At 45.3% G+C, this 57671-nt stretch carries 61 protein-coding genes and 1 pseudogene (1 of these 62 running past the window's edge); 35 read left to right on the top strand and 27 right to left on the bottom strand.

The window, feature by feature from the left end; translation table 11 throughout:
- The 3 genes in view from O8C65_10140 to mqnC are tightly spaced (each overlapping or abutting the next) and all read left to right on the top strand, a layout consistent with a single transcriptional unit that may run on beyond the window.
- A protein-coding gene (locus O8C65_10140; GenBank protein ID MCZ7357283.1) for an NAAT family transporter crosses the window boundary here: on the top strand, nucleotides 1–24 show its 3' portion. The gene continues 639 nt to the left of window position 1, outside the view; only the last 24 of its 663 coding nucleotides appear in the window; its start codon lies beyond the left edge, outside the window; its stop codon occupies nucleotides 22–24.
- Nucleotides 25–1503 carry a dihydropteroate synthase-like protein gene (locus tag O8C65_10135; GenBank protein ID MCZ7357282.1) on the top strand — a complete coding sequence of 493 codons (1479 nt, stop codon included), beginning with the start codon at nucleotides 25–27 and terminating at the stop codon, nucleotides 1501–1503. It abuts the gene before it with no gap.
- Nucleotides 1490–2587 (top strand): dehypoxanthine futalosine cyclase, encoded by a 1098-nt coding sequence (mqnC, locus tag O8C65_10130; GenBank protein MCZ7357281.1) that lies wholly within the window; start codon nucleotides 1490–1492, stop codon nucleotides 2585–2587. Before O8C65_10135 ends, mqnC begins: the two co-directional genes overlap by 14 nt.
- A 117-nt stretch (nucleotides 2588–2704) precedes the next feature.
- Here the strand turns inward: mqnC and O8C65_10125 are convergent, their stop codons facing one another.
- From O8C65_10125 to O8C65_10075, 11 genes and pseudogenes are all read right to left on the bottom strand, one after another.
- Nucleotides 2705–3022, bottom strand: coding sequence for a nucleotidyltransferase domain-containing protein (locus O8C65_10125; GenBank protein MCZ7357280.1), 318 nt, complete (start codon nucleotides 3020–3022; stop codon nucleotides 2705–2707).
- Between the two features lie 193 nt (nucleotides 3023–3215).
- Complete coding sequence (tnpA, locus tag O8C65_10120; protein ID MCZ7357279.1) at nucleotides 3216–3725, bottom strand: IS200/IS605 family transposase; 510 nt, start codon at nucleotides 3723–3725, stop codon at nucleotides 3216–3218.
- A gap of 130 nt (nucleotides 3726–3855) precedes the next feature.
- Complete coding sequence (locus O8C65_10115; GenBank protein ID MCZ7357278.1) at nucleotides 3856–4149, bottom strand: HEPN domain-containing protein; 294 nt, start codon at nucleotides 4147–4149, stop codon at nucleotides 3856–3858.
- A 1-nt stretch (nucleotide 4150) separates the two neighbouring features.
- Complete coding sequence (locus O8C65_10110; protein MCZ7357277.1) at nucleotides 4151–4591, bottom strand: nucleotidyltransferase domain-containing protein; 441 nt, start codon at nucleotides 4589–4591, stop codon at nucleotides 4151–4153.
- 19 nt (nucleotides 4592–4610) lie between these two features.
- A complete protein-coding gene (locus O8C65_10105; protein MCZ7357276.1) occupies nucleotides 4611–6329 on the bottom strand; it encodes a restriction endonuclease in 1719 nt (572 codons plus the stop codon).
- A 47-nt stretch (nucleotides 6330–6376) separates the two neighbouring features.
- On the bottom strand, nucleotides 6377–6991 hold the full coding sequence (locus O8C65_10100; protein MCZ7357275.1) for a precorrin-8X methylmutase: 615 nt from the start codon (nucleotides 6989–6991) through the stop codon (nucleotides 6377–6379).
- The gene (gene cobJ, locus O8C65_10095) at nucleotides 6981–7742 is read right to left on the bottom strand and encodes a precorrin-3B C(17)-methyltransferase (GenBank protein MCZ7357274.1); all 762 of its coding nucleotides are present in this window, start codon (nucleotides 7740–7742) and stop codon (nucleotides 6981–6983) included. Before cobJ ends, O8C65_10100 begins: the two co-directional genes overlap by 11 nt.
- Nucleotides 7717–8583, bottom strand: coding sequence for a cobalt-precorrin 5A hydrolase (gene cbiG, locus O8C65_10090; GenBank protein ID MCZ7357273.1), 867 nt, complete (start codon nucleotides 8581–8583; stop codon nucleotides 7717–7719). Before cbiG ends, cobJ begins: the two co-directional genes overlap by 26 nt.
- Complete coding sequence (gene cobM, locus O8C65_10085) at nucleotides 8576–9307, bottom strand: precorrin-4 C(11)-methyltransferase (protein MCZ7357272.1); 732 nt, start codon at nucleotides 9305–9307, stop codon at nucleotides 8576–8578. Before cobM ends, cbiG begins: the two co-directional genes overlap by 8 nt.
- Nucleotides 9296–9892: pseudogene (locus tag O8C65_10080) on the bottom strand (cobalt-factor II C(20)-methyltransferase). The gene cobM and the pseudogene O8C65_10080 overlap by 12 nt, the downstream one beginning before the upstream one ends.
- The gene (locus O8C65_10075) at nucleotides 9886–10410 is read right to left on the bottom strand and encodes a methyltransferase domain-containing protein (protein ID MCZ7357271.1); all 525 of its coding nucleotides are present in this window, start codon (nucleotides 10408–10410) and stop codon (nucleotides 9886–9888) included. Before O8C65_10075 ends, O8C65_10080 begins: the two are co-directional and overlap by 7 nt.
- 175 nt (nucleotides 10411–10585) lie before the next feature.
- On the opposite strand from O8C65_10075, the gene O8C65_10070 reads away from it, so the two are divergent.
- Complete coding sequence (locus O8C65_10070) at nucleotides 10586–10933, top strand: hypothetical protein (protein ID MCZ7357270.1); 348 nt, start codon at nucleotides 10586–10588, stop codon at nucleotides 10931–10933.
- A gap of 37 nt (nucleotides 10934–10970) precedes the next feature.
- Here O8C65_10070 and O8C65_10065 read toward each other — a convergent pair whose 3' ends face one another.
- Nucleotides 10971–11495 carry a 3-isopropylmalate dehydratase small subunit gene (locus O8C65_10065; GenBank protein ID MCZ7357269.1) on the bottom strand — a complete coding sequence of 175 codons (525 nt, stop codon included), beginning with the start codon at nucleotides 11493–11495 and terminating at the stop codon, nucleotides 10971–10973.
- A 90-nt stretch (nucleotides 11496–11585) separates the two neighbouring features.
- Entirely contained in the window at nucleotides 11586–12239 is a 654-nt protein-coding gene (locus O8C65_10060; protein ID MCZ7357268.1) for a hypothetical protein, read from the bottom strand.
- Between the two features lie 164 nt (nucleotides 12240–12403).
- Between O8C65_10060 and hisA the strand changes: the two genes are divergently transcribed.
- Nucleotides 12404–13126, top strand: a complete 723-nt coding sequence (hisA, locus tag O8C65_10055) for a 1-(5-phosphoribosyl)-5-[(5-phosphoribosylamino)methylideneamino]imidazole-4-carboxamide isomerase (GenBank protein MCZ7357267.1) — start codon at nucleotides 12404–12406, stop codon at nucleotides 13124–13126.
- 5 nt (nucleotides 13127–13131) lie between these two features.
- Here the strand turns inward: hisA and O8C65_10050 are convergent, their stop codons facing one another.
- The 7 genes from O8C65_10050 to O8C65_10020 form a co-directional block, all read right to left on the bottom strand.
- Nucleotides 13132–13644 carry a nicotinamide-nucleotide adenylyltransferase gene (locus tag O8C65_10050; protein MCZ7357266.1) on the bottom strand — a complete coding sequence of 171 codons (513 nt, stop codon included), beginning with the start codon at nucleotides 13642–13644 and terminating at the stop codon, nucleotides 13132–13134.
- Nucleotide 13645: 1 nt separating this feature from the next.
- The gene (locus O8C65_10045; GenBank protein MCZ7357265.1) at nucleotides 13646–15007 is read right to left on the bottom strand and encodes a Coenzyme F420 hydrogenase/dehydrogenase, beta subunit C-terminal domain; all 1362 of its coding nucleotides are present in this window, start codon (nucleotides 15005–15007) and stop codon (nucleotides 13646–13648) included.
- Between the two features lie 6 nt (nucleotides 15008–15013).
- The gene (mer, locus tag O8C65_10040) at nucleotides 15014–15994 is read right to left on the bottom strand and encodes a 5,10-methylenetetrahydromethanopterin reductase (GenBank protein MCZ7357264.1); all 981 of its coding nucleotides are present in this window, start codon (nucleotides 15992–15994) and stop codon (nucleotides 15014–15016) included.
- Between the two features lie 84 nt (nucleotides 15995–16078).
- Complete coding sequence (locus O8C65_10035) at nucleotides 16079–16702, bottom strand: MBL fold metallo-hydrolase (GenBank protein MCZ7357263.1); 624 nt, start codon at nucleotides 16700–16702, stop codon at nucleotides 16079–16081.
- A gap of 1455 nt (nucleotides 16703–18157) precedes the next feature.
- Nucleotides 18158–18595, bottom strand: a complete 438-nt coding sequence (locus O8C65_10030; GenBank protein ID MCZ7357262.1) for a Fic family protein — start codon at nucleotides 18593–18595, stop codon at nucleotides 18158–18160.
- 31 nt (nucleotides 18596–18626) lie between these two features.
- The gene (gene metG, locus O8C65_10025) at nucleotides 18627–20645 is read right to left on the bottom strand and encodes a methionine--tRNA ligase (protein MCZ7357261.1); all 2019 of its coding nucleotides are present in this window, start codon (nucleotides 20643–20645) and stop codon (nucleotides 18627–18629) included.
- A 108-nt stretch (nucleotides 20646–20753) separates the two neighbouring features.
- Complete coding sequence (locus O8C65_10020) at nucleotides 20754–21065, bottom strand: divalent-cation tolerance protein CutA (GenBank protein MCZ7357260.1); 312 nt, start codon at nucleotides 21063–21065, stop codon at nucleotides 20754–20756.
- Between the two features lie 68 nt (nucleotides 21066–21133).
- On the opposite strand from O8C65_10020, the gene O8C65_10015 reads away from it, so the two are divergent.
- Nucleotides 21134–22831 carry a site-2 protease family protein gene (locus tag O8C65_10015; protein MCZ7357259.1) on the top strand — a complete coding sequence of 566 codons (1698 nt, stop codon included), beginning with the start codon at nucleotides 21134–21136 and terminating at the stop codon, nucleotides 22829–22831.
- A gap of 163 nt (nucleotides 22832–22994) precedes the next feature.
- On the opposite strand, the gene O8C65_10010 is transcribed toward O8C65_10015, so the two are convergent.
- The gene (locus O8C65_10010) at nucleotides 22995–23861 is read right to left on the bottom strand and encodes a twin-arginine translocase subunit TatC (protein MCZ7357258.1); all 867 of its coding nucleotides are present in this window, start codon (nucleotides 23859–23861) and stop codon (nucleotides 22995–22997) included.
- Nucleotide 23862: 1 nt separating this feature from the next.
- On the bottom strand, nucleotides 23863–24675 hold the full coding sequence (locus tag O8C65_10005) for an aspartate dehydrogenase (protein MCZ7357257.1): 813 nt from the start codon (nucleotides 24673–24675) through the stop codon (nucleotides 23863–23865).
- A 78-nt stretch (nucleotides 24676–24753) separates the two neighbouring features.
- Here O8C65_10005 and nadC point away from each other — a divergent pair, with 78 nt between their 5' ends.
- From nadC to O8C65_09980, 5 genes are all read left to right on the top strand, one after another.
- Entirely contained in the window at nucleotides 24754–25566 is an 813-nt protein-coding gene (nadC, locus tag O8C65_10000; protein MCZ7357256.1) for a carboxylating nicotinate-nucleotide diphosphorylase, read from the top strand.
- A 123-nt stretch (nucleotides 25567–25689) separates the two neighbouring features.
- A complete protein-coding gene (locus tag O8C65_09995; protein MCZ7357255.1) occupies nucleotides 25690–26829 on the top strand; it encodes a BatD family protein in 1140 nt (379 codons plus the stop codon).
- Nucleotides 26830–26837: 8 nt separating this feature from the next.
- On the top strand, nucleotides 26838–27935 hold the full coding sequence (locus tag O8C65_09990; GenBank protein MCZ7357254.1) for a cell division protein FtsZ: 1098 nt from the start codon (nucleotides 26838–26840) through the stop codon (nucleotides 27933–27935).
- A 39-nt stretch (nucleotides 27936–27974) separates the two neighbouring features.
- Nucleotides 27975–28211, top strand: coding sequence for a 4Fe-4S binding protein (locus O8C65_09985; GenBank protein MCZ7357253.1), 237 nt, complete (start codon nucleotides 27975–27977; stop codon nucleotides 28209–28211).
- Between the two features lie 23 nt (nucleotides 28212–28234).
- Nucleotides 28235–28849: an L-threonylcarbamoyladenylate synthase gene (locus tag O8C65_09980; GenBank protein ID MCZ7357252.1), complete on the top strand. Its 615-nt coding sequence runs from the start codon at nucleotides 28235–28237 to the stop codon at nucleotides 28847–28849.
- Nucleotides 28850–28871: 22 nt separating this feature from the next.
- Here the strand turns inward: O8C65_09980 and O8C65_09975 are convergent, their stop codons facing one another.
- Nucleotides 28872–29306, bottom strand: coding sequence for a DUF5788 family protein (locus O8C65_09975; protein MCZ7357251.1), 435 nt, complete (start codon nucleotides 29304–29306; stop codon nucleotides 28872–28874).
- A gap of 199 nt (nucleotides 29307–29505) precedes the next feature.
- Complete coding sequence (locus O8C65_09970; protein MCZ7357250.1) at nucleotides 29506–30069, bottom strand: hypothetical protein; 564 nt, start codon at nucleotides 30067–30069, stop codon at nucleotides 29506–29508.
- Nucleotides 30070–30196: 127 nt separating this feature from the next.
- Here O8C65_09970 and O8C65_09965 point away from each other — a divergent pair, with 127 nt between their 5' ends.
- The 8 genes from O8C65_09965 (at nucleotide 30197) to O8C65_09930 (ending at nucleotide 37992) form a co-directional block, all read left to right on the top strand.
- Nucleotides 30197–30691 carry a winged helix-turn-helix domain-containing protein gene (locus O8C65_09965; GenBank protein ID MCZ7357249.1) on the top strand — a complete coding sequence of 165 codons (495 nt, stop codon included), beginning with the start codon at nucleotides 30197–30199 and terminating at the stop codon, nucleotides 30689–30691.
- 15 nt (nucleotides 30692–30706) lie between these two features.
- A complete protein-coding gene (locus O8C65_09960) occupies nucleotides 30707–31132 on the top strand; it encodes a hypothetical protein (protein ID MCZ7357248.1) in 426 nt (141 codons plus the stop codon).
- Nucleotides 31133–31489: 357 nt separating this feature from the next.
- Nucleotides 31490–32113: an ArsR family transcriptional regulator gene (locus O8C65_09955; protein ID MCZ7357247.1), complete on the top strand. Its 624-nt coding sequence runs from the start codon at nucleotides 31490–31492 to the stop codon at nucleotides 32111–32113.
- A gap of 28 nt (nucleotides 32114–32141) precedes the next feature.
- Complete coding sequence (locus O8C65_09950; GenBank protein MCZ7357246.1) at nucleotides 32142–32639, top strand: Hsp20/alpha crystallin family protein; 498 nt, start codon at nucleotides 32142–32144, stop codon at nucleotides 32637–32639.
- Nucleotides 32640–32680: 41 nt separating this feature from the next.
- Complete coding sequence (locus tag O8C65_09945) at nucleotides 32681–34864, top strand: CDC48 family AAA ATPase (GenBank protein MCZ7357245.1); 2184 nt, start codon at nucleotides 32681–32683, stop codon at nucleotides 34862–34864.
- Between the two features lie 61 nt (nucleotides 34865–34925).
- The gene (locus O8C65_09940) at nucleotides 34926–37139 is read left to right on the top strand and encodes a CDC48 family AAA ATPase (protein MCZ7357244.1); all 2214 of its coding nucleotides are present in this window, start codon (nucleotides 34926–34928) and stop codon (nucleotides 37137–37139) included.
- A gap of 4 nt (nucleotides 37140–37143) precedes the next feature.
- Nucleotides 37144–37590: a hypothetical protein gene (locus tag O8C65_09935; protein MCZ7357243.1), complete on the top strand. Its 447-nt coding sequence runs from the start codon at nucleotides 37144–37146 to the stop codon at nucleotides 37588–37590.
- A gap of 27 nt (nucleotides 37591–37617) precedes the next feature.
- On the top strand, nucleotides 37618–37992 hold the full coding sequence (locus O8C65_09930) for a hypothetical protein (protein MCZ7357242.1): 375 nt from the start codon (nucleotides 37618–37620) through the stop codon (nucleotides 37990–37992).
- Between the two features lie 106 nt (nucleotides 37993–38098).
- On the opposite strand, the gene O8C65_09925 is transcribed toward O8C65_09930, so the two are convergent.
- The 3 genes from O8C65_09925 to lysS all read right to left on the bottom strand — a co-directional run bounded on the left by O8C65_09925 (nucleotide 38099) and on the right by lysS (nucleotide 40954).
- On the bottom strand, nucleotides 38099–38419 hold the full coding sequence (locus O8C65_09925) for a nucleotidyltransferase domain-containing protein (protein ID MCZ7357241.1): 321 nt from the start codon (nucleotides 38417–38419) through the stop codon (nucleotides 38099–38101).
- 29 nt (nucleotides 38420–38448) lie between these two features.
- Nucleotides 38449–39357, bottom strand: a complete 909-nt coding sequence (locus O8C65_09920) for a restriction endonuclease (GenBank protein ID MCZ7357240.1) — start codon at nucleotides 39355–39357, stop codon at nucleotides 38449–38451.
- 88 nt (nucleotides 39358–39445) lie between these two features.
- Nucleotides 39446–40954, bottom strand: coding sequence for a lysine--tRNA ligase (gene lysS / locus O8C65_09915; protein ID MCZ7357239.1), 1509 nt, complete (start codon nucleotides 40952–40954; stop codon nucleotides 39446–39448).
- A gap of 132 nt (nucleotides 40955–41086) precedes the next feature.
- Here lysS and O8C65_09910 point away from each other — a divergent pair, with 132 nt between their 5' ends.
- From O8C65_09910 to O8C65_09835, 16 genes are all read left to right on the top strand, one after another.
- Nucleotides 41087–41551 (top strand): phosphopantetheine adenylyltransferase, encoded by a 465-nt coding sequence (locus O8C65_09910; protein ID MCZ7357238.1) that lies wholly within the window; start codon nucleotides 41087–41089, stop codon nucleotides 41549–41551.
- A gap of 80 nt (nucleotides 41552–41631) precedes the next feature.
- The gene (locus O8C65_09905; GenBank protein MCZ7357237.1) at nucleotides 41632–42501 is read left to right on the top strand and encodes a DUF2099 family protein; all 870 of its coding nucleotides are present in this window, start codon (nucleotides 41632–41634) and stop codon (nucleotides 42499–42501) included.
- 21 nt (nucleotides 42502–42522) lie between these two features.
- The gene (locus O8C65_09900) at nucleotides 42523–43695 is read left to right on the top strand and encodes an aminotransferase class I/II-fold pyridoxal phosphate-dependent enzyme (protein MCZ7357236.1); all 1173 of its coding nucleotides are present in this window, start codon (nucleotides 42523–42525) and stop codon (nucleotides 43693–43695) included.
- Nucleotides 43696–43806: 111 nt separating this feature from the next.
- Nucleotides 43807–44694, top strand: coding sequence for a DUF6159 family protein (locus O8C65_09895; protein ID MCZ7357235.1), 888 nt, complete (start codon nucleotides 43807–43809; stop codon nucleotides 44692–44694).
- A 325-nt stretch (nucleotides 44695–45019) separates the two neighbouring features.
- A complete protein-coding gene (locus O8C65_09890; GenBank protein MCZ7357234.1) occupies nucleotides 45020–46132 on the top strand; it encodes a hypothetical protein in 1113 nt (370 codons plus the stop codon).
- 263 nt (nucleotides 46133–46395) lie between these two features.
- Complete coding sequence (gene glyS, locus O8C65_09885; GenBank protein MCZ7357233.1) at nucleotides 46396–48186, top strand: glycine--tRNA ligase; 1791 nt, start codon at nucleotides 46396–46398, stop codon at nucleotides 48184–48186.
- A gap of 105 nt (nucleotides 48187–48291) precedes the next feature.
- A complete protein-coding gene (locus O8C65_09880; GenBank protein MCZ7357232.1) occupies nucleotides 48292–48831 on the top strand; it encodes a hypothetical protein in 540 nt (179 codons plus the stop codon).
- A gap of 117 nt (nucleotides 48832–48948) precedes the next feature.
- Nucleotides 48949–49275: an ATP synthase archaeal subunit H gene (gene ahaH / locus O8C65_09875; GenBank protein ID MCZ7357231.1), complete on the top strand. Its 327-nt coding sequence runs from the start codon at nucleotides 48949–48951 to the stop codon at nucleotides 49273–49275.
- Entirely contained in the window at nucleotides 49268–51241 is a 1974-nt protein-coding gene (locus O8C65_09870) for a V-type ATP synthase subunit I (GenBank protein MCZ7357230.1), read from the top strand. The genes ahaH and O8C65_09870 overlap by 8 nt, the downstream gene beginning before the upstream one ends.
- A gap of 5 nt (nucleotides 51242–51246) precedes the next feature.
- Entirely contained in the window at nucleotides 51247–51471 is a 225-nt protein-coding gene (locus O8C65_09865) for a V-type ATP synthase subunit K (GenBank protein ID MCZ7357229.1), read from the top strand.
- Nucleotides 51472–51485: 14 nt separating this feature from the next.
- Nucleotides 51486–52037: a V-type ATP synthase subunit E gene (locus O8C65_09860; GenBank protein MCZ7357228.1), complete on the top strand. Its 552-nt coding sequence runs from the start codon at nucleotides 51486–51488 to the stop codon at nucleotides 52035–52037.
- A 4-nt stretch (nucleotides 52038–52041) separates the two neighbouring features.
- Nucleotides 52042–53061, top strand: coding sequence for a V-type ATP synthase subunit C (locus O8C65_09855; GenBank protein MCZ7357227.1), 1020 nt, complete (start codon nucleotides 52042–52044; stop codon nucleotides 53059–53061).
- Nucleotides 53062–53361, top strand: coding sequence for a V-type ATP synthase subunit F (locus O8C65_09850; GenBank protein ID MCZ7357226.1), 300 nt, complete (start codon nucleotides 53062–53064; stop codon nucleotides 53359–53361).
- Nucleotides 53362–53419: 58 nt separating this feature from the next.
- Nucleotides 53420–55153 carry an ATP synthase subunit A gene (locus tag O8C65_09845; GenBank protein MCZ7357225.1) on the top strand — a complete coding sequence of 578 codons (1734 nt, stop codon included), beginning with the start codon at nucleotides 53420–53422 and terminating at the stop codon, nucleotides 55151–55153.
- Between the two features lies 1 nt (nucleotide 55154).
- The gene (locus tag O8C65_09840) at nucleotides 55155–56549 is read left to right on the top strand and encodes an ATP synthase subunit B (GenBank protein ID MCZ7357224.1); all 1395 of its coding nucleotides are present in this window, start codon (nucleotides 55155–55157) and stop codon (nucleotides 56547–56549) included.
- Between the two features lies 1 nt (nucleotide 56550).
- Nucleotides 56551–57171, top strand: a complete 621-nt coding sequence (locus O8C65_09835; protein ID MCZ7357223.1) for a V-type ATP synthase subunit D — start codon at nucleotides 56551–56553, stop codon at nucleotides 57169–57171.
- Nucleotides 57172–57671: the final 500 nt, after the last annotated feature.

Below are 57671 nucleotides of genomic sequence, written 5' to 3'. Positions count from 1 at the left end.
AGAGGGCTCTTTGGACTGAAATAAATGAACATCCTTGTCGTAACAGGACGGCTGGCGGAGAGTACCGTAAAGAAATCGGTAAAGGGTGAAGCGGACGTGCTTGTTCTGGATATAGACGTGGCTGCGTTCACAACCCCTGCCCTGCTTAGAAGGGCTCTGCCCGCAAAGAAATATGATCTGATACTTATTCCGGGTCTGGCATCGGGCGATTATTCTCGGCTGGAAAATGAGATAGGGGCACCTATCCGCCTTGGCCCTAAACATGCATTCGATCTCGGTTTTATTCTTTCATTTGCAGAAGATACGACTTTCTCTACCAGAGTCCCTGCCTGTGAACTGCTGATAGAAAAAAGACGCGGCAGCGCTCTTGAAAAGATCGTTGAGCTTGAGGATAGTGCTAATTTCTCTTTGATTTTGAAAGGAGTAAAGCTGGGTGGGAATTCGCGTATGAAAGTGATGGCCGAGATAGTGGATGCAGGCCATTTATCGCAACATGATCTGACCAATAGGATTTCATATTTTGCAGCACAGGGAGCAGATATCATCGACCTTGGCATTTCACTGGATACCACACTGGAAGAAGCAAGGAAGGCGGTGGAAACAGCCAGCTCGGTTACGTCTCTGCCTATCAGTATCGATACTCTCGAACCGGATCTGATAAATGCTGGCCTGGATGCAGGAATAGATATCGTGTTGAGCCTGAATTCTGAAAACATCAGCGAGGTAAAGGAGAACATTGTCAGGAACTCTGCAGTTGCTGTAATTATCCCCGATTGTTCATGTGAACTGGAAAGCCTGTTCAATAATATCGAATCGGTTAAGAACTTCGGAATAAAGAACATTATTGCCGATCCCGTGCTTGATCCTCCGGGTCACGGGCTTGTGGAATCTATTGAAAGGTATTACGAGTTCAGGAAGCGCGATACGACAACGCCATTATTTTTCGGCGCGGGGAATGTGACGGAACTCATAGATGCCGATTCACCCGGGATCAATGCCATGCTTTGCGGTCTTGCAATGGAACTTGATGCCGGCATCCTGTTCACGCCTGAATTCAGCGATAAATCACATGGCAGCGTCTCGGAATTAAAAACAGCATCTATGATGATGATGCTTGCACGGGATCGCGGCAGCGCTCCCAAGGACCTCGGATTTGACCTTCTGATCGCCAAGGAGAAAAGAAGGCGGGAATTCGGCACGATGCCTTCCCATCCCGTAGAGGCCATTGGCGGTGAAGAATGGCATCTTGACCCCGCCGGCTGCTTTAAAATTGAGATAACGGGTGAAGAGATAAGGGATGGCAAGATTTATCCTGGAAAAATAGTAGCTAGAAATAAAAATAAATCCATCACAGGTGCAACGGCCAGAGATGTCCTGGACACCATAACCAGGCTCGGTCTCGTTTCCCTCCTTGACCACGCAGGTTATCTGGGAAGAGAGCTAATGAAAGCCGAACTTGCCCTGAAATTCAAAAGGAGCTATTCCCAGGATGACAAATTTTGATATGATAAGAAAATTTGCGGATGATGATAATTCTTCTGAGATACTGAAGAGCGCACTGGATGGCGGGGGACTGAAAGAGGGGGTGGAATTGCTCGAATCAAGAGCCCTTAACCTGATCGGCGCAGCAGCGGATGAATTGCGTAAAAAGAGCAACGGGGATCTGGTCACCTTTGTGGTGGACAGGAACATAAACTATACCAATGTATGCTCTTCTAAATGCAAATTCTGTGCGTTCTATAGGGAACCTTTGGCAAATGATGCCTACGTCCTGACGATCGAGGAGATACTTTCAAAGGTGGGTGAGGCAGTTCGGCTCGGCGCGACCCAGATCCTGCTCCAGGGGGGATTGAACCCGTCTCTTTCTATCGAATATTATGAAGAAATGCTGCGTCGGGTCAAAGGCAGGTTCAATATCCAGATGCATGCATTTTCGCCGCCTGAGATAGTGCACATCTCAAAGCTTTACGGGGCAGGCATTCCGGAAACGATCTCAAGGCTTCGCGATGCCGGGCTTGATTCAATACCGGGAGGAGGTGCCGAGATACTCGATGACAGGGTGCGGGGCTTTGTTTCGCCCAATAAGATCGGATGGAAGAAATGGCAGGAAGTGATGCTTGCTGCCCATTCACTCGGGATTCCGAGCACGGCAACGATGGTGTTCGGGCATGCCGAAACCCTGGAGGAAAGGATAAAGCACATTATCAGGATTCGCGAGATGCAGGAGAAATATAATGGTTTCTCGGCTTTCATACCCTGGAGTTTTCAATCGGAGAACACGCAGTTGACCGGGAGCTCGACAGGCATCGATTACCTGAAGATGGTCGCGGTTTCGCGCATCCTCCTTAACGGGTATATCAAGAATATCCAGGCTTCATGGGTCACGCAGGGACTTTCAGTGGCGCAGGTGGCATTGAACTACGGCGCAAACGACCTTGGCGGGACAATGATCGAGGAAAATGTAGTGAGGGCGGCCGGTGTGCCTTTTCACAGCAAGAGCATTGAGGAATTCGTGCATGTGGCTAAGAAGCTGGGGCGGCCGGTTGCCAAGAGGGATACGCTGTACAATATTTTGGAGCGGTACTGAAATATCGGTAATGAAAGATTTAGGGGCCGATAGTTTCAAGCATTCATTAGAGCCCGATATACCTTGTCCATAAGTTCATAATGATCCTTACTTTTTCGGTATCATCTCGTATCAAAGTCAGTTTTTCCATATCTTCCCCTCTATCATCACTTTTTCCCTGAATGCTTGTGAAACTTTAGATATATCTATCACATCGACTTTATAAGGAATGTTCATATCCTCAAGTTTTTCTTTTAAGAGGATCAATTTTTTCCGGTCATATTTATTCTTTGGCAATATTCCTATGTCTATGTCCGAGCACCTTTCCGAGTCTCCCCTTACTCTTGAGCCAAAGAGAAGAATTGTGACATCTTCTCTTTCGAAGGCATCAAGCACTGCTACTTTTACCTGCTCCAGGCTTTTTTCATAAATCTGCGCCGGTGGGGTTTGATTCATAAGTAATCCATACCAATGCTATATTTCTCTTTTAAAAATTTTCTTATAGATTCCAAAATATTGTCCGCTTTCCTGTAAGCATCATCTGCATCCTGCTTAGAATATTCTCGTGAAGGAATCCATATCGGTCTCTCTGCACTGGAAAACAACGGGTACCTTGATTTTGTTGCCTGTCTCTGTAAACTACTCAGGGCTAAAGCCCTGAGCGTTTATGGTTGTCTGGGGTTCCTATGAAAAAGTCGTTTATTGTTTTCTGCGACGGAAATTTCCTGTATACCTCATAGTCTATGTTTGCCCAGTGTTTCCCTTGCTGTCGATTTATATAGTACTCCACAGATTCACTTGTTACCCTGCCAACTGATTCGTAAAAATAACCATCGCTCCAGAAAGAGTCACCATATTCTTTTATTCTAACATGCTCCCAATATTGTTCACGAAGCTCCCTTGAGCTTGCTCCCTTGAAATATTGGGCAATCTGCGGAACACTATATTTCTTACAATTGCCAACAAAAAGATGAACGTGATCTGGGCCGAATTCCAGAGCACGAACGATTATTTTGTATTTCACGGCGATTCTGAGGAAAGATTCCTCACAAGCCTTTTTAAGGATAACATCCCTAAATACATCACGTCGGTATTTCGGCGTGAACTGGAAATGGTAGTTACTCTCGCCAAGGCTATGGCTATACCTATCGAATTCCATTGAATACCTCCAGTATTCGAGAAGCTTCACGCTACCCGAAAATTTGTTTGCGGGAGGACAGTTGCATATCCTCTCGTATCCTAATTACGGAGTACTATTGAAAAAACGATGGTACCAATTCATCCCCGCCTTAAAAGGCGGTGGGGTTCTTGATACCACGAACTAAATATTTTGTATCGCGTATTAAATTTCGTATATCAGGCATCGCAGGAAAGGCTTGAATAAATCTATCAGAAATCCAATGATCATCGGTTATTACAATCCCGGTTAAAACAAGGCAGGCTTTCATAGCTTTTTCAACCGCTTGTTGCGAATGATAGATCGACCTGCTGAATTCGGTTCCATCCAGCAGCAATTTTGCAGACCTTATGTCGGATTGGGCTTCAATCATCAATGCATCAAAAATTTGTTTCACATCAACCACTTTATATCACCGCCAAACCAGGGATTTTCCAGACACCTTCTTCGATTTTTTTTGCATGCAAGCGTTGAATATTTTCTTCAAAATATTTCAGTAATCGTCCAAAGAAGTTATTTTCATCATAAACAATTTCATTGGCGTCATAAATTTCAAGCATTAATGGATAAACCGAATCGATTGCCCGTGATATCTCATCTCTGCCCATAAGAGTCATATGAATTGGAGTAGCATATTTTAATTCGATTTCTTCTGTGAGTTCCAGAATCATTTTATCACGAGCTCTCCAATCTTTGATGGGAGCTTCGCAAACGACGAGAACATCTATATCAGAAGTACTTGTAAAGGTGCCCTTGACTATGGAACCAAATAAAACAATTGAAATGAGATCTTGGCTAAACTTTTGTTTAAGTACGGCTGTTAGTTCCGGGATGAGTTCGGTTTTCATTTGAATTACCTTAATTTAACTAGCAGTTTTTACATATGGTTTTCTTAAAAATTAAACTACCTTCTTTTCGTGTACAGGATGTGCAGACGACTTTACCACATTTGTCGCATTTTGTCATATGCTTATTGCAATGATTTTCTCCACATAAAGGACATTTCAGCAAACAGCTATCACAAATAGCTTCTCCGCATTCTACACATTTGTTCTTAATATGTTCTGTGCAAAATCTAATTTTGCATCCGATGCATTGAATACTATGGTTTTCACAGAACCAGGAGCCGCAAGTCGGACATTTGAAGACGTGATCTTTACAGAGAGCTTTCCCACATACATCACAGACGGCCACATTTTTCTTTTTTATAAAGTCCTTGAGTAAGTGTTTATTACAATTTGTTATATTGTCTGCAATAACTGTTCCACCATTGGCAGAAATGACCCTTGTATAAGTGTAATCCCCGCTTTCAAATTCTACTTCCCATTTTGGCACATGAATAAGCTGAATGTCGTTAATGGTGACGTCTTTCCGCGAAGGTTTTAGAGAACATTCCCTTATATCAGGCATCTCAAAGTCTATCTCGTCCTCATCCTTTCGTTTTTTCTTTTTTGTGGGAACTTCATACTCTACAGTTTTCGTATTTTCTTGCACAACATAGTCGATTGTTTCTCCTCTGGCAACAACTTCGGTTATCTGTGGAGAGAGCTTGATTACTTTATAATTGTCTGGCTGAGTTATAGATAGATCTCTTTCTGGATTCTGGCCGAGTTCTTTTTTAAGAACACCTGTTTCTTTTTCTTCTTTCTTTTCCTCAGCAGATTTGCCGAGAAAACCGAGAGTTACCGATTTCACAGCATTAGTTACCATGTCTTTAGGTTTTTGGGGGCTTTTTATCAAAGCATCCTCAATAAAGAATCCTGAATCTGTCAGTCTATGTTTTCTCTTAATCGGGTCTGTCTGAACGGAGTTGAGTTCATAATAAACTTTATAAAAAGGTCTCCATATTAACTTGGCGCTGGAAATTTCAACTTTGTTCTTATTCTCAAAATCAAGATTTGCTGCATAATTATAGTCAATTTTGACTGGTAAGTAATATTTGAAGTCTACTTTATCTCCCACATTGAGCCTTCCGACGCTGAGTTCATAAAATTTCTCATATACTGTATCGCCATCCCATAATTCCAAACATGCATTTTCACCCCACGACTCAGCCTCGCTCGAAAAATCGCTGTATGCTACAAAAAGACCGTTTCGAATCCGAAGGTCTTCCAATTTTGAAACAAAGTCTCTAACGTCCTTGACAGGAACCGAATTTGTGTAGTTCTTGCATTCAACTGCGATCTTCTTCTCTATTCCCTTATACTTTTTAACGGCAAGAATATCGATTTCAGACTTTCCCTTTTGACCTTCTAATCTAAGCCTTCGTTGCGTAAAGTATCCTTTAGCCTTTAAAATTTCCTCAACAGTATCCTCAAATTTAAATCCTAAAGCATATGCATTTTTAGCAGTATACTCAGACTCTTCAGTTTCCTCTTCATTTACCACTTGTGGAGGTGAAAGCTTCTGCTCTTTGTTAGTATTTTCAGGTTCTATTTGAATTTTGGATTCTTCACTTGTCTTTTTTTCTTGAAAATTAAACCCGCAATTAGGGCAGAATTTTGCGTTTTCTATTTCTATTTTTCCACCGCAGTTTGGACAAAAATTCATTAGCATCCCTCTTTTAACCCAAGGATTATTATCCAAGCTTTGTTTGTATATAAGTCTTCTTATCTTAATAAGATTTCAATGCATTAATGGTGCTCAGCCATCTCCACCAGCTCATTGACCACAGCAACCGCCACAGGCGTCCCGCCGCGTGTACCCACGCAGGTGATGGAAGGCACATCAAGCTCCCTCACGCGCTCCTTTGACTCGGCAGCATTCACGAATCCCACTGGCGTGGCCACAAGCAGCGCCGGTCGGAGCCCGCGTTCTATCATCCCGCACACTGTGAGTGCAGCCGATGGTGCATTACCGATTACGATTATGGCACCTTCAAGCTCTTTTTCAAGCGCCATGAACCCTGCCGATGTCCTTGTAACGCCAGTTTTCCCGGCTATCTCCTCCCCTGCCTCGAGCACGCATCTCACATCGCATTTGTGTCCCCTTTTCGTTATCCCTACCTGAGCCATTTTTATATCCGTGAATATCGTTGCGCCTTTCCTGACGGCTTTGATTCCGGCTTCCACAGGCGTATTATTGAATCTCATCAGGTCAGCAAACGCAGGGTCACCCGTAGCCATCACACAGCGCTGCCTTATCCTGTCCTCCGGCATATCACCTTTCACGATGCTGCGAACTATCGCCCTACTCTTTTCACTGATCTCCCGTGCTTCCTTTGTGCGCGCCCCAAAATCAGTACTCATATTTCCTCTGATACCCCCTGGGCGTTATTATCCTGTTATCCCACAACCTTGATTCGCTGTTCCCCACAAGCACAATCGTGCTCATATCGATAGCATCATCGTATTCCATAATTCTTCCAAGCGTTGTGGCGATAACGGCCTCTCCTTTCCGTGCTGCGTTTTTAACGATTCCAACAGGTGTTTCATCATTCCTGAATTTTTTAATGATTTCCATGGCTCTTCCAAAGTTCTGCCTGCGATTCCTGCTTTTCGGATTATAAATAGCTATCACGAAATCTGCTTCTGCGGCGCTATTAAGGCGCCGCTCTATCAATTCCATTGGTGTCAGGAGATCGCTCAGGCTGATCACCGCGAAGTCTGAAACCACTGGTGCCCCGAGAAGCGAAGCTGCAGCGCTGAGCGCTGTCACGCCAGGGACGACCTCGATCTCTATATTTCGCTCTTTCTCCGCCACTTCCATGACCAGCCCCGCCATTCCATACACATTGGCATCACCTCCGCTGATTATTGAAACGATATGTTCTTTCGAGAGTCCAACTGCCTCTTTCGCGCGCTCAACCTCTCCACCCATTCCGCTTCTTATTATCTTTGAATCTTTTATGACCTCAGCTATCTGGTCTAAGTACGTTCCATTACCGACGACGTACTCGGATTCAAGCAGTGCCATTTCCGCTTTTTTCGTAAGATGTTCGGTCGAACCGGGACCGATGCCAACAATGTATAATTTACCGTGCGATCGCGATGGTGACATTTCCGTATATCCTTTTTTTCAGAAGTAGTTTTTTTTCTTCCGAGAGTGCAAGGGCTGCGGGCTCGCAAACTCCGTTCAGTCCGAGGGCTTTTGCCTTTGAAATTGTGGGTACTTTTTCTGAATTGATAAGGTCATGAGATACGAACTTTATCTCTTTTCCAATTTCAGAAGCAGCATCAATGATACCATGTTCATTTTCCTTGATCCTAGCTGAGGCCAGATATTTCACATCCTCAAAACTTGCATCTATCTCTGAAAGCGCTTTTGTTATTGCCTCCATTACCTCGTTCTTGCTTACACCGCGATTTGAGCCGATCCCCACCACCAGCCCGTATCTTTTCAAGACAGTGACATTATCGTCCAGAAGTACGATCTTTGGACCTTTAATTCTTAAGAATTCAACATCTTTCTCAAGTAAAGCCATATTCAAACCTTTTGTGGATTCCCTGTTTAATATCCGACATCCGAGTTTTTCCGCGATATGCTCGACCGATTCTTTTCCATTTATTTCAGTTGCGGTGGTTATAACAGGGATTATTCCCAAACCTGCAAGCTTTTTTGCCAGGTCGTTCCCTCCATGGTGACCTCCAAGTACTGGAATGGCAAAATTCAATCCTGAATCCACGACCACAACTGCGGGGTCATCCCATTTATCATGCAATAGCGGAGCTATACCCCGAACAGCTATACCTGCTGCCATTATGGCTATGATCGAATCATACTCGAAAGCTTTTTCGAACGCGTCCCTTGAGTATATGATGATCTCCCCGCCAATGGATTCCTTTATCTTTTCTGCTGCCGCAAGATTACGCGGGAATGTGATGATTGCCACTTCACCCATAAAGATGCGACCTCCTGTAGTTCGCGGGAGAAAGCACATTGCCTATGATAATCATTGCGGATTTATCGATCCCCAGGGCTTCGACCTTATCTGCAATATCTCCCACAGTGCCCAGAACCACCTTTTCATCTTCCCATGAGGCATGATAAACCACTGCAGCCGGCGTTTCCTTTGGATATACGACTTCTTCCGTGATCTTCCTCAGTTTATCCGTTCCAAGGTAAATCGCCAATGTTGCATTATGGCGGGATAGTTCCCTTATCGAGTCTCTCTCAAGCGTCGCTCCTGCGGGTCTGGTGATGATCAGCGTTTCCGTTATTCCATTGAGCGTAAGCTGCGTCTTGAGGGCAGCGGCAGAAGCGAAAAGAGAGGTAACCCCCGGGATGATTTCTATGTCTATCCCTCGTTTTCTCAGCCCATAGATCTGTTCGATTATCGCTCCGTACAATGAAGGGTCGCCGCTGTGCAGTCTTACAACGGTCTTGCCTGCCTCGACGCCTTTCGCAAGGACATTAATGATCTCTTCAAGCTTCATGCCGTGACTGTCCAGCACTTCGCCTTGCGAATAATTCAGGACGTCAGGGTTCACGAGCGAGCCCGTATACATTACCAGGTCCGCAGATTCGAGAAGTTCGCGCCCTTTCACGGTGATATATTTGGGATTGCCCGGGCCAGCACCCACAAAATATACAGGCTTTTTGGAACCATTGTCTCGCTTTGCCACAAGAAGGCTGAAATAATCACCTTTTTGCGGGAAATCTCTGGTCACTTTTTCATTTTCCATGAAAAGGCGCTGCGCATAGACGATATCAATAAATCCTTCTTCCACCAGTTCATTTTTTATTTTTTCAGGATCTTTTGCTTTCAGGATAATTTTCGTCCTTACAGGTGAGCCGTCGCTTACAACAAAGGACCCGTCAATGCTCGTGTTTGTCTTTGCGGCCTGGGCTGTTATCGCGCTAACGCCAGGGATCGTGGATATTTCGATTTCAGGGTATTTCTCCTCGATTTTCCTCCTAAGGTGCGAAAAGGTGGAAAAAAAGTTGGGATCCCCAATTACCGCAAAAGAGACGATGCCCTTTCGTGCCTCCTCAGCCACTATCGCTGCGTTACGTTCCCACAATTTTGATAATTCTGCCTTATCCTGGATCATGGGAAAATCAAGGATCTCTGCTTTTGAATAGGGTTCAACGAGTTCCTCGGCGAGTTTTCCCGGCACAAAAACTTTCCTGCTTGCCTTGAGCGCCTTTATGGCCGCAAGTGTAAGAAGGTCAGGATTTCCCGGCCCGAGACCCACGCCTATCAACATGATCCGCACCCCACGATCAGAAAAACAGGGTTTTCGGTTCTCAGCATGGTGCCTCCTGCGAGTTCACTTCCTCTAGATATTTGTAGCTGCAATAATTCCCTGAATTTATTGTTGTCTTTTAGAATTCCAAGCGCCAGAGCAGCAGTCTCGATCCTCGCCGCGCTCACCACGAACCTTGGGACTCTTTTCATTAAAACTTCAAGCACGTGTTCAATATTTTTGCTGCCTCCCAGGAATGCGCAGTCGATATCCAGGCCGGAAAGAAGAAATGAAGCCTCACCATTTAGAAATGTGATGTTCGTCGCTCCACATTCTTTGATGTTCTCAACCGACGCGCGAATAGCCTCATCCCTGTTATCGATGGCGTACACATGCTTCACTCTTCGAGAAGCGCTCATAGAGACCGACCCGCTCCCGCATCCAATATCTGCAAATATATCTGTGGGTTCAAGACATAGTTTGGATAAGGCAACGGCAATTACTTCAGGTTGCGTGGGAGTTCCGCTCGGAAATAACATCACATATCAACTCAAATTAAATTGTGTTAAATCAATTCAACTTGATATAATGCTTGCTGTGGATTCATGGTCAAGGGAAAATACCGGGTATCCCGAGGGAATTTTAAATTTAGATATACTTAAATAGATAGATAACATAAAATGGAGCCAGGAGGAAACTCCGGGAGGATACTGAATGAAGCTTAGTAAACAAAGTCTGATTATTGCAACGATTGTACCGATCATATTTGGAGTCATAATTCTTTATAATTTTATGTCTGCGATTAATATATTGCAGCCGCTTGGACAGTCTACAGCACTCATCTACAATGAATTAGTCATTATAGGGACATTATCATTCCTGGCCCTTGCGGTATACTGGTGTATAATGATGTACCTGATATATCTGCTCCAGGAAAATCTGCTTCTGCTGGATGCCAATCTGGACAAGGCAGCAGATATTGGTGCAAAGCACCTCACAGAGTCAAAGAATTTGCTGAATCAGGTCATTAGCATCCTGAAAAGATACGAAACAAGCCAGTAATATGCCTGGAGCATATTACTGATTTTTTTAAACTTTTTTATTGAACGATTTTTTTAGCGAAACCTATTAGGCCGCCCGCATCAACTATGCCCCTGACGAACTCAGGCAGCGGCGTGGCCTGATAGGTCTCTTCTTTTGTTTCATTCTTGATGAGACCTGATCTAAAATCAACCTCTATATGATCTTCTTCTTCAATATTGTCGGTATCGGGGCACTCAAGAAGCGGGAGACCGATGTTGATAGCGTTCCTGAAAAAAATGCGAGCGAAAGATTTTGCTATGATGCATTTGATCTTAACGCCTTTCAGGGCAAGGGGGGCATGTTCGCGCGATGAGCCGCAACCAAAATTAAAACCTGCAACAATGATATCTCCTTCTTTCACGCTGCGTGAGAATTCAGGCCGAACCCCTTCAAAGGCATGTTTAGCAAGTTCATCGGGTTTGTTTATCGTCAGGTACTTGCCAGGTATAATTGCGTCTGTATCAATGTCATTTCCGAATTTCCATACGTTCCCGGAGAGCTTCAGGTCCTGTTTCAGATTAACAACACGTCTTTGCTGCATGACAGGCTGAATTGCCTGCATGGATTATAACCTTTATTCTGCACCCCTCCAATTAATACTTTCAACTAATGAAAAAAATGAAGATAGCGGTTACTTCACCGTTGCCGGGAAATCTGTGTATTTGATGCCTACCCCGGTTTCCTTGTTCCATTGTTCTATAATGCTTGCATCTTCCTGGTATAGCCCGAAATAGCTTGAAAGATAGTTGTTCCTGGGGTCATCGAATATGTCGCCGTACTTGAAATCCTTGAAATCATTGATGATTGCAGGGGTCATGGGATCGATGATATAATAATTCACTCCTTTTATATTGATGTTTGGAAAGGAGCTGTTCCCTCCTGTTATTACCATAATTGCAAGGTTTGCATTGTTGACCTTATTGGGATAACCAAAAATCACTTTTGTGTCAATACTATAGGTTGTTCTCAGGTGATACCACAGCAATGTGGTAGCCCTCGGATGACCAAGTTTTGCAGCGAGTCTGCCCCACTCTTTCGATTGAAGTAGATTGAGCTCATCGGATATTTTTTCTATAGGCGCTATTTGGATCAATTCTTTGTTCTGGGTTTGTGGTTTATCCTGCGCTTCAATAGCCTGTTTATATTGAAGGCATCCACTTATCAGGATACTAGCAGCAAAAATTAAGATTAAAAATATCGCATTAAGGGCATACCTTTTTCTAAATGCCTTTATTGCCATACTTCGACCTCCATGGAACTCCGCAATATTTTCTGGCAGTTCCATAACAGTATGTCATTACTTACAAAGTATAAAAATCTATTGAATTTATTAACCTTCTGTAAATCTGCCTCAGCATGGTGAAATCAACCTATGCAAGAGTATATTCCTGCGCATTATGAGTGGGAGAAATGCTTATTTCATGCAGCGCCATAGGGTCGATGACCGCAATGTTCAAAGTGATCCCTGCCATCGACCTGAAAAATAAAAAATGTGTCTCATTAGTCCAGGGTATCCCGGGCACCGAGCGCGTTTCTCTTGACGATCCTCTTGCTGTGGCCTCAAAATGGGTAACCGAGGGGGCAGGCGTGCTTCATCTCATCGACCTTGACGGCGCCATAGAGGGAAAACGTTTGAACAGCCCAATAATCCGATCCATAGTAGGTAATTACAGCGTTGAAACACAGGTAGGCGGGGGAATAAGGTCAAAAGAGGATGCTGCAGGATTCCTTAATATTGGCGTGGACAGGGTTATCCTGGGCACTGCTGCTGTAAACAATCCTTCTATTGTGGAAGACCTCGCACACGAATTCGGCGGAAAGCGGGTCATGGTAGCCCTTGATTCCAAAAACGGGAAGGTAACTACTCACGGCTGGGCAAAGAGTGTAGCTTATACGGCGGTTGAGCTCGGCAAAAGGTTCGAGGAACTCGGGGCCGGGAGCATTCTTTTTACGGATATCAATACTGAAGGGCTTCTGAAAGGAGTAAACCCCGCACCGACCAGAGAACTTGCAAAGGCGCTGAACATACCTGTAATAGCATCTGGTGGCATTACTACTCTTTCGGATATTGCAGCTATAAAAGGAACCGGGGCAAAAGGCGTTGTGGTTGGCGCTGCCCTGTATGTAGGGAATTTTACATTGCGCGAAGCTCTGGAAATGGAAGAGAGTTGATTATCTCAATCCTGGTCTGATTGGACTATTGTTCTCAGCCTTTTTTCCCCGTCAATTCCCCGGATGATCTCAACCACCTTCCTGGGGACAAAATGCTCCCATTTATCCCCTTCAAGCATCCTTCGCCTTATCTCGGTTCCTGAGTAGTTATTCCTGTGAAAAAGAGGAGACTGCTTGACTTCGATACCGGCTTCGCTCAGCAATTCTATTACGAGCGGATTGTTGGTATAGGCTATTTCGAACGTAGGTACCATGGACTTCACATGGGATACCCACAGCGAGTTTCGCTGAATATCCTCTATGGGTATGACATAATGTTTTATATCGAATTCTTCAAGCGCCCTTGAGACCATGAGCACCCTCTCGCCCGCTGTGAATGGGTTCTCTTTCTCATGGCTTTTCTGAGCGCTTCCTATCCCGACAATGATCTCGTCCACTTCCTGAGCTATCTGCTTTAAGACCGCATGGTGCCCCAGGTGATAGGGCTGGAATCTTCCCAGGTAGAGTCCTCGTCGCATATTATTCTTCTTTCTTTACCGCTGGCTGTTCTGCCGCCGGTTTTGGTGGAGGTGGCGGCGGGGGAGGCGGTATTTTTGCGATCTTTTCCGCACCCCATGGTCTGATAGGATCATCGCGGCTCCATATCTCTTTCAGGAAGGCTCGCCAATCCCATTTATTGTTTTTGTGCTTCATGGCAGCAAGCTTCTTGACGATGTCGAGAACTATAGGTTTATCTGAATACTCTATATCAGTAACCTTGTTGAGGTACTTCTCCCCTTTCTCCGTCCTTGTGAATATGGTGCTCCATCCGTCATCTGAGCCAACTGAGCCCACGGATATATCTGCATAATACGATGTATAATCCTGGCAGAAGTGGCATCCATGTCGCGCCATTGGGGCAACGACTTTAATTGGCACTTCCTTTGTCTCTTTGGTAGTCTCGACAATGAAATTCCCTTTATGGAAATTCATCTTCACGACATCCCTGACATCAACGCCCATGATCTTCGGTATAACCTCGGAGAACATGATCTCTTCTGAAAAGCTTTCCATGCAGATGAGACCTATTATCAATTCTATCCTGTTGAAATTCTCCCTGAAGAGATGCGCCCCATGCACCTGGCATGGTACTCCCACCAGAGCCACTTTCTTATATTTCTTCAGGGCATTCTTGATGGGTTCGATGAAAGTCCTGTGTGCTTCCTGCATGGAGCCATCATGTGAAATGAGGGGTGATTCCGCGGAATCTATGTATGCCCGATGGATATCCCGCATCGTGGCCACGACCGGTTGATAAGTGTATTTTGTGCCGCTCGCCCGGGCAACATCTTCGGGGCTTGTGAATGTAACTATCTTTGTGGACCATTTGTCATTTCTGACCACGCCGATAGCACAATCAATCTCCCCCTGCTCCAGCAGCGATTTCAATATCTGCGATACAACAGCACCGTCCTGGCCATGAAGGGTCTTGCTCTTCCCGGCTTTCATAGTTCTAATGTTGTTGAACTCGTCTACCGGAAAACCATCGAGCAGCGGGCACACCCTTTCGCATGCATAGCACTGAACACAGGGATTCGCTTCGTTCTTGAAAGGACTGTTTCCCTGGAAAAGGACTTCTGTCTTCAACTCCACTTTTCTATAATTGTTCTTATCCTTTGTGGCATCCAAAGGTTCCCTACGGACCACAGGTGCATTCACAGGGCATATGGCCTCACATGTGCCGCAGGAACAGCAATAGTTGTATTCCCTCACGTCTGCGATTTTCGGAAGCCCCACATTTGGGGCATGCATATCTCCCAGTCTTGTCAGCACCTGGGTCTGGTCAGATTTAAGGATCCCCCTGGACACAGGAGGACCTTCTGCGGGAATATCACTGTGCATTTGCACCTATTTTCCTCCGATGATTTCCTTGCCTATCAACTTTATAGCCGTTTCCTTATCAGGACCGATCGGAGAACCTGCAACTATCTGGGTGACACCTATTTTCTTCAATGCTTCTACCTTTGCCTTGCAGTCGGCGGGTGTTCCGCATATCGAGAAGGAATCGATCATTTTGTCGGTAACGAGTGCATTCAAGCCTGCGAAATCTCCTTTAGCTATGGCGTCGCCTATGGTTTTCTTGGCGCTGACATCGATACTGTGCCTCTGGAGAACTGTGTCGGGTGAACCTGCAACGATGAACGCCACAACTACCTTGGCCGCACCTTTTGCCTTTTCCGCGTCCTTGTGTATGGAGAAGCATGCGTACGCGCCCACATCCACGGTCTTGGGATCCCTGTTTGCAGCTTTGGCTCCTGCGGCTATCTGCTTGATAGCGAACTCAAAGTCTTTAGGGTGGGACGCATTTATGAGAACACCGTCAGCGATCCTGCCGGCAAGCTCAAGCATTTTTGGTCCCTGCGCTCCCATATAGATAGGGATGTTCCCTGTCTTAAAGGCCAGTTTCGCGCCACCGATCTTTACCCTTTTTCCATCCTGCGATACTTTTTTCCCTGAAAAGAAAGCCCGCAGCGCAGATATGCTCTCGCCAATGGTTGTCATGGGCTCTACCCATTCTATGCCCATGGCGTCGAAGGTTGCCTTATCCCCGGGGCCAATGCCGAGAATTGCTCGCCCTCCGGAGATCTCATTGATCGCGCCAATGCTCTGGGCTGTGATCGCAATATTCCTTGTATAAGGATTTGTTACCCCTGTCCCAAGTTTAATCCTGTTGGTGTTCATAGCCAGAACAGCAAGTGTGGTATAAACATCCCTGTTGTTATAGTGGTCAGTTATCCATACATTATCGAACCCATTCTCTTCAGCAAGCTTTGTGTAATATGCAAGCTTCAGAACGGGGTCAGCCGGTACAAATTCGATACCAAACATATATTTCCTCCTAAGTAAAGGTCAATCGTCTTTTCTTATTTAAAAGCATATTGGTTTTATCCTGCGGCCAGGATGAAATCTGTCCTAATCTGAGTACTGTTCGGCCATGATCAAAGACAATCCTATCTGTTCATTAGCATCTTTCATCACAGTATCACCATGCCCGGGATACATAATGCTGACATCAAGGTGGGTAAGCTTTCTTATTGATTCGATCAACTGTTGTGTATTTCCACCGTGCAGGTCGGTGCGTCCGAAGCCCCCGTCCTGGAATACGGTGTCTCCTGAAAAAAGTATTTTTGAGACGGCGCTGTAGAGGCATATGCCACCCGGGGTGTGCCCGGGAGTATGGAGCACCTCAAGTTCTCCAAAGACCTCGCCTCCCTCCAGAAGGATATCGGGGGTAATTTCCGGGGGTCTCATACCAAAGAGGTCTGAAGCGCTGGAACGTGGGCTGTTAAGGAGCGGGGCATCGTCCCTGTGGATGGCAATTTTCGCGCCTGTTGCTTCGGCGACACCTTTTGCTCCAGCGGAATGGTCATAATGGCAGTGTGTGAGAATAATAGTCTCAAGTTCTTCAGGTCCAATATATTTTCCAAGCTGGGCGATTATCGATCCGGAATCCATGCCCGCATCAATAAGTATTGTTCCATCCACCAGGTACGCGTTCGCATCGTAGGGAGAATTGTTTAGTTTAATAACCTGCATACAAATCCCTATAATGTGAAATAATTTATAAGTATGCAAAAGAGATCATGACAATGTAGAAAATATTTATAAGCAAAGACAATTATATTATCGTTGGGGCATTCGGCATCGCATCCATCCCCTCCGATGTTTCTGATTGCCCCCTTTTGCTATCCGAGGAGATGATAGGATTGTTCTATCCCCTATTTGTGAGCGAAGAGGTTTGTTTTGGATTAATTGTCGCTCAGCTCTGAATCGGTGGGGCATTGGCACGGGGGTGTGTGAGGGGCTCTATCGTTTATTCGTTGTTTGGCTTTGTCGGCAAAATGAGGCAAGAAAATATAGAAAAATTTGCATAAGTCGCCGGACGGATTAAAATCTTGAATAAAATAATAGATAGGGATGATAGAGAAAAACATGGCGATTAGTCAAAAATTAACTTGTGTTTGGAGGTGCCATGTTAAAAATCCAACGATTATTATTTAAAATATAAGTAATATATTGTTTTTGATGTTTAATTATGGTATCGTATCTATAAAAATACTAATTGTTCCCATATTGATTGCTTTGTTATCATTTTGAGTCTTAATATAAATGTTTATAGTGTAGTTGCCAGGGAGAATTTTCATAGTTGATACGCCAGACTCTGAAAAAAATAAAATGGTTTTGCTCTTTTCTGTATTACCTTCTAATAAAAAAGGTAAGTATGGCGTCGTTGCAACATAATTCACATTTTACTGTCGATATTTTAGTAAATCAGATAAATCTAATTCCACCAGAGGTTCATATTTTATATTCATGTTTTGATAATTCACAATTAGATATACTTCATCAATAACTCCGGCTTTACTTCCTCTATTTACGAATTCGATTGGGACAATCAAATTTAAAATATCTGTTTCACCCTTAGAATTAGGAGTAACATATACCCCGTTAGCATAAACATTGAGTTCAAAGGGTTTTAATTCATTTACTGCAAGAATATCGGATATAACTAATGAAATAACGGCTATAACTAATGAAATATCTTTATACCACGGTCTATCTTTTTCTTTTCCATTGTTTATATATGCAAATTAATATTTATTCTAAATGGTAACAAATATTTATATATTTATCTGTTTTTTCATTTAAACCGCTTCGTTAACCGTTGTCTCAATGGAATTTTAGTCACAATATGAAACGAAAAATGAAAGTATTTTTGAGACAATTGGCAAAGTCGTAAAAAATCACCCAACCCTCGTCCCTTCCTTAACCCTTTTCATCGGCAGCAGCAGCACTGGGCCCGAAGCATCAGCAATGATTATAAATAGAATGCAATTCAAGTACAGGCAATGGCGAAACAGCAGCAAAAACAACGGATTCGCTCTACATCTGCTATGGTAAAACCAGAGGATTCCGACAGAGACTCTGAGTTGCAAGCAATAAATCGTATTCTTGACCGCAGGTATGAAGTTTTAGTGGAGTTGGGATAGTCTATCTGATATGCGCCCTAACAAACTCCAGGCATAGTGAAAATACCTGGTTATCGGCTTCTTTTAAGACTCTTGTAGGTCTTTCTTCATAAGTTCCATATTCCTGCAATCTTCTGGTATAGAGTTCCTTTCGGAACTGGTATGCTTCTACAGCCGTATAATCGAAGCTGTAGCCGTTCTTTTCTAAAAATCTTTCCGTTGCTGTCAATGCTGTTCTATGGTTGGCGTCCGGGAATGCCTGTAACAGAATTATATTTTTAAGATAATACGCTGCAATCTCTACCACAGCCCTATTCTTCGGTGTAAGTTCGATTAACTTCTGAAGTTCACGAATCTTGATGGGATAGTCTTCACTTCCAGTGTACTCTATTCGAGGGTCTTTTGAAGCACGTATTTTTATCTGCTCATTGATATCTAACAGATTTTCTAATGTTAACAAGTTAAGAGGCATAATCAAAGTCTTAAAAAAATCATCTCACTTTCGTCCCTTCCTTAACCTCTTTCTCAGGCAGCAGCAGCACCGCGCCCTCACCATCACCAGCCAGTATCATCCCGCGGGATTCCACGCCGAAAAGTTTCGCAGGCTTCAAATTCGCAAGCACCGCAACCTGACGCCCCACAAGTTCGGAAGGTGCATGGGACTTCGCGATCCCTGCAACAATCTGGCGCTTCTCACCTATGTCCACCTCAAGCTTCAGCAGTTTATCAGAACCCTTTATATTTTCAGCCGATAATATTTTTCCAATCCTTATATCAAGCTTCTGGAATTCCTCAAATGTGATCTCGGCTTTTTCCTTCCCTGCCTCAAGCTTATTCTTCTCTTTCGCTATTGCTATCTTAATCCTTCTATCAAGGATCGCCTCCATCTCTTTGATCTTCTTATCCTCAATCTTAGTGAATAATATCTCAGGAGCTTTAAGTTCTCCTGCAGGAATCTCTACGAGGGCATCTTCAAGCCGCGTGGAATGGACGTCACCCTGAAATCCAAGCAGCTTCCAAGCCCGTTCCATATTTCCCGGAAGTATAGGCTCAAACAACAAAACGAGCGCCTTTCCTATCTGAAGGCAGTTTTTCACTACATGCCCGCATGCTTCCCTATCAGTTTTAATGAGCTGCCAAGGCTCATGCGACTGGAAATATGCATTGCCATACTGGGCAAGTTCCATCATCGCGTCGGTGGCTTTCTTGAATTCGTATTCATCGAAAGCCAGTATTACAGAGTTGATCGTTGCTTCGATTTTCTCAAAAATTTCACTATCCACTTCGCCTTCAGGTATCTCCCCAAAATTCTTGTGGGCGAAATGCAGCGTCCTGTGAAGGAAATTCCCCAGCGCTCCCACAAGCTCGTTATTCACCTTGTCCTGGAACACTTTCCATGAAAAATTCAACTCTTTCGTATGCGAGGTATAGTTGGCAATGTAATATCTGAGGAGATCCGGATGGAAACCGTGGTCGAGATAGTCCTCATCCACCCACACTACATATCCCCTGCTCTTTGAGAACTTCTTATCGTCAATCTTCAGCATGCCTGAGGCAACGACTGCCCACGGCTGGGTGTATCCCGCGCCCTTTAGCATCGCAGGCCAGAAGATGCAGTGATGATATGTGATATCCTCGCCAATGAAATGTATTATGCGCGAGCTCTTTCGCCAGTATTTTTCCCAGTCGTTCCCGCTGTCTTTCGCCCATTCCTCGGTGAACGAGATGTATCCGATGGGAGCATCCACCCAGACGTACACAACGAGGTCGTCATGCCCCGGGAAACGTACACCCCATTCCAGGTTCCGTGTGATGCACCAGTCTTTCAGTTCCTTTGCCCATTCCTTTGCATAGTTTATAGCATTGGATGTGCCGCCGAGCTGGTTCAGGTATTCGGAAAGAAAGCCTCCGAAAGCTGAAAGTTTGAAAAAGAAATGCTCCTGCTCGCGATACTCAGCAGGGTTGCCGCATATCCTGCATCTTGCGCTCTTTATTTCCCCGGGTTCAAGATGCTTTCCGCAACCCTGGTCGCATTCATCCCCGCGCGCTACCGCGCCGCAGTATGGGCAGATGCCTTCAACGTATCTATCGGGAAGGAACCGCTGGTCATGTGGGCAATAAGCCAGCCGAATGATCTGTGGATAAACATATCCACGCTCAATAAGAGTTTCAACGATGTTGTTCGTCCTTGCGTGGTTCGTTGGCGAGTCAGTATTCCCGTAGAAGTTGAACTCCACCTCCATCGCTTTGAAAATCTTCTCAAAATGTTGATGGTACTTATTGACAAGGTCTTTGGGTTTAATACCCAGCTCCTCCGCATTCACCACTATGGGGGTTCCGTGGGCATCGGACCCGCAGATAAAGACGGCATCCTGTCCCTGTTTTCTAAGTGCTCTCACAAAGATGTCGGCAGGAACATAGGTGCGCAGGTGACCTATGTGGCACTTGCCGTTGGCATAGGGAAGGCCGCAGGTTACAAGAACGGGTTCTTCTGAGGGGAAGTTGGACATGGGTTGCTTACATGAATGTTCTTTATAAAATATGTTTCTGTGGAAAAAGAATGCGATTGAGACTGGCCGCTCTTACTTACGATTCAGATGATGCTGCACTCCTTCATATTAACCATCCACGGACTCATTAATCCATTTAAGATATTCTTCCGAACCCTCCCCGAGTTCAAAAGATACAACGCAAGGCACCTCATAGCTGTGTATCTCTTTAACTTTTTTCTTGATAGCCTTCACTTTGCCAGTTTTCGTTTTCACAATAATCCCGATCTCATTCGCTTCATCGATCTTATCCTTCCATCTGAAGATCGAAGTGATGGGAAAAATATTCACACATGCGGCGAGGCGTTCCTTGATAAGTGTCCTTCCGATGCTCTTTGCCTCATCCATATCGCCAGCGGTTATATATACGATTGAAAACATTAACTCACCCAAACTAATATGCTTGACATACTTAATAGTTTATTTGGATTCCCAGGGGAGACGGTTAGTTGAGTACCCTCGATATTATTCTTGTTATTTTCTTTCTCTACTGGCTTTTCGTGGCTCTCCTTGACAGGCGAGGAATACTTAGCAAATACAACATCTCAGCTTACGGGCCTATATTGATGATACGTACGCAAAAAGGTCAGATATTCCTCGATAAACTCGCGGTCCCTAAAAGGTTCTGGAGATTGTTTGCCAATATCGGTCTTCCGGCAATGCTCATGGGAATGCTTGTCATGTTGCTGATGATATTGTTCGTTGATTACTCCATGATAAGGTCTTTCCAGACACATACAGTCCCTCCTCCCAGCAAGTTCAATGAGCCGCGCAATATCTTCCTTATCCCGGGAGTGAACGAGTTCATACCTCTCTGGTATGGCATCATTGCATTGCTTGTAACGCTTGTAGTGCATGAGTTCTCGCACGCCATACTCTGTAAAGTGGAAGGCATCAAAGTAAAATCAATGGGCATACTGCTGGCTGTACTTCCGATCGGAGGATTTGCAGAGCCAGATGAAGAGCAGCTTCTTGGGAGTAAGGAAGAGAAAGGCGGGACTCAAGAAGAAGCAGGCATAGAACCCAAAAAGCTCGCGACGCGCAGCGAACGGGTAAGGGTACTTACAGCAGGCGTTATGGCTAATTTTGTCACTGCATTTATTGCATTCATACTGTTCTTTTCCATACTCGGCTCGCTTGCTCCTGTGGGAGACGTAATGATAACAGGTGTTGTGCCAGGATACCCTGCAGAACAGGCAGGCGTGAGACAGAACATGATCCTTGCAGGAATAGACGACAAGCAGATCAGTACCGCAAATGACTTCTTGGCCTATGCAAAGACCCTGAAACCGGGAAGTAATGTCAGTCTGAACCTGGTTGATGGAGGGGTGAGAAAAGAGATCAAGCTCGTTTCAGCATCGGGCAATGAAACAAGTGAAGGCGTAGTGGTATTCAAAGTAGTTGAAGGCTCTCCTGCAGAAGCGGCAGGAATAAAATCGGGGATGGTTCTTGTTAAGATCGGCGAGGCCGATATCAATTCTATAGATGATTTTATCACGTTCATGAATTCCACCTCAGCAGGTGAGAAATTAGATATATATCTCATGAGCAACAGCTCGGTGAATGCATCCAGGTTAGTGTTCAGGAACGTGGAGCTGGTCAAATATCCCTACGAAAAGGAGGCTAAAAAGGGTTTCCTGGGGGTCTCTTATGCGCCACAAGAATCAGCCACGAGCTATTCCGTGGGTATAACTATAGGCCAGTTCCCGGCTAAGAACTATCTGCTTGTGCTGAAGAGCATCCCTTCATTATTGACCGGGTTCAGCGGGTGGATCCTCCTGTTCAGCCTGCCTATTTTCGGTCTCACGGGTGAAGGCTTCCCAGGATTTTCAGGCCTGATAACCCATTTTTATGAGCCTGCTGGCTGGGCAATCCCTCTTGGAACAAACATATTCTGGATATTGAACATCCTGATGTGGATTGGCTGGATGAACTTTTATGTCGGTCTTTTCAACTGCCTTCCGGCAGTTCCCCTTGATGGTGGGCACGTCTTCCGGGACGTTCTGACATCATCTCTATCAAGAATCGTGGGAAATGGCGAAAAGGTTGAGCGCATATCCAATGCGATCGCGGTTTTATTTGCGGTGCTGATTCTTATATCGCTTGTCTTTGTGACGTTAGCACCATACGCTGCCCAGTCATTTTAGTGCGTTCTTACGACTTTGTTTTAAGAAAATTCAATATTTGTGACTCGAAATCCACGAAATCGTCAAGATGATCTTCCAGGATATCAAAGACCCTTTCATATAAAGACATATAAATGTGAAGCTGTTCGAGTCAAGGAATTTTATTTTTTGTAAGTAGAACCTATTATTTTCCAGTAAATCTTATCACCAGTAGACTGATTTCATAAAGGACTACAAACGGCACCACTACCATTATCTGGCTGAAAATGTCTGGCCCTGGGGTGATCCATGCTGCAACAACCAGCAGAATGATATACGCATGCCTCCTATAATAAGAAAGCGTCTGCCTTGATATGATACCAAAACGAACCACAAGAGTCATTATTAGAGGCAATTCAAAAGCAAAACCTATTATTATCGAGGTCATAACTACAAAATAAATGAACTCGTATACAGAGTAGTTTTGAATTGCTCCAATATTCAAAGTCTCTTGGTTTACATAATCCTGGAAAAGTGGAATCATAATAAAATATGAATATCCAACCCCTAACAAAAAAAGTACGATAGACGCAATTATTACGGATATTATTAAAGACTTATTTATGGATATTACATTTGGTAATCTCCCTTTCAGTTCTTTATAAGCGTAGTAAATAATAAGTGGGGTTGCAAGAAGTACTCCAAATATTAGAGACATCTTGAACTCAAGCATCGGCACTTCCAGCGGAGTTAGCGTCACAAATTTTGGTTCACGTAAATTTAAGTTTTGAGATATATTTATTAATTCAACTGAGAACTTTGTCAGGTTCTGGGCAATAATAGAATTATTGACATCTTTTGAGATCAAAGAGAGATTACGCGATATTTCGATTAGCTGCTTAGTAGCATTGAGTTGATCAGGTGGGCTCAGACTAAAATGATCTTCTATTTTTTTAATTACATACCCCATATATTGGAAAGAAAAGATTGCACCGGCGATAAAAACACCGGCGATGTAAAACAGCTTTCTTTTCAATGAAGCAATAATTATCGCAAATTCTTCAAATGGCATCTCAAGTTCCCACTTGGAGCGGTTCACTTATCTTCTTCAGCGTGGCTATTGCCGAGAGTGCGGCCAGATAGCTCGTTCTGGGATTGTCAGGCGAAGGAACATTCTCAACTTTACAGGTGAATTTCCCGAATTCCCCTTCCACTGAGATCTCATGTATGTTCCTTGAAGTCTCAGGATCGACAAAAATCCTTACCCGGGTTTTCTTTGTACCTATTCCAGCAAGGCTCAATGAGGCCGCAACATTGACATTCGCGGGGAATGCCGCAATTGCCTCTTCCGCACTTCCTTCGAAGAGGAGGGTCTTTTTTCGAAAAGAATCAAGATCGATGTTGTTCTCAATGACAAATGGCGCTCCTTTCAATCCCCCGGGATTTTTTGTGGTTGTGAGGGTGACCATATTAACATGGGCCATTGAAGCGGATTTCAAGCCATCAAGACCGGCGATCGCACCTGAAGGTATGTAGATCCTGGATGCGTTAGCGGCTGCAATTTCCTTAAGCCTGAATAGCAGGTCAGGATCCGTCAAAGCTCCCACACTCATAACCATAAGGTCTTTCCCGCAACTCAGCACCATGGCCCCGAAATCCAGAACAGCCGCCTGCGAAGCGCACTCAACCACGATGTCGGATGCGGCTATCAGGTCAGCGGGAGCCAAGCTTCCGGGTCTGACTGCAAGCAACCCGATCAGCTTCTGGCAGCGCTCAGCGCTCCTGTCATAAATCCCCACCAGTTCTGCATTTATGAGCTTTGAATCAATTGCCTTACAGATCTCTGTACCGATGGCACCGCAGCCGATTACTCCGATTTTCAGCATTATACTCTTCTTGATTCCTAATACATTGACAGTAGTATATAAGTAATTTGAAGAACCAATAGCAATTGGTGGCATATCATGTTAATGACAGAGCTTGAACGTTTCATCGAAGAAGATGTGGGTTATAATGATGTCTCATGCAGCATAATCCCGGATTGTAAAGTTCACGCGGAAGTAGTATCAAATGAAGAGGGGGTTATTGCGGGTCTTTCCGAAGCGACCCAGATATTTGAATATTTTGAGATATTCGCGACCACAGATCTTACCGAAGGTTCGATTGTAAAGAAAAAAGATGTGATTTTTACCCTTGAAGGCGGCGCAAGGCAAATCCTGAGGGCAGAGAGGCTTGCATTGAATTTCCTCGGGAGGATGAGCGGTATAGCCACATTGACCCGTAGATATGTCGAAAGGGCGGAAGGTGCCAGGATCGCGTGCACCAGGAAGACCACACCAGGTTTCAGGAAATTTGAAAAAAAAGCCGTAATAGCAGGAGGAGGAGACCCTCACAGGTTCAACCTTTCAGATGCTGTAATGATCAAGAACAATCATATCGCGGTCCTGGGACTTGAAAAGGCGGTGAATAACGCAAAACGGCTATCGAGCTTTACCCAGAAAATAGAGATTGAGGTAAGGAATATCGATTCTGCGGTCAGTGCAGCCGAAATGGGAGTTGATATAGTCATGTTCGACAATATGGATGCGAACGAGATCAAGAGAAGCATTGAAATGCTGCGCAATAAAGGGTTAAATGACGGGGTTTTTCTCGAGGCCTCAGGTGGCATATCGCTTGACAACATAAGCGATTTCGCAAGAACAGGGGTCGATGTCATTTCAATAGGTGCACTCACACACTCATCCAGGTGGCTCGATATAAATCTCAGGATTAAATGATACTCTTTTTAAATTCAGGGTCTCAACTCAGATGATTATGATAATGTTGATGCTCATAATGTTTATATACAATCCCGTGTAATTTGTATATATTTTCATGCACAGGAAAAAGGTAATTTTCAAATGAAGAGACACTGGTTTTTATTGTCAATACTGCTGATACTCTCGCCGCTTGCAGACGCTTCCACTCAAACATATAATTTCACCATGAAGAATAACACTGGGTTGAATTTTGAAAGCGGAACCTTCATGGTTGAACTAATAAAAATCGTTAAACCTGATAATTATGTTATGGTCAATCTGACCATGAACGATTCGTCGGCGATCAGGAATATACACGTCGGGGAAGCCCCTATCGTATATAATCAACTAAAGCTAAGCATGCCTATTATTTCTGAGAGTTCTGCAGTTCTCACATTAGAATTCCCTGAACGCTGGAGTTATCCCAAAACATACGATGTGTTGATACCAACCCTACCCGTTGGTGTCCCAAACATTGTAATTACAAGGATCGTGGACAAGTCAAATGTAAATCTGGGAGGCACAGTAGAATTTAAAATAAGACTGGAGAATACAGGAAATGCTACTGCGTATAATCTGACATTGAATGAGGGGCTTCCCAACGGTTTTTCCAATGCTCCGGGCTCAAAGTTCCCGCCGGTACCCGAAGATAGGCTTGAACCGGGAGAGGTTCAGGAAGTGTATTATGCGTTAAAAGCCGTTGACTCAGGAACGTTCACTTTTGGCCCCTCAACTATTACCTATGGCTCGAAAGCGAATAAGACAGCTCCTATTATCATAACAGTTGCGGAGGTTGTGCCGGAAAGATCAATCCTGACAACTGTTGTTACTCTGAATAAAAATAATATTAATACTGATGAACTTTTTAAAGTCGCAGTAAAAATAACGAATATTGGGAAAGCTCCCGCGGAATCAATACTTGTGGAGCCGGTGGACGGTAAGTCTCCTGAGGGCACACTGGTTATGGACGGGGATTTAAGGCAGGTATATAAAAGGATATATCCGGGCTATGCGGAAACTTATACTGTCACGTTAAAGGCGATAGAGCCGGGAAATTATTCCGTGCATCTAAGGACTGTCTATAATGACGATACGATAGGCACTACCTCTGAATCTGATAATATAGTTGTGGCAAAAAAGGCGGAAAATAATTATTATTTGTATGCAATTGTGTCCATGATAATGATTGTGACAGGTATAGTTGTGTTAACGATAAAGAGACATAAAGAATATTCATACTGAGAAAACATATGTTAAACATACTTTTGATCGGCGTCGGGCAATGTGGTAACAGGATACTTGATGCGATAAACAAGGAAGCTTTTGGCGGCAGTGTGCTCTCCAAGTATTATGGGAAGCAGCGATTTACAAGCAAAGTCGAGACCATATCAATAAATACGGCCATCAACGATTTAAAAGAATTGAGGTTCACGAAGACAAAGGACAGGATCCATGTTCCATATCTTCATGGAGTCGGGGCGAACAGGATAATAGGAAAGAAATGCTTTGAGGATAATAAAGAACTTCTGATGCGGGTCATAGAAGAACGCGGGGATTTCGACCTTGCTTTTATTATATCCTCGGCATCAGGTGGCACGGGTTCATCGTTTTCGCCCCTTCTGATAGAGGCGCTGAAGGAAAGGTGTAAGACCAATGTTTACGGGGTAATGGTGCTGCCCTTCAGGGAAGAGGGTTCGATCTATCTTCAAAATTCGATTTTCTGTTTAAAGGAAATAATGAGCGGACAGTGCGATGGTACTATAATCGCGGACAACCAGTTCCTGAAACACCTCGGGAAGGATATAAAGACCGCATACGATGGGATCAATAGGACTATCGCGCAGAGGATTCTGTTTCTTATAAAGGTGCTGGACAGCGAGATGATGATGGTGACTGACCTTGGTGATTTCAAGACCGTGATGTCAAGCGGTTCAAAGCTTGCCACATTGGGGTTCGGGGAAGGCACGGATAATCTCCCCATAAAAGCTGTCATTGAACACAGCATTTCTCATGCAGGTCTCCTTTTTGAACTTGATCCGTACAGTGAAGCCAATCGTGCGATGATAATCCTGGAAGGAGACAAGAAGTACCTCGATATAACCGATATTACCAATGAGATCGAGAAATTATCCAAGGAGATAGGCCAGATATTCAAGGGCGTTCTTTTACGGAACGGTGAAATGCCCAGAGTGCTGTCGGTTCTGTCGATCGGAGCTTCTGCCGAACTGGATAAACTGTTCAGCATAGGCGTTGAAGCTGTGCAAAAAGAACGAGAGAAAAAGGAACAGGTTATCAGGCAAAATATCTCTATTGAACAGAAACTTGAGGGTCTTAAGCCCATGTATTAAACGAAATATTCATATCATTCCCGCGCAGTATCGTATACCATGGCAAAAGACAAGAAACTTGTACAATCAGAGAACTGCAATGGATGCGGCATATGCGTGACGGTGTGCCCGACGAACACCAAACTTTCAAAGGCTGCGGATTTCAATATGGATACGGCGAAACTCGCCATCCATGTGACCAATGGCAGCGCAGTGATAGATTATGGAAATTGCATTGCCTGCGGGATATGCACCCGGAACTGCCCGGTTGCCTCTCTTACGATAGTGCCGGCTTAATTATTTATTGAGCATTTCGGGAAATGGGGCAATACAATGTTGAAATAGGGCAGGATATCGAAAAAGCTGCCGATATCATAAGGAATGGGGGCGTTGTTATCTATCCAACCGAAACAGTTTATGGGATCGGGGCGAATATTTTTTCAGAGGATGCTTTAAGGAAGGTTTTTTCATTCAAGAAAAGAACTCCGGAAAAACCTGTTTCCATTGCTGTTTCAGGTTTTGAGATGATGGAGGGTCTCGTGTATGTAAGCGACAGGGAGAGGCGCTTTATTGAAAAATTTCTTCCCGGGCCCGTGACCATCATACTCAAGAAAAAAAAACTTGTACCAGGTACCTTGACATCGGGTAAGGACATGGTAGGCATAAGATTTCCGGATCATAAGATGGCGGTCAGGCTCATTGAACTTGCAGGAGTTCCGATTACCTCCACCAGTGCGAACATTTCCGGGGAGGCGCCTCCAACAAAGGCGGAGGAAGTAAGAATAAAAGCAGATTATATTCTCGATGGTGGAGAATGCAGTGGCGAGCCTTCAACAGTTGTTGATCTCGCGGCTCTCAAGATTTTGCGCAAAGGCGCAAAATATGAGGAAGTAGCTGCAGTAATTGAGGGTAATAGAAACCCTTTTAATAGTTAACGGTTTTGAACGTGTAAATCAACTATTTTTTCCCAACGCTTTTCAAGAAATCCAGCCATCTCCTGGCATCATCGATTTTCTTTCTTATCTCTTCGCCGGATTCTTTCAATTTCACCTTACCGCCTTCGCATTCCCGGAGATCCATGATAGCACGTATGAGAGCTGCGGTTTCATGATATAGTCTCTTTGCCTCCTCGCGAGTGAGATTGGCCCTGGCAAGTGCCGTCTCATCGTATTTCTCTTTTGTTTCAAGTATGCTGATTAGCTCAAGGAAACGTTCCCTATCCATTTCAGAAAATTCCTTCTGATGGATGCAGTTCCAGACGATATCATGCACTTTTATGGACTTTCCTTCCAGGTCAATCTCATCCGGTATTTGCTCGCCTACCCATGCAAGGAATCTGTGCAACTCGGAGAGCAGGCGCTCCCGCTCTTCTTCGGAGATAATATCATTCATTTGTGGTTGTTCTTCTTGTTTCGTAATGATTCTAAATACATATCATCGTAATAAAAATCCTTTGTCGATATTCAAATTTTATTTAATTATGCCGATAAAGACAGTCTGATCTTTATTCCCGCCTGCTCGATGAGCATTCAAATAAGATATTGAACCAGAACAACAATTGTATGTTAAAATGGGCTGGGATTCCTTATCTTTAGCATCGTGCGAATCTAAGGCTGTAGTCTCTCAAGAACAGAAATACATCACTAGAAACATGTTCATATAAATCGTCATCATCTTCCCTTTCAACTTGAGTTATTCTATACCTATGTGAAGATAGTTCTTCTTTTAAAAGGGTCTCCATTGCTGCTATTCCTTTATCCACTTCTTCGAATATTCTGCATTTATAGAGAATTATTGGATTGGAAATGGCATGGAGCAATTCCCTTGCTACACTGCCAGTTTTACCTCTGCATGTAAAAACAAGGATATTTAAATCAGCCATACCGAGGCAATTCAAACTTTTTTCTAGATTAGAAATATCGGACTCTTTATCATCAGGGAGATCTTCAACTATGGCTGTATTAATATACCCATCCGCTCTTAACCGATCACGAAGTTTTATTAGACGTTCTTTTTCTCCGGGATGAATCCTATCTGCTGGAGGATTATAAGCGCCATAAATGATTATACAAATTCTATCCTTAAATGCAAAGATGGATTCTTTTTTCTTCCTTTGATAGTTATCATATCTATTCTGGATATTCTTAGATACCACATAGCTCAAAACAAATTGAAACGATAAAGCTTTTACGTTAGTAAAATTAATTATACTACAGTAAACCAAAATGTACTTATACTAAAAGTAATATTGAAGGGCTCCCCCTGAGAGGTGTATCATAGGAATGTACACGAACAAAAAAATAGAAGAGTATGCAAACGAAATGCCTTTAGAGCTTAGACGAGCGATAAATGCTTTAAATGACAATCTTAGACTGGCAATTTTTTTTATACTTCTCAAATATGGTGAATTGCCCTTCTCTCAGATAATGACTGAATTAGAAATACCGCCAGAATATAGTAGCAAACTAACTTATCACCTCAAGATACTCGAAAAGGGAGCCTTTATCAAAAATGAATATACTAGAAAAGAAGGTATAGACAGCTATTCCTTTTATGACCTCACAGAGTTTGGAGAGGATATAATTAAAGGTTTAATGGATACTCTAAACGTACCTCGTTTAGTCAATGAACCAATTAAAGGAACAGCGTCGTCCGAAACTAAGCCTTTGGATATCAAGCTGGTTGAAATGCCTGAAATTAAACATAATGAACAGTTTAGAGAAACTGCTAGCGGTAGAACCAAAACAGTTGTTAAAATCTCTGCTACTGCAGGTTAAAGGAAGGAGGCAGATATGGACATTACAGAGCCTTATAAAAATATGTTATTAGATGAAATAGCATTTGCTAGAAGGAAAATAACCGAGGAGCAAAATTTTGATAATAAAATTTTTTATTATAGCGCAACTTTTGGCATGACTCGAAGAATTTTGAACTTTAAATATGACCCACAACTTCAATTTGTGGATTTTGTTTTGACCCTATCATATCAGTATATGTTAGCTCGTTTAACTGCTATAAAAAGCGGAGATCTGACTATTCCTTTACAAGCAAGTTTCTTTGATGATCTTGTGTATTGTCTTGAGCAGTTAGAAGAAAAAATTAGAAATAATGATGATATATATATAGTTCTCCAAAAAATTGTTAATCTAACTTCCCTTACAGATGGAAATGGATATTATCTCTCCCAGAAAGGAATCCAAGTATTCCAGAGAGAATAAAATCCTTTTTATTCTAATTGTTTCGTGCCCCTTTTTTTCCATTAATAATCAGGACAAAGAGTGAACTTTAGTGACCCTCATGCACCTTCCTGAAGCCCCCGATTCGGGAGTCTATGACTGAATCTAATAGGCGTTCTCGTGCATCCGGGCATCTTGAGCCATAACAATAATTGTGGTGTAAAATTAGGGGCACGGAAGAAACTATGAAGACAGGGGCTGCATTGGCAAAAGCAATAGAAATGCCAAGCAGGTGGATTTCGGTGAACATACTTTTTTCATGGATTAGCTTTATATACTATCACCACTAACCTAAGGTTAGTAACCCCAAGACACTAACCCGGGGTGAAGCCTACAAACATGGAATCAGCACAACTCCTGGACATACTCGGGAACGAGAACCGCAGGAAAATCCTGCACCTCCTTGCGAGCCGGCCCTGCTATATGAGCGAGATAGCAGAACGGCTGGACGTAGGGGCAAAAGCTGTTCTCGGGCACCTTCTGCTCCTCGAGAGAGCAGGTCTGATCGAAGCCAGCGTGGATGAACAGCGGCGCAAGTATTTCCATATAATGGACAACCTGAGAATGGAAGTGTTTGTGTCGCCGTACTCCTTTGAAGTCGAGATCAGTACGATTGCCGTCTCGGATGAGCAAGAAAAGCCTGTCCGTGCGATCGCAGACCTGAAATCCCTGCATAATGAGATACAGGAACTTCTGCAGCACAGGCAGCGGATAATGAGCGAATACCAGGAAGTCCAGGCAAATATCGCGGGAGCGATGGGGCAGAGCATGGATGCCATTGAGGACATCACTGAAGATTCAATCGAGGCCGAAATACTCTATGCCTTGTTGAAAAGCCCGATGAACAAGCGTGCACTTTCCATGCAGCTTGAATTACCGGAATATGTGCTTGAGAAATATCTATCAAGAATGCAGAACAAAGAAATGATAAAAGAGAACGAAAATAGTTACAGGATAGGCTAATAAAAAATAAATTCAGAGGTAAAAATATATGTTCAAACGATGGAGAAAAAACGACACAGGAATTTTTGATCAATTTGAGAAAGAGCTTGAAGAAATGAATGAAATGATGAATAGCATGATGCTCGGAGACAAACCAGTTGTCTATGGATTCAGCGTCCAGGTCGGACCTGATGGTGTGGCCCACGTGGAGCACTTCGGGAACGTGAGACCTGGGCAGAGCGTCAGGCCGGAGCAGGATATCAGAGAGCCCTTCACCAGCGCGATGATCGATGAAAAGAACAATGAGCTCAATATCACTGCCGAAATGCCGGGGATAAGCAAGGAAAACATTGAAGTCAGCGCAACCGAGGAAGAGGTATTCATAAAAGCCGAAGGTGAGGGGCGCAAATACTTTAAAAATATTAAAGCCCCTGCGCCTGTTGATCCGGACAGCTCCAGAGCAAAGTACAATAACGGTGTGCTGGAAGTAACTCTCAAACTTAAAGAACTCCATACACCGAAAGGAAAGAAAGTAAATATTGAGTAAATAACAAAGAAATACTATTGAATTCAAAAAAAAGACCATATATGGATAAGAAAGATAAAATCATAGCTTTGAAAGTTGCTGAGGCAAAATCCTATGATGCAGGCAGGGGAATAGCGCGCCTGGATCCCGAGGTCGCCTATGAACTCGGCCTGCAGACGGGTGATGTCATAGGCATCGAGGGCACTAAAAGGACGGCCGCTTTGATATGGCCGGGTTATCCCGAGGACAGCAGCTCGGGAGTAATACGCATTGACGGGACGGTGAGGAGAAATGCCGGGGTCAGTATCGATGACAGGGTACAGATACGCAAGATACAGACCGCGCCTGCCGAAAAGGTATTGTTCGCGCCCACCCAGCCCCTGAAGATCCAGGGAGGAGAGGCCTATTTATCACACAACCTGGAAGGACGTGTCATCACAAGAGGAGATGCGGTCGAATTGAATATCATGGGAAGGCGCGTTGACCTTGTGGTCATCTCAATAAAGCCTGTCACGGATTCTGTGATAATAACCGATGCCACTACTATAGATATTAGCGACAAACCCGCAAAGGAACTGCCCTCAATCCCCAGGGTTTCTTATGAGGACATTGGCGGTCTGGGGGACGAGGTCAGGAAGGTCAGGGAGATGATCGAGCTTCCCCTTCGCCATCCCGAGATCTTCGAACGCCTCGGTGTTGAGGCACCGAAAGGTGTGCTGCTCCACGGTCCGCCCGGCACTGGTAAAACCCTTCTGGCAAAGGCCCTTGCTTCGGAAACGAACGCTAATTTCCACACCCTCAGCGGCCCGGAAATAATGAGCAAGTTCTATGGCGAATCTGAGGAGAGGCTGCGTGATATTTTCAAGCAGGCGGAAGAGAATGCCCCAAGCATCATACTTATAGATGAGATAGACAGCATAGCCCCGAAGAGGGAGGAAGTCACGGGCGAAGTGGAGCGGCGCGTTGTTGCGCAGCTTCTCGCAGTGATGGACGGTCTCAAGGCGCGGGGCAAGGTCGTGGTCATAGGGGCCACGAACAGGCCAAATGCCATCGACCCTGCGCTTCGCCGCCCTGGCAGGTTTGACCGGGAGATAGAAATAGGTGTCCCGGACAGGAAGGCGCGGCTTGAGATACTTCAGATCCATACAAGAGGAATGCCTCTTGCTGAGGACGTGAAACTTGAAAAGTTCGCAGACCTCACTCACGGTTTCGTGGGCGCAGACCTTGCAGCCCTGGCACGGGAAGCGGCGATGTGCTCGATAAGGCGCGTGCTTCCTGAGATCGACCTTGATGTGCAGAGCGTGCCTGTGGAAATACTGAACAAGATGACGGTAACGGCAGACGATTTCAACAATGCCATGCGCGAATTGACGCCATCTGCCCTGCGCGAGGTGTTCATCGAGTCGCCGAACGTGCACTGGAGCGAGATCGGAGGGCTTGAAGATGCGAAGCAGGAATTGAAAGAGGCCGTGGAATGGCCCATGCAATATCCTGTGTTGTTCAAACACCTCAATGCCAGACCGCCGAAAGGAATTTTGCTCTATGGCGCGCCCGGCACGGGGAAGACCATGCTGGCAAAGGCTGTAGCCACAGAGAGCGAGGCGAATTTCATAAGCGTGAAGGGCCCAGAGTTCCTGAGCAAATGGGTAGGTGAGAGCGAGAAAGCTGTCCGTGAGACATTCAGAAAAGCAAAGCAATCAGCACCGTGCATCATCTTCTTTGACGAGATCGATGCAATAACCCCTTCGCGGGGAACAGGATCGGACTCCCATGTAACTGAGAGGGTCGTGAGCCAGATGCTCTCGGAGATAGACGGTCTTGAGGAGCTGCACAATGTCACTGTCATTGCTGCGACCAATAGACCCGATATCATCGATCCCGCGCTCCTGCGTCCGGGAAGGCTTGACCGCCTGGTTTATGTTGCTCCGCCGGATGAGACATCGCGGCACGAGATATTCAAGATCCACCTGGCTGACAAACCTCTTGGAAGCGATGTTGATCTCGACAGGCTTGCTGAGGATACAGAAGGTTTCACAGGCGCGGACATTGGAGCGATATGCAATGAGGCCACGATGCTTGCAATACGAGAATTCGTCAATTCAGGTAAACCCACGGGTGAAGAGGCACTCGATCAACTGAAGATAGGGTATCATCATATACGTGATGCCATGGCAAAAGTGAAGCCGCAGTCCAAGAAAGAGATGGAGAAATACAAGAAGATATCTGAGAACTTCATATACCAATAGATTAGCTACAAGTTCATGCTAATGTTTTATCTACAATAACAAAACATATTTTAGCATTAGCATGAATGAAAAAATACAGCTGCGAGTGGCGGAAGCCCATCACCGGGATGTTGGCAAGGATATTGCGCGGATAGACCGCGGACAGATGGAAAAATCCGGCATCCAGAGCGGTGATTTAATCCTGGTGATAGGTAAGGAAAAGACCTGCGCTATCGCAGGTCCCGGCTATCCCGAAGATCAGGGACTTGACCTGATAAGGATCGATGGCAACATAAGGACAAATGCGCGTGTCGCCCTCGACGATAAGATCTACATACAAAAACATAACGCAATGCCTGCTAACAGGATTGTTTTAGCCCCCACCCAGCAGGTTCGTCTTGTGGGAGGACCGCAGTACCTGCACCGTGTTCTTGAGGGAAGGCCCATCATGAAGGGCCAGAGGCTGCGCATCGAGACCGTAAGCAACCCGCTGTCGTTCATAGCGGTATCCACGCAGCCCACGGGGCCTGTTATTGTGACAAGGACGACCAATATAATTTTGAAAGAACAGGTGATGGAAGAACTGGAAGTGCGCCCCACGCACATAACCTATGAAGACATAGGAGGGCTGCGGCGTGAGATCGGCCTGATAAGGGAAATGATAGAACTGCCGCTTCGGCATCCAGAGCTTTTCCAGAAACTCGGCATAGACCCGCCGAAAGGCGTTATGTTGTACGGGCCCCCGGGTACAGGGAAGACCATGATAGCAAAGGCCGTGGCGAACGAGACCGATGCGAATTTCATCTCAATAAGCGGCCCTGAGATCATGAGCAAATACTACGGCGAAAGCGAAAAGCAGATCAGGGATATCTTCGATGAAGCCGAAAAGACGGCTCCCACTATTATATTCATTGACGAGATAGACAGCATAGCCCCAAAGAGAGAAGAGGTCACGGGCGAGGTGGAGCGTCGCGTTGTGGCGCAGTTGCTCTCGCTGATGGACGGTTTGAAGACACGCGGTCAGGTCATGGTGATCGCCGCAACCAACCGTCCCAATGCCGTTGACCAGGCTCTTCGCCGCGGAGGGAGATTTGACCGCGAGATAGAGATCGGTATCCCTGACAGGATGGGAAGGCTTGAGGTACTCCAGGTTCATACACGCGGGATGCCGCTTTCGGATGAAATGGCCGAGGAAAAAGGGATGCGCGAAATAGCCGACATGACGCACGGTTTCGTGGGCGCCGACATTTCATCTCTATGCAAGGAAGCAGCGATGCATGCCATCCGCCTCATCCTGCCGAAGATCAACATCGAAGAGGAAATTCCACCTGAAATCATGGAAAAACTCGTGGTAACAAGGGACGATTTCTATGATGCGTTCCGGAATATCGAGCCCTCTGCCCTCCGCGAGGTATTCGTAGAAGTGCCGCAGGTGAAATGGAGCGATATCGGTGGACTTGACCAGGTGAAACAGGAGCTAATTGAAGTTGTGGAATGGCCGTTGAAATACCCGGAGGCTTTTGAGGCAATAAATACACGGCCACCGAAAGGCGTTCTGCTTTTTGGTCCTCCTGGAACGGGCAAAACCATGCTTGCGAAGGCCATAGCCACCGAAAGCGAAGCAAATTTTATAAGCATCAAAGGCCCGGAGCTTCTCAGCAAGTACGTGGGCGAATCAGAGCGAACCGTGAGGGAGATCTTCAGGAAAGCCCGCCAGGCAGCGCCTGTCATCATCTTCTTTGACGAGATAGATTCCATGGTACCGACGCGTGGGAGCGCGTTTGACTCCAATGTCACAGAGCGGGTGGTCAGTCAGATACTCACAGAACTGGATGGGCTTGAAGAACTCAAGAACGTGGTGATGGTAGCGGCAACCAACCGTCCCGATATGGTCGATCCCGCGCTCCTCAGACCAGGGAGGCTTGACAGGCTTATTTATATAAGACCTCCGGATCTCAAAGAGAGGGAAATGATATTCAATATTCACCTGAAAGGGAAACCCCTTTCTGAACAGGTCGATGCGGGAAAGCTTGCCCAGCGCGCGGAAGGATATGCCGGCGCCGATATTGAGGCCATATGCCGCGAGGCCGCCATGTTAGCACTTCGGGACTGCATCAGGCCCGGGATGGAAAGGGAGGAAGTGAAGAGAGTTGCTCAGGGGGTAAAAATTCAAAACGAGCATTTCCAGAAAGCTTTTAATATTGTGAGGCCCACTCCATGGGATGTGAAAGAATATGAAGCCATGATAGATTTTTCAAGGGTTATCAAGAAAGATAAAACGAAAAAGGAAAAATAAAGAAATGAAAAAAATAAACGACATCGATGAGTTCTTAAAACAGTTAGAGGAAACGCTTGGAAAGATACTTGATGAGATTGAGATCTCCGAGGACAGGCCTATTGATATCGGGATATCAGTGAATATATGTCCGATCGTGGTCTTGAATTCACAGGAGCTTTATCATCCCCAAGAATTGCAGAGATCACCTGTCGATATCCTGGAAACCGAAAAGAAGGTACACGCTGTTGTGGGACTTCCAGGAATGGACCTGGGGGACCTAAAGATCTCATGTAAAGGCAGGGTTCTTGAAATTACAGCCAGTAATTCGCAGGGAACCCTGATGGAGACGATTGAATTGCCTGCAAGGGTTAATAAAACAGGCATGGAAGCTTCCTGCAATAACGGAATCCTTGAACTTGTCTTCAATAAATCAAAGATAAAAAGGCCCATTAAAAAGAGTAACGCTTAAACTTCATGAGCCTCATTTCAGGTGGCAATGGTTAAAGTAGAAGTCGTGATGGATGAAAAAACCTTCATTGCCAGACAAATGCTCAACCTCAGGCTCATTAAATTATCCTGGGCATTGTTCTTCATACTGATCGGGGGAAGCTGGATTCTTGAAGGCCTGGGGCGGATAGGCAATGCGCAGAAATGGGTGCTGATATACGCAGGAAGCGGCGCAATATTGCTTATATTGAATTTGCTGAGGATAATCTGGAATATAAATATCAGCAGGTTCACAGTGGGGCTTGGCACACTGGGATTGGCGATCGGGGTGGCGAAATATTACGCACTGGGCGATATTTCGATATGGGCTGCAGCCGTGCTGATTATCGGGTTTTTCATGTTATTTGAGGTGTTGAGGAAGTGATCATGAGTGGGAGCCATATCCTCAAAGATCTTCATATAGTATTCCTTCAGAGACTTTTCCTGCTCTGGCTCTTTCAAGATTGCTTCTTGCCCTTTTTAACCACTCATCAGCCAGAGACTGATTTTTCATAAACCACCTTCCCGTACTTAGAAATTTCTATGTATATCATGAAAGGATTGTCCTTCAGCTCCTCAAATCTCTCAGGTGTTTCAACGATAATATCTACAGGTACTCCCACACCATAGAGGAATCTGTATATTTGCTGCGCCAGTTTTCTCCTGTGTTCAACACCTTTTTTAATTACACAGATATCATAATCACTTTCTTTTTTGTAATCCCCTCTTGCCCGAGAGCCGAAAAGTATGATTTTATCTGGATTCACAGATTTGATTATTATATCTATTGCTTTTTCTAGCGGAATGTTCATTCAAACAACCTTCTATGTTACCTACTATATTATTCTTCAATGAAATAATCTGAATCTATTTTCTTGATATCAAAAGTCTTCACTTTTGAAACACCAATATTATAATCAATCATCAATTCAGCAAGTTCCTCTCCATCAATCAATCTAATTTTGGCATCTATGCTTTCAGCATAATCCTTAGCATCTTTTGAAAAGTTTGAGGTGGTTATGAAAATGCCTTTTTTCGCTCTTTGTCCTAATAAAGCTCCAGCAAATTTATGTATTTCAGGTCGTCCGACAGTTCCTTCCCACCTTTTTGCTTGAATGTAGATAATATCCAATCCTAATTTGTCCTCTTTTATTTTCCCATCTATCCCTTCATCCCCACTTTTTCCGATAACTTCCCCAGCATCTGATAGATATCCCCCATATCCCATTTCTTTCAACAAATCTACTACAAGTTTCTCAAAAAATTCGGGCGTCGTATTCTTAACAGAACTCAGCAATTCCTGGGCTAGATTTCGTTTTATCTCGATGTATGACGTTTCGAGTAATTCTTGGGGCGTTTTTTGATTATAATTCTCCTCTTGCAGAAAATGCTCTTTTTCATCCTTTTTTAAAGTTCTAAATTCCAAAAATTCTGGAAATTGTTCTAGAAATTTCACATTTATTTCTGGTGGATTTTTTTTTAAAACCTCCAACCCCTTGTCCGTAATTATGAAATAAGACCGTTTAGTGGTTTCCAAAAGTTTTGCTTTTTTAAGATATGTTCTTGCCCAACCAGTCCTATTACTAATTATTGGTTGCTGTCCACTGGGCAAGAGCATTCTTTTTTCTTCATCACTCAGATTGAATAGCTTAGAGATATATTCAATAGCTTCTCGAATTGAGTGCTCTTGTTTATCTTTGGCAAACTTCAATAATGGAAGCATTATGCTTTGATAATCTGGAACGGCCATAAAATACTGTTTAAATTTTATAATATTTAAATCTTCTTTGATAATGCAAATTTTTTGAAGCTAGTGTAAGGAATCAAGCATCAATTCATTACTTGCCCGCTTCCTTGAACCTCTTCACTAAAAAATCCTTATCAAGCGATGCCAGAAAATGCCCCGCCCTCGGCCCTGATTTCAGCCCGAGAAGCGCAAGATACACGGTCTCGAAGACTTTTTTCCCGTCAAGCCCGGTCTCCTCTGCCACCTTATACATATTATCGTGAATATCCTGACCGCTCATCCCCTGCTCGAGTTCATCAGCAAGTATCGCAAGCACCATCTTCTGCTCTTTCGAGAAGCTCTTCACCTGAGGGGGCATGGTCTCCTGGACTTTGAACTTCACGAACAGAGGTGCATATTTTTCAAGCCAGTTCCTGGCATTATTCGCTCTCTGCCTGATCGCCTCCAGATCAGAGGTATCGTAATCCGTTCGCTTCAACACGGTCAGGAGGTAATCAAAACCTCTGTCATCAGCGATCTGCACTGCCGTCACCATGTGCCTGAAAGGGATTTTGGAAGGTCCGGTTCCTTCGGTCTGGGAAAGCTGGTAGGCGCGCTTGTCGCCCTCCACCCTGTCGTACTCATCAATAAGATTAAGAAGAGAAAGTCCCGGGTCAAATTCGATATGCTTTTCTGGCCTCTGCCTGATTATCAGGTAGCGCAGGACTTCAGGAGGCACTATCTCAAGCATATCATTTATCGAGATGGCAAGACCCGTGGATGAGTGCATTGCCCCTTTGCCTTTCAGCATGATCCATTCGTACACTATCGGGTAAGGAGGTTCGTAATCATATATCTCCCGCGAAATTCGTTTTCCCGTGTCGTACGAACCACCTGCAGTGGCATGATCCTTGCCGAAAGGTTCGACAGTAGTCCCGAATATCGGCCATCTGGCAGGCCAGTCAACACGCCATGTGAGTTTTCCACCACCTTTCATGGTTACTGTACCCTGCGAGCCGCATTTACATACGTAATCGATAGTCTCTTTCTCGGCATCGAACCCGGCCACCTTTGTCGAATTTAATCGTCCGCATTCATTGCAGATAGGATTGAACGGGCTCCAGTCCGGTTCCAGCTCCCGCCCGGATACTTCCGAAAGGATGAGGGCTATTGCGTCCCTGTTGGCCATGGCTCTCTTGATGGCATCGACGTATCTTCCCTCCTTATAAAGTTCATCCGCCCTGAAAACCTCCGGCCTGATCCCTAGCGTGTGAAGCGCTTCGATGAAAGGAAGAAGGAAATGCTCAGAATAGCTCCTATGGCCGCCGCATGGGCATGGTATTTCGGAGAGCGGCTTTCCGACATGGTTCTCATAATCTTTTGAAAGGAATGGATAGACTTTACGCAGGGGGTCGTAGGTATCTGCAATGTAGATCAGTCGCACATCTGCGCCTTTGTCCCTGAGCGCTTTGTAAATAGTATCAGCTGTCACTACCTCTCTCATGTTGCCTATATGGATAGCTCCCGAAGGCGTGATTCCCGAGGCTACTGTATGTTTTTTCCCCCGCTCAAGTACATTTTCCGCGATAACATCTGCCCAGTGTATGGTCTCGTCATTCATAACCGATCCCTCGCTTTACGTGGCATAAGGGCATATCCCTTCATTTGAAAAGCCTTTCTTTTCATTGCCCCTAAAATCGCACAGGACATATTAAAAGATACTCTTATCGTTTAGCTATCCAATTCTTAGGCTATGGCACGTGTAGCAGCAGGAGGGACTTTTGACCCTCTGCATGACGGACATAAAGCTCTCCTGAGGAGAGCCGCTGAATTGAGCCGCAACGGCGATTTACTTATCGGTCTGACATCTGATGAAATGGTCAGTAATAAGAATCATATCGTGGACAATTATCGTTCACGCCATGATGGAGTCATGCGATTCATTCTTGCGATGGGAAAGACACCGGTAATAGTGAAGCTGGAAGACCCGTATGGTCCGACTGTAACTGAAGATTTCGATTATCTTGTGGTATCTCCCGAGACCAATCCTGCGGCGCGGAAAATTAACAGGATCCGGAGAGAAAAGGGCATGAGAGAAATAAAGATTGTTCTGGTGGATTATGTTCTTGCGGATGATGGATTGCCCATCTCCAGCACGCGCATCAAACGAGGGGAGATAGATGAGCACGGCAGAGTGTTAAAAAGCAGGATCAATTAATTTCAAGGCAAATCTTGCCTCGACTTTTTAAATTTTGTCGATATCTTAATGGTTAATATTCTCAGGACCAATATACCATCATGGCAAAATCAAAAGACAGACATGTAATGGAAGCTCTCGGAAAGACGCGCGTAGTCGTGGAGAGCGGCAAAGTAGTGGAAGTCGGGGAACCCCAAACTGAATACTGTCCCATCTTCGACAAGGTCAGAGGCATAAAGAAATTCACGCCAAGGACGGCAAAGGAGAATATCGAGTTCAGGATCAAGGACTTCGGTCTGTTCACTGAGGACAGGGCTATCGAGATGGAGATATTCGTGGGCTTTGGCGCCAGTGAAACTTTTATGACCGGACTGCGCCGCGGTCTTCTGGATACATGCGTGACCGCCTGCGATGGCGCAGGCACTGTGATCACGAGCAACCCCAAGCTGGCTCAGGGCATGGGTTCCCGCATTTCAGGGCTTGTCGAGACCACGCCAATTCCAAAGCTCATCGAACGCATTCAGGAAGTCGGAGGCATTGTGCTTGACCCGGAGACTGCTGCATTAGACCAGGTGGCGGGCGTCAAAAAGGCCATCGAGCTTGGATATAAGAAGATAGGGGTCTCTGTCACGAATGCAGCGGACATGCGTGCGATGCGGGAACTTGAACAAAAATATAAGGTGCAGGTCATCGGTTTCGGCGTCCATACCACAGGTATGCCTGAAAACGAGGCGAAGGAATTCCTGGACCTGGTGGATATGACCACAGGATGCACCTCGAAGTGGATCCGGGGATGTATCACAGGAAAGACAATAGCGCAGTTCGGGACAGCTATCCCCATATTCGCCATCACGCAGTGCGGAAAAGAAATGCTGCTCGAACGTGCGAAAGAGGTCACAGATCCCATCCTGATAAACACCATGAAGCTCCCGGTTCAGCCTGAGGAGAAGCAGCCAAAACCCCTTATCTGAAATTGATATAAAACGAAGCTTATGGATCTTGAAAAAGCAGGATTTTCTACGCGGGCGATACACGCGGGAGAAAAACAGTCGGAAACTGGAGCGGTTGTAACCCCGATATACCAGACCGCGCCTTTTGAATTCAGAAGCGCTGCCCATGCTGCAAATGTGATGGGCGGGCGGGAGAATGGTTATGTTTATTCCCGCGGCCTGAACCCGACCACGGAAGCGCTGGAAGTAAAGATGGCGAACCTGGAAGGAGGGAAGGCGGGGCTGGCACAGGCTTCAGGAATGGCGGCGATCAGTGCAGCGGTGTTCACCGAAGTCAGGGCGGGTGACCATGTTATTGCTGATGAGGTGATCTACGGGAGCACGTACGACCTGTTCGTCGAGCTTAAAAAGTTCGGAGTGGATGTGAGTTTTATAGATACTTCAGATATCACCAACGTTGAAAATGCATTTCGTAAGAATACAAAACTTGTTTTCTTTGAGACGCCGGCAAATCCAACGATGAAACTGACTGATATAAAAGCCGTATCCGAGGTGGCGCATGATAAGAAGGCGAAGGTCTTTGTTGATAATACGTTCATGACGCCATACTTCCAGAAGCCTCTGGGGCTTGGCGCGGATGTGGTGATACACAGCGCCACAAAATACTTGAATGGCCACGGGGACACGCTGGGAGGAATAATCGTAGGTTCTTCGGATTTCATAAAACGGGCAAGGCATACGGCAAAGAACATGGGCGGCGCGATCAGCCCTTTCAATTCCTGGCTTATCCTGAGAGGTATGAAAACCCTGTCTGTAAGAATGGACAGGCACACTGAGAATGCCATGTCCGTGGCGAGATTTTTGCAGCGGCATGAAAAAATAAGCAGCGTTATTTATCCCGGTCTTCCGGATTATCCGCAGTATGACCTTTCACAGAAGCAGATGAGCGGATACGGGGGGATGATTGCATTCCTTTTGAAAAAAGCAGAAGATGTCCCTGTATTCCTTGACAATCTAAAGCTGTGCACCCTTGCCGTGAGTCTTGGCGAGACAGGTACGCTTATCCAGCATCCGGCCACGATGACACATGCGGTGGTCCCGCGGAAAGACAGGATCAGGTACGGGATAGCGGATGAGCTTGTACGTTTATCGGTGGGCATTGAGGATGCCGACGATATTATCGGGGATTTGGGACAGGCACTGGATAATATTTGAAAATCTCAGACGGTGAGCGGATGGTTTTAGTGTGCCCGGTATCCCGCTCCCACAGGAAAAGGTATATATTACCTTTGCCGATAGATATGAAACCAAGAAAAGGTGGACATCTTGTTTGAAACATTTTCAAGAAGCTGGGAAATCACAAAATTAAGTTTCAATGTGATACAGAAAGACAAAGAGCTTTTATTGTTTCCTTTATTGGCTGGCATATTCTCGATCATATTTATTCTGGTAATGCTCTTTCCATCCATTATCACATCATTTATGGAAGGAAGAGGTCCGGGATCTTATGGGATTACAGAGTATCTTATATTTTTTATAACATATCTTGGACTGGCGTTTATAGCTACCTTCTTCAATGTGTGCGTTGTTTACACAACCAAGATAAGATTCGAGGGAGGGAATGCCACTTTCTCGGAGAGTATAAAGTTTGCCCGTTCCAAGATAGGCCTGATTATCACCTGGAGCATTATTGTGGCAACCGTGGGACTGATCTTGAGAATAATTGATAATATGGCAGAGAGAGCGGGCGAATCCGGGAGAATAGTGTTGAATATTCTCACGTCCATTCTGGGAATGATGTGGAGCATAATCACTATTTTCGTAGTTCCTGCAATGGTTTATAATGACCTCAGACCGATGGATGCAATAAAGAAATCCGTACAGACATTAAAGAAAACATGGGGAGAAAGCCTGATCAGGTATTTCGGGCTGGGAACGATTGAATTTTTATTCTTATTCCTTGGTGTAATTGTAGCGTTCGTGTTATTGTTCGTACTGGCAGGTTTAGGACTCGCCGGGATAATTATTACAATTGCAATTGCCGTATTGTACTTCCTCGGCGTAATCCTGGTGTTCAGTGTGGCAAATACTGTATTTAATACTGCGTTGTATGTTTATGCAGATACAGGGAAGATCCCGGAAGGATATAGTAAGGAAATTATGCAGAATGCGTTTAAATCTGGAGGAAATATACGGCCTCCCGCAGATATTTAAATGACTGATTGTTGTCTTGATTTTTGTTTTTCAAGTCAAGGACTGCGCCCCCAAAGTGGGCGACAAGTTAAGCTATGAGCTTATCTCGATTATTGCCTGCAATAATGCATCGGTAATATGTGTTATCTCCTGAACATACCTTGAAAAAACATCACTGGTATGGCTCTTACGAGTGGTAGATATAATGCGTGTAGTAAGCGTTTATCAACCACTGCCTGCAAAAAAGCATCTGTGGTATGCTGTATTCAAATACAGATAATTTCATATATGATGACCATCAATGATTAAATGGGGTAATTACAATCGATGCTTCAATGGAGTGATTATGAATATAGTATCCTTTAAATGGAAAATTGCAACCTTGGGAAAAATCGATCATAGAATTATAGCTGTTGTAGTTGGTTTCCTTCTATTCCTTTCGGTGTTTGAGGTCGCGGTTTCAGTTACACCAGCTGCAGCATCTCCTCTCTGCAATCCATTGCCTCATGAACCGATCTTTATCACCAGTGACAATGATTTTAACCGCACTAATGGTGTAGTTTCGGGAACTGGGACAGCTACGGATCCCTACTTGATTAGCAATTGGCAGATCAAGAATCTCACACCAGGGTATGCGATAAAAGTCGATAACTCGGAAGGAAAAATAACAAAGTTCTTCAAAATAGGCTGCATCCAATCAAACTTCGCACAGGTTCCAGCAACAGGCGCCAAGTTAATATGGCTTGTAAATATTCATACACCCACCACAATCTCGGATGTGGCGGGTAACTCACAGGATGCTTTTGGCGTAAATGGAGTACAGCTAGACTTATCTGGCAATATAAGTTTGGATAGTTTAAGCCTCAACAGAATAGGAAATCATGGGGTTCTGTTGAATTCATCTGATCATATTAATATTACCCGTAGCAAGCTAAAGGCCGACGGAGATGGAGTTCTCATGCAAAACAGCCATTACATAACGATTGGTTCCCAATGTAACCTGGCAAGAGGCACTGATTGCAACGAGTTCACCTACGATGATGCAAAGGGCATTTGGATCAATAACTCTCATGATGTCTTAGTTCAATACACGATAACAAGTGCTGATGATAGTGGTGGCATTGTTATAGATGGAATTGAAAGCTATAATGTGACACTAATCAATGGCATTGCCGCCGGAAACGGTCCCATATGCAGAATGAATCCTGCAACCGGAGTCAGAGAACCAACCGGTCTTATGATAGACTTTATTTCTGGTATAGCTATCATAAATGGAGCCCACCACATCAACGTGGAGAACTACAATATTCATGGTAATGCCCACTATGACATTATGAATGGTGGTGATGGCAATTATCTTAATCGGTGCACAGGTATTGTGACACCGATCAGTGAGACTCCGCCAGGGTGGGATATAAATCTTACCGGAAACAGTTTCAAAACTGAATTCGGTTTCTAAAATTGCCCGAAGCCCTGAAGATATATTAAGATCGCCCAATGTAGTGTCCGAGAAAGGACATTTACAATCTTATTATGCCTAACATACTGTCCAATAACATACTGCCCGTTTTTCTATTAATTTTTGCATAAAACGAGGCCCAGAGATTATCTCCGCACCATATCTTTTGAAATAATTTTCAAACTTCCTCCGGGAAACAAGCCCATCCAAATGAAACCTTAATAATCCCAAACCCTGTATTAAGCCAAAAGCGAGGACTACACATGGCTGACAAATACGAACAGGTGATCGAACTTGCCAAGCGCCGCGGTTTTCTCTGGGGCTCATTTGAGCTGTATGGCGGCACAGCAGGTTTTTATGATTACGGGCCTCTGGGCGCCATGCTGAAGCGCCGCGTGGAGAACATCTGGCGGGATATTTTTGTCATTAACGAAGGGTATTACGAGATCGAGTCGCCCACGATAGGTATTGAGGATATTTTCATCGCATCCGGGCACGTGGGGGGCTTCTCCGATCCTCTGACGGAATGCCAGAAATGCAACGAGGCTTTCAGGGCAGACCATCTTGTCAAGGACGTTGTGGATAATCCTGATACCCTGAGCGCGGATGAGCTTTCCAGGGTGATCGGCAAGAACAATGTCAAATGCCCTGAATGCGGCGGGCGGCTCGGAAAGGTCTACGAGTTTAACCTCATGTTCAAAACCAGCATCGGACCCGGTGGAAAACGTGCGGGATACCTGCGGCCTGAGACAGCACAGGGGATGTTCGTGGACTTCCCGCGCCTTTTGAAATTCTACCGGGACAGGCTGCCCTTCGGGGCAACGCAGATCGGGAAAGCCTACCGCAATGAGATATCGCCGCGCCAGGGCGTGATACGCCTGCGGGAGTTCACGCAGGCGGAGGCCGAGATATTCATCGACCCGAGGGATAAGACGCATCCGAAATTCAAGGAAGTCGCTGATATTGTCCTGAACCTTTTTTCACAGGAAATGCAGAGCTATTTCCATGAATCTGGAACAACAGGGGAAGGCAGCGATGTCCAAAAGACCGGATTCGAGAAGATGTCGATCGGGGAAGCGGTAAAAAACAAAGTTATAGCCCATGAATTCCTGGGATACTGTCTTGCCCTGACATACCAGTTCCTCCTGCGCGTGGGCGTATCAAAGGAAAAACTGCGTTTCAGGCAGCATATGAAGGATGAAATGGCACACTATGCAGCGGATTGCTGGGATGCCGAGATATTAAGTGAAAGGTTCGGATGGGTGGAAGTGGTGGGTATCGCGGACAGGACGGATTATGATCTGAAGGCCCATGCAAAGCAGAGCGAAACTGAACTTACGGTATATATCCCGTACGATGAACCCAAAAAGGTCGAGCGCTTTGCAGTGAAACCCAACATGGGGATCCTGGGGCCGAAGTTCAAAGGAAAAGCCGGCAAGATCTCAAATGCACTGAAACTCCTGAAACCGGAAGATCTCACCGGGGATACCATTGATCTGATAATAGACGGTGAGACCATAAGCCTCGAAAAAGAAGCAGTGACATTTGAGACCGTGACCGAGGAATTGCATGGCGAGAATATAATACCGCATGTGATAGAACCGTCATTCGGGATAGACAGGATCACCTACTCCCTTCTTGAACATTCATATTTTGAAGAAAAAGCTGTCGAAAAGGGAGAAGAGGATGAGATGCGTATAGTACTCCGCCTCCCTGCAGAGGTAGCCCCGATCCAGGCCGCTGTGCTGCCTCTCCTCACGCGCGAGGAGCTCATAAAACCGGCGAACGAGATTGTCAAAATGCTAAGAAAGGCAGGCATCCTGGTGGCATTCGATGACTCGGGAACCATAGGGAGGAGGTACCGCAGGAACGATGAGATAGGTACGCCCTATTCCATAACCGTGGATTATCAGACCCTTGAGGACGGCACTGTTACGATCAGAGACAGGGATTCGATGAAGCAGGTGCGTGCGATTATGGCGGAGCTTGCGGGCAACATATTCGATATGATCTACAGGGGGAAATCTTTCGAGGATGCAGGTATTAAAGTGTAGTGTCCTATGTTCGATCTATCCAGGGAAATTCAAAGGAAAGCCTTTCACCTTATCGGTTCCCTGATCCCATTTTTTTATTTTTTTCTAAATAAAGAAACGGCAGCCATGGGCCTGGCTTTTATCAATGCTATTCTCCTGGTGATAGAATGGCTGCGCCTGAATGGAAAAATAAGCCTCCCCGAAATGCTGCTCCGTCCCCATGAAAATAAACAGATAGCGGGATATATCTATTTTCAGATGTCAGCCCTTATTTCAATAATCATATTTGAAAAAACGATCGCCATTGCTGCAATATTGATGCTGGCCATCGGGGACACTGCAGCAGGGCTGGCAGGCGCAGCTATCAAAGGCGGAAATGTCAGGCAATCAGGTAATAAAGCAGACATCAAACCCTTCCCGATAATGGTCACGATTTTTCTTGTATGCGTGATCATAGGTGCTATACTCTCAAATTTTCCCATGGCACGGGATATGATTCAAATACCGTTCTGGGTATATGTTGCGGGGGCTCTGGGCGCAACCATCGGGGATACAGTCCCAGTGAGGGTCAAAGGAGTGGCTATAGACGACAATTTCATGATACCGCTACTTTCGGGAGCATTTATGACCGCGGGTATGGTAGCAATTAAAACGATTTTTCATTAAAAATAGAGATGCGCCCTTAGAAAACCACGCTTTGAAATCGAATAATTTATGTAGGTGTTCCCCTATGTGAAGGAATCAAAACGAATCACTATTATTATTTCATGAAAGAGGAATTTGATGACACGAGCTGAAATTTTATCCGAGATAAAGATGGCTGAAGAATCTGCCAAAGCTGCGGTGGCCGAAGCGAATGAGGCGAAAAATAAGAAGATTTCTGAGGCCAGGGTGCAAGCCAAAGAGATTCTCAGGAAAGCGGAGGAAGAAGTTATCCTGCAGGCGCAATTGCAGATAAGTGAGGCTCGGAAGAATATCCAGAAAGAAAAAGAAAAGATCATAGAAAAAGGGGTTCTTGAAGCTTCAGAGATCAAACAGAAAGCGAGAAATAACGTCGCAAAAGCCTCGAAATTCATTCTAACGGAATTTGAGAGGGCAGCCAATGCTTAAACCCACAAAAATGACCCGGGTCATCATTGCTGGCACAAGAGATCATATTGAAGGAACTGTATCCGCCCTTCACAAACTGAACCTGCTCCATATAACGGATTATAACGAAGAGACCGAAGATTTCAGGATCGGCCGCCCGTTGAAACCCGCATCTAAACTCTCAGAATATCTTCTTTCTTTACGCGGGATCTCAAACCAGTTAGGGGTTATCGGAAAAGAATCTGCAATGAAACTGAGTTCAAAAGACCTCCCTTCCCAGATCGATGAGAAAATTACCCATCTCCAGAAAGAAGTATCATCCCGGTTTGATGAATTGAGGAACATCGAATTCAGGATAAAGGAGAAGGAAGACCTGATCTCTGCTTTAAAACCATTGATGGCGCTCCCGCTATCAATAGATGCATACCACGGGTATGATACCGTGAAAGTGTACGCTGGATTTATCGCTGAAGATATAGAGCCAAAACTCACCAGGATTACAGCCAATTACGAATTATTCAGCGATGAATACGAAAAAAGAAAAGTATTTGCTCTTTTCATTCCAAAGGTTTTTGAGTCAGAAACCCAAAAACTCCTTCAGGAAGAGCGCACCTATGTTGAATTAAAGATCCCTGAGTTGAAAGGTAACCCTCCTGTAATACTCGAAACGCTGACCAAAGAGGTAATGGAACTTAAGGCAAAGCAGGCATCCATAAAATCCGAACTTGATAACATCAAGAAGGAATATTCAGAATTCATAATTGCTGCGGACGAACATCTCTCCATAGAGACCCAGAAGGCAGAAGCACCTCTCAGATTTGCCACGAGCCCCAATGCATTCATTATAGATGGATGGGTGCCCTCGAGAAAATTCCATGAACTTGACTCGGTTTTGCAGGAAAACACGCAAGGGCAGGTTTATTTAACCAGGATCGAAGAGAAAGCGAAAGAAGAAGATATACCGATAGAACTTGAAAATCCAGGGATCGCAAAACCCTTTGAACTCCTGATAGATACTTTTGCCACACCAAAATACGGGGAGATCGATCCCGCATCTGTGATTTTTATAACTTTCCCGCTATTCTATGCCATCATGCTTGGTGATGTCGGGTACGGTCTCATCGTGGCAGCCATGGCCATAATAATCAAAAATAAATTCAAGACCGGCGGTCTCAATGCGCTTGCCCTGATATTGTTCCTTTCAGCGTTCCTCTCGATAATATTCGGCATTATATACGGGGAGTTCTTCGGCTTCCCGCTGTTTAACGTGGAAGTTAAAGGAGTACTGGAACACGGTATTTTCGGAATTGCAGGCCCTACGATTGCAGGATTCCATCTACCGGTGCAAAGGTTTGAGGCGGTGCAGTCTCTTCTTCTTATGACCTTAGTTATAGGGATATTGCATATCTTTCTCGGATTGGTCATAGGTTTTCGCAATATTGCGATAGAGCACGATCTAAAGCATGCGGTCTTTGCAAAGGGGAGCTGGATTATGATTCTGGCGGGCGGCGTTGCTGCCATAGCTAAATTAATGCCAGCTATGATGTCAGGTCAACATGTCCCTTCAAGAGACCCTGTTTTTGACGGAGGAGTAGGACTTGCTATTATCGGTGTCGTGCTTTTGATAAAAGGCGAAGGATTCATCTCTATAATGGAGATACCTACGCTTCTCTCCAACGTACTTTCATATACAAGGATACTTGCAATAGGCTTATCATCGGCAGGAATAGCCCTTGCGGTAAATACCCTTTCTATGAACCTTTTCATAAGGCCGGGCGGTGTGCTGCTGGGCGGCGGGATTGGGCTTGCCCTCATCGGCGTGGTAGTACTGTTCGTAGGACATTTAATAAATTTATCACTGGGCATACTGGGACCAGGGCTTCACTCCCTGAGGCTTCAATACGTGGAATTTTTCACTAAATTTTATGAGGGGGGAGGTAAGAAGTACGCCCCCTTTGGTTATAATAGAAAATATACGGAGGAATAAAAAATATGGACCCAACACAAGCAGGAATGGTAGCTGTAGGAGCAGGAATAGCGGTAGGACTTTCAGGAATCGGCGCAGGCATGGGCGAACAGGCCATCGGTGCGGCGGCAGTAGGCGCAATGGCAGAAAATGAGAAGTTCTTCGGTAAAGGTCTGCTTATGACCGTCATTCCCGAATCCATCGCGATATTTGGTCTTGTCGTAGCATTGATATTGCTGTTCGTGTTCTAAAAAAGTGAACGAATATGGGACTTGATGCGATAGTTCAGGAGATCAAGGCCAAAGGCAAGGCAGAAGCTGAGAGGATCAGCGGAGAAGCGTATAAGGAAGCTTCGCTTATCATCGCAGAAGCCCAGTCCCAGGCTGAGAAGATCAAAGCGGCCAAGGAAATGGAAGCAAGGAGAGAAATTGAAAGGATAAGACAGCAAGAAATATCAAGCGCCAATCTCGAGGTAAAAAGGTCATTACTGAACGCTCGCAAGGAGGTTCTTGATGAAGTGGCCGAAAAGACAAAGTCATCAGTCTTGAAACTCCCGGCTGAAAAGAATCAGAAACTCATGCAGTCGATTATCAGAAAATACGAAGCAGACAACAGCAAGATATATTCAAACGGCAAGGACAAGGTTTTCGTGAAAAAGATCACGAAACTCGAATATGCCGGGGAAATTGACATTATGGGAGGAGTAGTCATAGAAAATGAGGATGGTACGGAATCCCTCGATTTCAAATATGACACGATTTTAAAAGAAGTGAGCGAACAATCTTTGAAACAGGTATCGGATATCCTGTTCGGGTGAAAAAATGGGCGGTCCAAACGCGGTCAAATATGCATACATCGTAGCCAGGGTCAGGGGTATGAAGAGCAAGCTCATCCCCGTGGAGATGTATCCGAAATTTCTCAACATGGAGATTCCCGAGATAATCCGTTTTATTGAAGAGTCCGAATATAAGAAGGATGTTGATGAACTGGGAAAAAAATACAAGGGTACTGACCTGTTTGAACATGCATTGAGCCAGAACCTGGCGCTGACCTACCGCAAATTGATAGAGGTGTCGCAGAACGAGGCAAATTTTCTTATCACAGAATATCTTCGATCCTGGGACGTATGGAACATCAAGACCATATTGAGAGGCAAATTTTCAGGGGCAAGCGAGGAGGAAATCCTGGAAGATGTGGTTTCCGCAGGCCAGCTGAGGTACAGGGACCTGACAGATCTCGTTAAGATTGGCACGGTCGAAGGCATAATTGCAGCGCTTGCAGGAACGCCTTATTATTCTGCCCTTGAAGGATACAAAGGAGACCTTTCGGAGATAGAGAACGCCCTGGACAAAAACTATTACTCCAGACGCACGGCTGCGGCCCAGGAAACGGGAAATAAACTATTCTTCAAATTCCTCAGGACCGAGATCGATCTCAAGAACCTCAAGATGCTTTTCAGGATGAAACGCGCGGGTATGGAACGCGAGCAAATAATCAAGCTCCTGATCCCCGGAGGTCTGGAACTTAAGGACGCAGACCTCGGAAGACTGGCATCCCTTTCCCTTCCCGAATTCGTACGCGCACTTGAGGAATATTCGTACTGGAATGCGATCGCGGACATAATCGGAGACCTGACCTCCCTTATAAATATCGAGACGCGTCTTGAGAAATATGGGCTTGTCTATGCTTCAAGGATATCATATTATTACCCGCTGTCGATCCTGCCTATTCTGGATTATATCCTGAGCAAGAAGATAGAAGTCGATAACCTCCGAATAATCGTGCGCGGAAAAGAGACGAAGCTTCCTGAGGAAATAATAAAGGCCCACCTGGTGATGTAGATGGAAATTGCAGTTGTTGGGAACAGTGATTTTGTGATCGGCTTTCGTCTTGCCGGCATTCGGAAGACCTACGAGACAGCCCCGGATAATCTGGAGGCCAGGATACAGGGCGTGCTGAATGACAGGTCTGTGGCCATCCTTGTGATACACAATGATGATATTAACAAATTATCCGCGCAGATGCAAAAAACCCTTGATGATTCGGTAGAGCCCACGGTGCTCGTGATTGGTGGAAAAGGTGAGAGTACCAATCTCCGGGAGAAAATAAAGCAATCTGTAGGCGTAGATCTTTGGAAATGAATGATAATATCCCCGAACCCGAATTGTTTCGGGAGACTTATAAGAGGTGTCATGGAAAATGAAAACAAAAGGTGAAATTTATAGAATCTCTGGACCAGTTGTTATCATAAGCGGTTTGAATACCAAAATGTACGATGTGGTCAAAATTGGAAAGGAAGGTCTGATGGGCGAGGTCATCGGAATAGAAGGTGAGAAATCCACAGTGCAGGTGTATGAAGAAACGTCCGGTATCAGGCCAGGTGAACCTGTGGAAAATACAGGTATGCCGCTCTCCGTCGAACTCGGACCGGGTCTGCTGGAAAGCATATACGATGGCATCCAGCGCCCTCTTCCGGTATTAAAAGACAGCATGGGGGACTTTATCAAGCGGGGCGTTTCTGCCAATGGTCTTTCGCGCAAGAAAGAATGGGAATTCGTACCTGCCGTGAAAAAAGGCGACAGATTGAATCCGGGAGATGTCATAGGGACAGTTCAGGAAACGCAGAATATCGAGCACAGGATAATGGTCCCGCCCAATATTTCAGGAACGGTTGATGAGATAAATAGCGGCAAATTCAAAGTCGATGAGGTGGTGTGCACACTTAGCGGTAAGGAACTCACGATGATGCAGAAATGGCCTGTCAGGAAGCCAAGACCGGTCACCAAGAAGCTGATGCCAAACACGCCTCTTATCACGGGCCAGAGAATCCTTGACGGTCTTTTCCCGGTCGCCAAAGGCGGAACTGCAGCTATCCCTGGTCCTTTCGGGAGCGGAAAAACAGTAACACAGCAGCAGCTTGCAAAATGGAGCGATACTGAGATCGTTGTTTACATAGGGTGCGGCGAACGGGGCAATGAAATGGCAGACGTTCTGAGCGAGTTCCCTGAACTTGAGGACCCAAAAACCGGCAGGCCTTTGATGGAGAGGACGGTGCTGATCGCAAATACCTCCAACATGCCAGTGGCGGCCAGGGAAGCCTCTGTTTACACAGGAATTACGATTGCAGAGTATTACAGGGACATGGGATATGATGTATCCCTGATGGCAGATTCTACTTCACGATGGGCGGAAGCGATGAGAGAAATATCATCACGCCTTGAAGAGATGCCGGGCGAGGAAGGTTATCCGGCGTACCTTGCAGCAAGGCTCTCCGAATTCTACGAGCGCGCGGGTAAGGTGAAGGCACTTTGCGGAAGGGAAGGCTCGATCACGGTCATAGGAGCGGTCTCTCCCCCGGGCGGAGACTTCTCAGAACCTGTAACCCAGAACACGCTTCGCATAGTAAAAGTATTCTGGGCGCTTGATGCCAAACTTGCGCAGAGGCGGCATTTCCCGGCAATAAACTGGCTTAACAGTTATTCGTTATACACCAAGGCACTGGGTGACTGGTATAACGAGCATGTCTCTTCCGAATGGGTAAAACTCAGGAACGATTCGATGGAATTGCTCCAGAAAGAGGCCGAGCTCCAGGAGATAGTCCAGCTTGTGGGTTCGGATGCTCTTCCCGAGGATCAGCAACTCACGCTTGAGATCGCACGGATGATCAGGGAATATTTCCTGCAGCAGAATGCCTATCACGAAGTGGATACCTTCTGCTCCATGGATAAACAGTACAAGTTGCTAAAAGCCATTACCTCATGGGGCGACAAGGCCCAGACAGCACTTGAGGGCGGGGCCCCGATGGAAGATATCATGAAATTAAAATCAAAGGATGACCTTGCAAAAGTCAAGTACGAGAAGGAGTTTGACGCAGCACTTGGCGTGATCATGAAGAGTATGGAAGAAGAATTTTCGAAGCTCGGGGGCAAGTAACATGACTAAAGAATACAAGACGATCAGGGAAATCGCAGGGCCGCTCATCTTTGTAGAAAAGACGGAACCAGTGGGATATAACGAGCTTGTCAATATCAACCTTCCAGACGGCACGACCAAAAGAGGTCAGGTGCTTGATACTTCAAATGATGTGGTCGTGGTGCAGATATTCGAAGGCACAGGCGGCCTGAACAAGGAATGCGGGGTCAGGTTCACCGGCGAGACGATCAAACTCCCGGTTTCAAAAGACCTGCTCGGCAGGATCCTTTCGGGTTCCGGAGAACCACTGGATGGCGGCCCGCGTATAGTGCCAGAGGACAGGCTTGAGATCACAGGCGCGGCCATAAATCCGTATGCGCGCCTTCCCCCGAAAGACTTTATCCAGACAGGTATATCCACCATTGACGGGATGAATACGCTTGTGCGGGGCCAGAAGCTCCCTATATTCTCGGGTTCAGGTCTGCCGCATAATGAGATCGCGCTGCAGATTGCAAGACAGGCAAAAGTTCGGGGCTCGGATGAACAGTTCGCGGTAGTGTTCGCTGCAATGGGCATCACCAATGAGGAAGCGCAGTATTTCATGCGCGACTTTGAAAGGACAGGAGCCCTCCAGAGAGCCGTAGTCTTCCTGAACCTTGCAGATGACCCGGCTGTGGAGCGGCTTATCACCCCGCGGCTTGCGCTCACCGCCGCGGAATACCTTGCTTATGAACATGACATGCACGTGCTCGTCATCCTCACAGATATCACCAATTACTGTGAAGCGCTGCGCCAGATGGGCGCGGCAAGGGAAGAAGTCCCCGGCAGGAGAGGCTATCCCGGTTACATGTACACAGACCTGGCTTCGCTTTACGAACGCGCGGGTGTTATCAAGGGAAGAAAAGGCTCGGTGACGCAGTTCTCCATTTTGTCCATGCCCGGCGACGATATCACCCACCCGATCCCTGATCTTTCGGGGTATATCACGGAAGGGCAGATCGTGATATCGAGGGAACTCCACAGGAAAGGCATTTATCCACCGGTGAATGTGCTGCCTTCACTCTCAAGACTGATGAACTCAGGTATAGGCGCAACAAGGACAAGGGAAGACCATAAGGCGGTCTCGGACCAGCTGTATGCCGCCTATGCAGAAGGACGCGACCTGCGCGGCCTTGTTGCCATAGTTGGCAAGGATGCTCTCTCAGATAGAGACAAAAAATTCCTTGAGTTCGCTGATATGTTCGAGGACAAGTTTGTCCGGCAGGGCGCGGAGGAGAACAGGGATATCGAGACAACTCTCGATATCGGGTGGGAACTCCTTTCGGAATTGCCTGAAGCCCAGCTCACCAGGATCGATAACAAGTACATCCAGAAGTATCATCCGGCCCACAGGGCAAAGGAAGAGAAAAAAGAATAATATGGCCATAAAAGACAACATTAAACCCACACGCTCGGAGCTAATCGACCTCAAGAAAAAAATAAAGCTCAGCCAGAGCGGGCACAAACTTCTGAAAATGAAGCGCGATGGCCTGATACTTGAGCTTTTCGCGATACTTGATAAAGCCAAGGACATCCGCGCCGATGTGGAGAAGCAGTTCGTTCAGGCTTCGCAGAAGCTTGCCATAGCAAAATCAGTGGAAGGCGTGGTTGTAGTGAAATCCACTGCCTTTGCTCTCAGGGACACGCCAAAACTTGAACTTGAAAGCAAGAACGTGATGGGCGTCGTGGTCCCGAAGATCGAAGCTTCAAGCGTTCATAAAAAACTCGAGGAACATGGCTACGGCATAATCGGCACGACCTCACGGATAGACGAGGCCGTGGATTCCTATGAGATACTTGTGGAGAAGATCATCATGGCGGCCGAGATCGAGACCACGATGAAGAAGCTGCTTGAGGATATCGAGAAAACAAAGCGCAGGGTGAATGCGCTTGAGTTCAAGGTCATACCCGAGCTTAACGAAGCCAAGGATTTCATCGTGCTCCGGCTTGAGGAGATGGAACGCGAAAATACTTTCAGGCTGAAGAGGATAAAAGGGTAACGTCCTATTTTGTAACTACTCAGGTTTTTTAATTGCCCTAACACAAGATTTCTAATTATTGTAACCGCAGCATGTAGCCCTTATTATAAGCTGAATCTGTGATAGATGGAGATACAGATTATAAGACAATCCTCTTCAAATAAAATAGATTAAAAAACCTCCAAATAATATTAATAAGATAAGCTCTATTATAGCTGTGACCAAGACAGATTATGGATTATAAAGATATTATAAGCGTTTTACCATTTATAGCTCCCATAGTGGTTACCCTCGTCACTGTGTATATTACAAAATTGTTAAAAGATAAAAAAGATACGATATGGATTGAATTGTTAAAATCTAATAAAAATATTGAAAAATGGGCACAATCCTAAAATCCAGTGATTTTTAGTTTTTTTAGCAGAAGATCCAGATAATTTGGTAACAATCATCTTTCCATAAACCGCAATCAACATAAAGTAAACCATTTTTGAAGTGAGAGACGGAAATAATACAAAACT

The sequence above is a fragment of the Candidatus Methanoperedens sp. genome (assembly GCA_027460535.1).
Taxonomy (GTDB): Archaea; Halobacteriota; Methanosarcinia; order Methanosarcinales; family Methanoperedenaceae; genus Methanoperedens.
This window is presented reverse-complemented; position numbering and strand designations above follow the sequence as displayed.

Coding starts and splice junctions, on each gene's coding strand:
- O8C65_10135 (MCZ7357282.1), top strand. CDS start 25: ATGAACATCCTTGTCGTAACAGGACGGCTGGCGGAGAGTACCGTAAAG.
- mqnC (MCZ7357281.1), top strand. CDS start 1,490: ATGACAAATTTTGATATGATAAGAAAATTTGCGGATGATGATAATTCT.
- O8C65_10125 (MCZ7357280.1), bottom strand. CDS start 3,022: ATGAATCAAACCCCACCGGCGCAGATTTATGAAAAAAGCCTGGAGCAG.
- tnpA (MCZ7357279.1), bottom strand. CDS start 3,725: ATGGAATTCGATAGGTATAGCCATAGCCTTGGCGAGAGTAACTACCAT.
- O8C65_10110 (MCZ7357277.1), bottom strand. CDS start 4,591: ATGAAAACCGAACTCATCCCGGAACTAACAGCCGTACTTAAACAAAAG.
- O8C65_10100 (MCZ7357275.1), bottom strand. CDS start 6,991: ATGAGTACTGATTTTGGGGCGCGCACAAAGGAAGCACGGGAGATCAGT.
- cobJ (MCZ7357274.1), bottom strand. CDS start 7,742: ATGTCACCATCGCGATCGCACGGTAAATTATACATTGTTGGCATCGGT.
- cbiG (MCZ7357273.1), bottom strand. CDS start 8,583: ATGGGTGAAGTGGCAATCATCACATTCCCGCGTAATCTTGCGGCAGCA.
- O8C65_10075 (MCZ7357271.1), bottom strand. CDS start 10,410: ATGTTATTTCCGAGCGGAACTCCCACGCAACCTGAAGTAATTGCCGTT.
- O8C65_10070 (MCZ7357270.1), top strand. CDS start 10,586: ATGAAGCTTAGTAAACAAAGTCTGATTATTGCAACGATTGTACCGATC.
- O8C65_10065 (MCZ7357269.1), bottom strand. CDS start 11,495: ATGCAGCAAAGACGTGTTGTTAATCTGAAACAGGACCTGAAGCTCTCC.
- O8C65_10060 (MCZ7357268.1), bottom strand. CDS start 12,239: ATGGAACTGCCAGAAAATATTGCGGAGTTCCATGGAGGTCGAAGTATG.
- hisA (MCZ7357267.1), top strand. CDS start 12,404: ATGTTCAAAGTGATCCCTGCCATCGACCTGAAAAATAAAAAATGTGTC.
- O8C65_10050 (MCZ7357266.1), bottom strand. CDS start 13,644: ATGCGACGAGGACTCTACCTGGGAAGATTCCAGCCCTATCACCTGGGG.
- O8C65_10045 (MCZ7357265.1), bottom strand. CDS start 15,007: ATGCACAGTGATATTCCCGCAGAAGGTCCTCCTGTGTCCAGGGGGATC.
- mer (MCZ7357264.1), bottom strand. CDS start 15,994: ATGTTTGGTATCGAATTTGTACCGGCTGACCCCGTTCTGAAGCTTGCA.
- O8C65_10035 (MCZ7357263.1), bottom strand. CDS start 16,702: ATGCAGGTTATTAAACTAAACAATTCTCCCTACGATGCGAACGCGTAC.
- metG (MCZ7357261.1), bottom strand. CDS start 20,645: ATGTCCAACTTCCCCTCAGAAGAACCCGTTCTTGTAACCTGCGGCCTT.
- O8C65_10020 (MCZ7357260.1), bottom strand. CDS start 21,065: ATGTTTTCAATCGTATATATAACCGCTGGCGATATGGATGAGGCAAAG.
- O8C65_10010 (MCZ7357258.1), bottom strand. CDS start 23,861: ATGCCATTTGAAGAATTTGCGATAATTATTGCTTCATTGAAAAGAAAG.
- O8C65_10005 (MCZ7357257.1), bottom strand. CDS start 24,675: ATGCTGAAAATCGGAGTAATCGGCTGCGGTGCCATCGGTACAGAGATC.
- nadC (MCZ7357256.1), top strand. CDS start 24,754: ATGTTAATGACAGAGCTTGAACGTTTCATCGAAGAAGATGTGGGTTAT.
- O8C65_09995 (MCZ7357255.1), top strand. CDS start 25,690: ATGAAGAGACACTGGTTTTTATTGTCAATACTGCTGATACTCTCGCCG.
- O8C65_09990 (MCZ7357254.1), top strand. CDS start 26,838: ATGTTAAACATACTTTTGATCGGCGTCGGGCAATGTGGTAACAGGATA.
- O8C65_09985 (MCZ7357253.1), top strand. CDS start 27,975: ATGGCAAAAGACAAGAAACTTGTACAATCAGAGAACTGCAATGGATGC.
- O8C65_09980 (MCZ7357252.1), top strand. CDS start 28,235: ATGGGGCAATACAATGTTGAAATAGGGCAGGATATCGAAAAAGCTGCC.
- O8C65_09975 (MCZ7357251.1), bottom strand. CDS start 29,306: ATGAATGATATTATCTCCGAAGAAGAGCGGGAGCGCCTGCTCTCCGAG.
- O8C65_09965 (MCZ7357249.1), top strand. CDS start 30,197: ATGTACACGAACAAAAAAATAGAAGAGTATGCAAACGAAATGCCTTTA.
- O8C65_09960 (MCZ7357248.1), top strand. CDS start 30,707: ATGGACATTACAGAGCCTTATAAAAATATGTTATTAGATGAAATAGCA.
- O8C65_09955 (MCZ7357247.1), top strand. CDS start 31,490: ATGGAATCAGCACAACTCCTGGACATACTCGGGAACGAGAACCGCAGG.
- O8C65_09950 (MCZ7357246.1), top strand. CDS start 32,142: ATGTTCAAACGATGGAGAAAAAACGACACAGGAATTTTTGATCAATTT.
- O8C65_09945 (MCZ7357245.1), top strand. CDS start 32,681: ATGGATAAGAAAGATAAAATCATAGCTTTGAAAGTTGCTGAGGCAAAA.
- O8C65_09940 (MCZ7357244.1), top strand. CDS start 34,926: ATGAATGAAAAAATACAGCTGCGAGTGGCGGAAGCCCATCACCGGGAT.
- O8C65_09935 (MCZ7357243.1), top strand. CDS start 37,144: ATGAAAAAAATAAACGACATCGATGAGTTCTTAAAACAGTTAGAGGAA.
- O8C65_09930 (MCZ7357242.1), top strand. CDS start 37,618: ATGGTTAAAGTAGAAGTCGTGATGGATGAAAAAACCTTCATTGCCAGA.
- O8C65_09925 (MCZ7357241.1), bottom strand. CDS start 38,419: ATGAACATTCCGCTAGAAAAAGCAATAGATATAATAATCAAATCTGTG.
- O8C65_09920 (MCZ7357240.1), bottom strand. CDS start 39,357: ATGGCCGTTCCAGATTATCAAAGCATAATGCTTCCATTATTGAAGTTT.
- lysS (MCZ7357239.1), bottom strand. CDS start 40,954: ATGAATGACGAGACCATACACTGGGCAGATGTTATCGCGGAAAATGTA.
- O8C65_09910 (MCZ7357238.1), top strand. CDS start 41,087: ATGGCACGTGTAGCAGCAGGAGGGACTTTTGACCCTCTGCATGACGGA.
- O8C65_09905 (MCZ7357237.1), top strand. CDS start 41,632: ATGGCAAAATCAAAAGACAGACATGTAATGGAAGCTCTCGGAAAGACG.
- O8C65_09900 (MCZ7357236.1), top strand. CDS start 42,523: ATGGATCTTGAAAAAGCAGGATTTTCTACGCGGGCGATACACGCGGGA.
- O8C65_09890 (MCZ7357234.1), top strand. CDS start 45,020: ATGAATATAGTATCCTTTAAATGGAAAATTGCAACCTTGGGAAAAATC.
- glyS (MCZ7357233.1), top strand. CDS start 46,396: ATGGCTGACAAATACGAACAGGTGATCGAACTTGCCAAGCGCCGCGGT.
- O8C65_09880 (MCZ7357232.1), top strand. CDS start 48,292: ATGGGCCTGGCTTTTATCAATGCTATTCTCCTGGTGATAGAATGGCTG.
- ahaH (MCZ7357231.1), top strand. CDS start 48,949: ATGACACGAGCTGAAATTTTATCCGAGATAAAGATGGCTGAAGAATCT.
- O8C65_09870 (MCZ7357230.1), top strand. CDS start 49,268: ATGCTTAAACCCACAAAAATGACCCGGGTCATCATTGCTGGCACAAGA.
- O8C65_09865 (MCZ7357229.1), top strand. CDS start 51,247: ATGGACCCAACACAAGCAGGAATGGTAGCTGTAGGAGCAGGAATAGCG.
- O8C65_09860 (MCZ7357228.1), top strand. CDS start 51,486: ATGGGACTTGATGCGATAGTTCAGGAGATCAAGGCCAAAGGCAAGGCA.
- O8C65_09855 (MCZ7357227.1), top strand. CDS start 52,042: ATGGGCGGTCCAAACGCGGTCAAATATGCATACATCGTAGCCAGGGTC.
- O8C65_09850 (MCZ7357226.1), top strand. CDS start 53,062: ATGGAAATTGCAGTTGTTGGGAACAGTGATTTTGTGATCGGCTTTCGT.
- O8C65_09845 (MCZ7357225.1), top strand. CDS start 53,420: ATGAAAACAAAAGGTGAAATTTATAGAATCTCTGGACCAGTTGTTATC.
- O8C65_09840 (MCZ7357224.1), top strand. CDS start 55,155: ATGACTAAAGAATACAAGACGATCAGGGAAATCGCAGGGCCGCTCATC.
- O8C65_09835 (MCZ7357223.1), top strand. CDS start 56,551: ATGGCCATAAAAGACAACATTAAACCCACACGCTCGGAGCTAATCGAC.